The organism is Thioalkalivibrio sp. ALE19 (genome assembly GCF_000428605.1).
Lineage (GTDB): Bacteria > Pseudomonadota > Gammaproteobacteria > Ectothiorhodospirales > Ectothiorhodospiraceae > Thioalkalivibrio.
Genome location: NZ_AUAG01000019.1, coordinates 40,001 through 84,373 on the forward strand (window position 1 = coordinate 40,001; position 44,373 = coordinate 84,373).

58 protein-coding genes and 1 pseudogene (1 of these 59 running past the window's edge) are annotated in these 44,373 nt (G+C 67.3%); 9 read left to right on the top strand and 50 right to left on the bottom strand.

Features of this window, described 5'->3' with window-relative positions:
- Positions 1-687, top strand: the 3' portion of a protein-coding gene (locus F787_RS0108450) for an anhydro-N-acetylmuramic acid kinase (RefSeq protein ID WP_081694112.1). The gene continues 426 nt to the left of window position 1, outside the view; 687 of the gene's 1,113 nt are visible here — the last part of the coding sequence; the start codon falls outside the window, past its left edge; the stop codon is at positions 685-687.
- 65 nt (positions 688-752) lie between these two features.
- Here F787_RS0108450 and erpA read toward each other — a convergent pair whose 3' ends face one another.
- The 4 genes from erpA to argC form a co-directional block, all read right to left on the bottom strand.
- Complete coding sequence (gene erpA / locus F787_RS0108455) at positions 753-1,136, bottom strand: iron-sulfur cluster insertion protein ErpA (RefSeq protein ID WP_018870629.1); 384 nt, start codon at positions 1,134-1,136, stop codon at positions 753-755.
- A gap of 54 nt (positions 1,137-1,190) precedes the next feature.
- Positions 1,191-1,625 carry a polymer-forming cytoskeletal protein gene (locus tag F787_RS0108460; protein WP_019569252.1) on the bottom strand — a complete coding sequence of 145 codons (435 nt, stop codon included), beginning with the start codon at positions 1,623-1,625 and terminating at the stop codon, positions 1,191-1,193.
- Positions 1,622-2,296 (bottom strand): DUF6776 family protein, encoded by a 675-nt coding sequence (locus F787_RS0108465; protein ID WP_231373420.1) that lies wholly within the window; start codon positions 2,294-2,296, stop codon positions 1,622-1,624. The genes F787_RS0108460 and F787_RS0108465 overlap by 4 nt, the downstream gene beginning before the upstream one ends.
- A 72-nt stretch (positions 2,297-2,368) precedes the next feature.
- On the bottom strand, positions 2,369-3,421 hold the full coding sequence (gene argC / locus F787_RS0108470) for an N-acetyl-gamma-glutamyl-phosphate reductase (RefSeq protein ID WP_028491905.1): 1,053 nt from the start codon (positions 3,419-3,421) through the stop codon (positions 2,369-2,371).
- A 98-nt stretch (positions 3,422-3,519) separates the two neighbouring features.
- Between argC and F787_RS0108475 the strand changes: the two genes are divergently transcribed.
- Positions 3,520-4,038 carry a peroxiredoxin gene (locus F787_RS0108475; RefSeq protein WP_018870633.1) on the top strand — a complete coding sequence of 173 codons (519 nt, stop codon included), beginning with the start codon at positions 3,520-3,522 and terminating at the stop codon, positions 4,036-4,038.
- 62 nt (positions 4,039-4,100) lie between these two features.
- Positions 4,101-4,616 (top strand): CopD family protein, encoded by a 516-nt coding sequence (locus F787_RS0108480; RefSeq protein WP_018870634.1) that lies wholly within the window; start codon positions 4,101-4,103, stop codon positions 4,614-4,616.
- An 18-nt stretch (positions 4,617-4,634) separates the two neighbouring features.
- Here F787_RS0108480 and ptsP read toward each other — a convergent pair whose 3' ends face one another.
- Both ptsP and F787_RS0108490 read right to left on the bottom strand, forming a co-directional pair.
- Positions 4,635-6,902 carry a phosphoenolpyruvate--protein phosphotransferase gene (gene ptsP, locus F787_RS0108485; protein WP_028491906.1) on the bottom strand — a complete coding sequence of 756 codons (2,268 nt, stop codon included), beginning with the start codon at positions 6,900-6,902 and terminating at the stop codon, positions 4,635-4,637.
- Positions 6,903-6,925: 23 nt separating this feature from the next.
- Positions 6,926-7,459 carry an RNA pyrophosphohydrolase gene (locus F787_RS0108490; RefSeq protein ID WP_196799382.1) on the bottom strand — a complete coding sequence of 178 codons (534 nt, stop codon included), beginning with the start codon at positions 7,457-7,459 and terminating at the stop codon, positions 6,926-6,928.
- Positions 7,460-7,566: 107 nt separating this feature from the next.
- On the opposite strand from F787_RS0108490, the gene F787_RS0108495 reads away from it, so the two are divergent.
- The 3 genes from F787_RS0108495 to F787_RS0108505 are packed head-to-tail and all read left to right on the top strand — an operon-like array spanning position 7,567 to position 10,906.
- Positions 7,567-7,815, top strand: a complete 249-nt coding sequence (locus F787_RS0108495) for a PP0621 family protein (protein WP_019569257.1) — start codon at positions 7,567-7,569, stop codon at positions 7,813-7,815.
- A gap of 26 nt (positions 7,816-7,841) precedes the next feature.
- Entirely contained in the window at positions 7,842-9,455 is a 1,614-nt protein-coding gene (locus tag F787_RS0108500) for a PAS domain-containing sensor histidine kinase (protein ID WP_018870638.1), read from the top strand.
- The gene (locus F787_RS0108505) at positions 9,452-10,906 is read left to right on the top strand and encodes a sigma-54 dependent transcriptional regulator (RefSeq protein ID WP_028491907.1); all 1,455 of its coding nucleotides are present in this window, start codon (positions 9,452-9,454) and stop codon (positions 10,904-10,906) included. The genes F787_RS0108500 and F787_RS0108505 overlap by 4 nt, the downstream gene beginning before the upstream one ends.
- On the opposite strand, the gene F787_RS0108510 is transcribed toward F787_RS0108505, so the two are convergent.
- The 8 genes from F787_RS0108510 to leuS are packed head-to-tail and all read right to left on the bottom strand — an operon-like array spanning position 10,907 to position 18,554.
- Positions 10,907-11,521: a nucleoside triphosphate pyrophosphatase gene (locus F787_RS0108510; RefSeq protein WP_018870640.1), complete on the bottom strand. Its 615-nt coding sequence runs from the start codon at positions 11,519-11,521 to the stop codon at positions 10,907-10,909.
- 17 nt (positions 11,522-11,538) lie between these two features.
- A complete protein-coding gene (gene rlmH, locus F787_RS0108515) occupies positions 11,539-12,009 on the bottom strand; it encodes a 23S rRNA (pseudouridine(1915)-N(3))-methyltransferase RlmH (RefSeq protein WP_028491908.1) in 471 nt (156 codons plus the stop codon).
- A gap of 15 nt (positions 12,010-12,024) precedes the next feature.
- Positions 12,025-12,429: a ribosome silencing factor gene (gene rsfS, locus F787_RS0108520; RefSeq protein ID WP_028491909.1), complete on the bottom strand. Its 405-nt coding sequence runs from the start codon at positions 12,427-12,429 to the stop codon at positions 12,025-12,027.
- Between the two features lie 11 nt (positions 12,430-12,440).
- Positions 12,441-13,088: a nicotinate-nucleotide adenylyltransferase gene (nadD, locus tag F787_RS0108525; RefSeq protein ID WP_028491910.1), complete on the bottom strand. Its 648-nt coding sequence runs from the start codon at positions 13,086-13,088 to the stop codon at positions 12,441-12,443.
- Between the two features lie 21 nt (positions 13,089-13,109).
- Positions 13,110-14,414: a glutamate-5-semialdehyde dehydrogenase gene (locus F787_RS0108530; RefSeq protein WP_028491911.1), complete on the bottom strand. Its 1,305-nt coding sequence runs from the start codon at positions 14,412-14,414 to the stop codon at positions 13,110-13,112.
- 3 nt (positions 14,415-14,417) lie between these two features.
- A complete protein-coding gene (holA, locus tag F787_RS0108535) occupies positions 14,418-15,452 on the bottom strand; it encodes a DNA polymerase III subunit delta (protein ID WP_019590816.1) in 1,035 nt (344 codons plus the stop codon).
- Position 15,453: 1 nt separating this feature from the next.
- Positions 15,454-15,966: an LPS assembly lipoprotein LptE gene (gene lptE, locus F787_RS0108540; protein WP_018870646.1), complete on the bottom strand. Its 513-nt coding sequence runs from the start codon at positions 15,964-15,966 to the stop codon at positions 15,454-15,456.
- Positions 15,963-18,554, bottom strand: coding sequence for a leucine--tRNA ligase (leuS, locus tag F787_RS0108545; protein ID WP_028491912.1), 2,592 nt, complete (start codon positions 18,552-18,554; stop codon positions 15,963-15,965). Before leuS ends, lptE begins: the two co-directional genes overlap by 4 nt.
- A gap of 189 nt (positions 18,555-18,743) precedes the next feature.
- Here leuS and F787_RS0108550 point away from each other — a divergent pair, with 189 nt between their 5' ends.
- A complete protein-coding gene (locus F787_RS0108550) occupies positions 18,744-19,586 on the top strand; it encodes a DUF2189 domain-containing protein (protein WP_028491913.1) in 843 nt (280 codons plus the stop codon).
- A gap of 190 nt (positions 19,587-19,776) precedes the next feature.
- Positions 19,777-20,346, top strand: a complete 570-nt coding sequence (locus F787_RS0108555; protein WP_018870649.1) for a zinc ribbon-containing protein — start codon at positions 19,777-19,779, stop codon at positions 20,344-20,346.
- A 63-nt stretch (positions 20,347-20,409) separates the two neighbouring features.
- Here the strand turns inward: F787_RS0108555 and lnt are convergent, their stop codons facing one another.
- The 7 genes from lnt to F787_RS0108590 all read right to left on the bottom strand — a co-directional run bounded on the left by lnt (position 20,410) and on the right by F787_RS0108590 (position 27,660).
- The gene (gene lnt, locus F787_RS0108560; RefSeq protein ID WP_028491914.1) at positions 20,410-21,924 is read right to left on the bottom strand and encodes an apolipoprotein N-acyltransferase; all 1,515 of its coding nucleotides are present in this window, start codon (positions 21,922-21,924) and stop codon (positions 20,410-20,412) included.
- Positions 21,924-22,835: an HlyC/CorC family transporter gene (locus F787_RS0108565; protein WP_019021405.1), complete on the bottom strand. Its 912-nt coding sequence runs from the start codon at positions 22,833-22,835 to the stop codon at positions 21,924-21,926. The genes lnt and F787_RS0108565 overlap by 1 nt, the downstream gene beginning before the upstream one ends.
- The gene (gene ybeY / locus F787_RS0108570) at positions 22,825-23,331 is read right to left on the bottom strand and encodes an rRNA maturation RNase YbeY (RefSeq protein WP_019569265.1); all 507 of its coding nucleotides are present in this window, start codon (positions 23,329-23,331) and stop codon (positions 22,825-22,827) included. Before ybeY ends, F787_RS0108565 begins: the two co-directional genes overlap by 11 nt.
- Positions 23,321-24,292 carry a PhoH family protein gene (locus tag F787_RS0108575; protein WP_028491915.1) on the bottom strand — a complete coding sequence of 324 codons (972 nt, stop codon included), beginning with the start codon at positions 24,290-24,292 and terminating at the stop codon, positions 23,321-23,323. The genes ybeY and F787_RS0108575 overlap by 11 nt, the downstream gene beginning before the upstream one ends.
- 7 nt (positions 24,293-24,299) lie before the next feature.
- Positions 24,300-25,652: a tRNA (N6-isopentenyl adenosine(37)-C2)-methylthiotransferase MiaB gene (gene miaB / locus F787_RS0108580; RefSeq protein ID WP_019021407.1), complete on the bottom strand. Its 1,353-nt coding sequence runs from the start codon at positions 25,650-25,652 to the stop codon at positions 24,300-24,302.
- A 31-nt stretch (positions 25,653-25,683) separates the two neighbouring features.
- Positions 25,684-26,175: a single-stranded DNA-binding protein gene (ssb, locus tag F787_RS0108585; RefSeq protein WP_028491916.1), complete on the bottom strand. Its 492-nt coding sequence runs from the start codon at positions 26,173-26,175 to the stop codon at positions 25,684-25,686.
- Positions 26,176-26,289: 114 nt separating this feature from the next.
- Complete coding sequence (locus tag F787_RS0108590; RefSeq protein WP_028491917.1) at positions 26,290-27,660, bottom strand: MFS transporter; 1,371 nt, start codon at positions 27,658-27,660, stop codon at positions 26,290-26,292.
- A gap of 157 nt (positions 27,661-27,817) precedes the next feature.
- Between F787_RS0108590 and uvrA the strand changes: the two genes are divergently transcribed.
- Entirely contained in the window at positions 27,818-30,670 is a 2,853-nt protein-coding gene (gene uvrA, locus F787_RS0108595; protein ID WP_028491918.1) for an excinuclease ABC subunit UvrA, read from the top strand.
- 103 nt (positions 30,671-30,773) lie between these two features.
- Here the strand turns inward: uvrA and rplQ are convergent, their stop codons facing one another.
- The 29 genes and pseudogenes from rplQ to F787_RS16445 all read right to left on the bottom strand — a co-directional run.
- Entirely contained in the window at positions 30,774-31,157 is a 384-nt protein-coding gene (gene rplQ, locus F787_RS0108600; protein ID WP_018870658.1) for a 50S ribosomal protein L17, read from the bottom strand.
- Between the two features lie 42 nt (positions 31,158-31,199).
- A complete protein-coding gene (gene rpoA, locus F787_RS0108605; protein ID WP_018870659.1) occupies positions 31,200-32,189 on the bottom strand; it encodes a DNA-directed RNA polymerase subunit alpha in 990 nt (329 codons plus the stop codon).
- Between the two features lie 30 nt (positions 32,190-32,219).
- Complete coding sequence (rpsD, locus tag F787_RS0108610; RefSeq protein ID WP_018870660.1) at positions 32,220-32,840, bottom strand: 30S ribosomal protein S4; 621 nt, start codon at positions 32,838-32,840, stop codon at positions 32,220-32,222.
- Between the two features lie 15 nt (positions 32,841-32,855).
- Positions 32,856-33,245, bottom strand: coding sequence for a 30S ribosomal protein S11 (gene rpsK / locus F787_RS0108615; RefSeq protein WP_018870661.1), 390 nt, complete (start codon positions 33,243-33,245; stop codon positions 32,856-32,858).
- 21 nt (positions 33,246-33,266) lie between these two features.
- Positions 33,267-33,623, bottom strand: coding sequence for a 30S ribosomal protein S13 (gene rpsM / locus F787_RS0108620; protein WP_018870662.1), 357 nt, complete (start codon positions 33,621-33,623; stop codon positions 33,267-33,269).
- Between the two features lie 65 nt (positions 33,624-33,688).
- The gene (gene rpmJ / locus F787_RS16440) at positions 33,689-33,802 is read right to left on the bottom strand and encodes a 50S ribosomal protein L36 (protein WP_018935185.1); all 114 of its coding nucleotides are present in this window, start codon (positions 33,800-33,802) and stop codon (positions 33,689-33,691) included.
- Between the two features lie 15 nt (positions 33,803-33,817).
- Entirely contained in the window at positions 33,818-35,170 is a 1,353-nt protein-coding gene (gene secY / locus F787_RS0108625) for a preprotein translocase subunit SecY (protein WP_019590827.1), read from the bottom strand.
- A 2-nt stretch (positions 35,171-35,172) separates the two neighbouring features.
- Positions 35,173-35,604: a 50S ribosomal protein L15 gene (rplO, locus tag F787_RS0108630; protein ID WP_018870664.1), complete on the bottom strand. Its 432-nt coding sequence runs from the start codon at positions 35,602-35,604 to the stop codon at positions 35,173-35,175.
- Position 35,605: 1 nt separating this feature from the next.
- Complete coding sequence (rpmD, locus tag F787_RS0108635; protein WP_018870665.1) at positions 35,606-35,785, bottom strand: 50S ribosomal protein L30; 180 nt, start codon at positions 35,783-35,785, stop codon at positions 35,606-35,608.
- A gap of 2 nt (positions 35,786-35,787) precedes the next feature.
- Positions 35,788-36,294, bottom strand: coding sequence for a 30S ribosomal protein S5 (rpsE, locus tag F787_RS0108640; RefSeq protein ID WP_018870666.1), 507 nt, complete (start codon positions 36,292-36,294; stop codon positions 35,788-35,790).
- 24 nt (positions 36,295-36,318) lie between these two features.
- On the bottom strand, positions 36,319-36,672 hold the full coding sequence (gene rplR / locus F787_RS0108645) for a 50S ribosomal protein L18 (protein ID WP_018870667.1): 354 nt from the start codon (positions 36,670-36,672) through the stop codon (positions 36,319-36,321).
- A 10-nt stretch (positions 36,673-36,682) separates the two neighbouring features.
- On the bottom strand, positions 36,683-37,213 hold the full coding sequence (gene rplF, locus F787_RS0108650) for a 50S ribosomal protein L6 (RefSeq protein WP_028491919.1): 531 nt from the start codon (positions 37,211-37,213) through the stop codon (positions 36,683-36,685).
- Positions 37,214-37,223: 10 nt separating this feature from the next.
- A complete protein-coding gene (gene rpsH, locus F787_RS0108655; RefSeq protein ID WP_018870669.1) occupies positions 37,224-37,616 on the bottom strand; it encodes a 30S ribosomal protein S8 in 393 nt (130 codons plus the stop codon).
- 12 nt (positions 37,617-37,628) lie between these two features.
- A complete protein-coding gene (gene rpsN, locus F787_RS0108660) occupies positions 37,629-37,934 on the bottom strand; it encodes a 30S ribosomal protein S14 (RefSeq protein WP_018870670.1) in 306 nt (101 codons plus the stop codon).
- A gap of 13 nt (positions 37,935-37,947) precedes the next feature.
- Complete coding sequence (gene rplE / locus F787_RS0108665) at positions 37,948-38,487, bottom strand: 50S ribosomal protein L5 (RefSeq protein ID WP_028491920.1); 540 nt, start codon at positions 38,485-38,487, stop codon at positions 37,948-37,950.
- A gap of 18 nt (positions 38,488-38,505) precedes the next feature.
- A complete protein-coding gene (rplX, locus tag F787_RS0108670) occupies positions 38,506-38,820 on the bottom strand; it encodes a 50S ribosomal protein L24 (RefSeq protein ID WP_018870672.1) in 315 nt (104 codons plus the stop codon).
- Positions 38,821-38,827: 7 nt separating this feature from the next.
- Positions 38,828-39,196, bottom strand: coding sequence for a 50S ribosomal protein L14 (rplN, locus tag F787_RS0108675; protein WP_018870673.1), 369 nt, complete (start codon positions 39,194-39,196; stop codon positions 38,828-38,830).
- A gap of 22 nt (positions 39,197-39,218) precedes the next feature.
- Complete coding sequence (gene rpsQ, locus F787_RS0108680) at positions 39,219-39,485, bottom strand: 30S ribosomal protein S17 (RefSeq protein WP_018870674.1); 267 nt, start codon at positions 39,483-39,485, stop codon at positions 39,219-39,221.
- A gap of 5 nt (positions 39,486-39,490) precedes the next feature.
- Positions 39,491-39,685 carry a 50S ribosomal protein L29 gene (gene rpmC, locus F787_RS0108685; RefSeq protein WP_018870675.1) on the bottom strand — a complete coding sequence of 65 codons (195 nt, stop codon included), beginning with the start codon at positions 39,683-39,685 and terminating at the stop codon, positions 39,491-39,493.
- Positions 39,685-40,098, bottom strand: a complete 414-nt coding sequence (gene rplP, locus F787_RS0108690; protein WP_018870676.1) for a 50S ribosomal protein L16 — start codon at positions 40,096-40,098, stop codon at positions 39,685-39,687. Before rplP ends, rpmC begins: the two co-directional genes overlap by 1 nt.
- Before the next feature lie 10 nt (positions 40,099-40,108).
- On the bottom strand, positions 40,109-40,789 hold the full coding sequence (gene rpsC, locus F787_RS0108695; RefSeq protein ID WP_018870677.1) for a 30S ribosomal protein S3: 681 nt from the start codon (positions 40,787-40,789) through the stop codon (positions 40,109-40,111).
- 2 nt (positions 40,790-40,791) lie between these two features.
- The gene (gene rplV / locus F787_RS0108700) at positions 40,792-41,133 is read right to left on the bottom strand and encodes a 50S ribosomal protein L22 (RefSeq protein ID WP_018870678.1); all 342 of its coding nucleotides are present in this window, start codon (positions 41,131-41,133) and stop codon (positions 40,792-40,794) included.
- Between the two features lie 10 nt (positions 41,134-41,143).
- The gene (gene rpsS, locus F787_RS0108705; protein ID WP_018870679.1) at positions 41,144-41,416 is read right to left on the bottom strand and encodes a 30S ribosomal protein S19; all 273 of its coding nucleotides are present in this window, start codon (positions 41,414-41,416) and stop codon (positions 41,144-41,146) included.
- Between the two features lie 12 nt (positions 41,417-41,428).
- Positions 41,429-42,250, bottom strand: a complete 822-nt coding sequence (gene rplB, locus F787_RS0108710; protein WP_018946635.1) for a 50S ribosomal protein L2 — start codon at positions 42,248-42,250, stop codon at positions 41,429-41,431.
- A 2-nt stretch (positions 42,251-42,252) separates the two neighbouring features.
- Complete coding sequence (gene rplW / locus F787_RS0108715; protein ID WP_018870681.1) at positions 42,253-42,549, bottom strand: 50S ribosomal protein L23; 297 nt, start codon at positions 42,547-42,549, stop codon at positions 42,253-42,255.
- Positions 42,546-43,151 carry a 50S ribosomal protein L4 gene (gene rplD / locus F787_RS0108720; RefSeq protein WP_018870682.1) on the bottom strand — a complete coding sequence of 202 codons (606 nt, stop codon included), beginning with the start codon at positions 43,149-43,151 and terminating at the stop codon, positions 42,546-42,548. The genes rplW and rplD overlap by 4 nt, the downstream gene beginning before the upstream one ends.
- Before the next feature lie 5 nt (positions 43,152-43,156).
- A complete protein-coding gene (gene rplC, locus F787_RS0108725; RefSeq protein WP_026279564.1) occupies positions 43,157-43,801 on the bottom strand; it encodes a 50S ribosomal protein L3 in 645 nt (214 codons plus the stop codon).
- A 107-nt stretch (positions 43,802-43,908) separates the two neighbouring features.
- Positions 43,909-44,220: a 30S ribosomal protein S10 gene (gene rpsJ, locus F787_RS0108730; RefSeq protein ID WP_018870684.1), complete on the bottom strand. Its 312-nt coding sequence runs from the start codon at positions 44,218-44,220 to the stop codon at positions 43,909-43,911.
- Between the two features lie 6 nt (positions 44,221-44,226).
- Positions 44,227-44,373 (bottom strand): annotated as a pseudogene (locus F787_RS16445) (elongation factor Tu); the annotation flags it as partial.

Here is a 44,373-nt window from a genome sequence, read left to right on the forward strand (position 1 = left end):
GAAGGCGCACCGCTGGCCTGCGGGTTCCACGCGGCCCGCTTCGCGCAGCCGGGTCATGACCGAGCGGTGGTGAACATCGGTGGCATCAGCAACGTGACCCGCCTGCCGCCCGACGGCGAGGTCAGCGGCCACGACTGCGGCCCCGGCAACACCCTGCTGGATCACTGGGTGCGGCACCACCGGGGCTGCCAATATGACGCGGACGGGGCATGGGCCCGCAGCGGCCAGGTGCACCCGGAACTGTTGCAGGCCCTGCTGGCGGACCCCTACTTCCAGCGCCCCCCGCCCAAGAGCACCGGGCCCGAACATTTTTCACCCGCGTGGCTCGCCGCCCGGGGCGGGCAAACGCTGGTCACCGCGAAGCCGGCGGACGTGCAGGCAACCCTGGCCGAGCTGACGGCACACGCGATCGCCCGGGAACTCGTGCGACCGGGCAGCGCACCGGAAGACGTACTGATCTGCGGAGGGGGCGCGCGTAACGGCTTTCTGCTGGAACGGCTCGCGGCCGCCCTGCCGCAGACCCGGATCGAACTCACCGATGCCTGCGGCATTCCGGCGGAACAGGTCGAAGGCGCCGCTTTTGCATGGCTGGCGTTCCGGACCCTGCATCATCAGAGCGGAAACCTGCCGGCGGTCACCGGGGCCCACGGCCCCCGCATCCTCGGGTGCGTGATCCCCGGGGGATAAATGGCATGAAAAAGGCCCGGTCCGTTGCCGGACCGGGCCTGTAGTGCGCGGATCTGGCCGCCGGGTCAGACCGAGAAGCTGGAACCGCAGCCGCAGGTGGTGGTCGCGTTCGGGTTGCGGATCACGAACTGGGCGCCTTCGAGGCCTTCGGTGTAGTCAATCTCGGCGCCGGCCAGGTACTGGAAGCTCATCGGATCGATCAGCAGGGTCACCCCGCCGTTCTCGACCACGGTGTCGCCATCGCCGACGGTCTCGTCAAAGGTGAAGCCGTACTGGAAACCGGAGCAGCCGCCACCGCTGACGAAGACGCGGAGCTTGAGGTTGTCGTTGTTCTCCTCCTCGATCAGCCCCTTCACCTTGCTTGCGGCGGCATCGGTAAACACCAGCGGGCTGGGGATGTCCATGTCATCCGTCTCGGCCTGCGCGTTGGACGTCATCGTTTCGGACATGCGGTGTCTCCTGTGATCATTTCGTTGCCAAGCTATGAAGTCTGACCGCCGGAGTCAAGAATCGTTACGCGTCGTAAGCGTGTCATCGGTCAGGGCGGTCAATGATGCCTCGCCTTCCAGCGCGGCGTCCGCATCCCGACGCCGCAGCTGTCCGTCCACCGAGGCGCCTTCCGCCATCTGCAGCACGCTGTAATAGAGATTTCCCTCCAGCCGCGCCTTCTCGCCCAGCTCCACGTGCTCTCCGGCATGGACATCGCCGCGCACGCTGCCGTTCAATACCAGATGCGGCACCGCGACCTGCCCTTCGATCTGCCCCTTCTCGTCGACCACCAGCACCGCGGAGCCGTCGGTCGAAGCCCGCACGTCTCCGACGATCCGACCTTCAAGATGCAGCCCGCCGCTGAATTCCAGGTCGCCGTGGATCGCGGTGTTCTCGCCGATCAGGGTGTCGACCCGGCGGGCCCGTTGCCTGCGCTTGCGTCCCATCATTCACTCGCCCTCCGGGCCGCGGCCCATCCTCTTGTCTCTTCGATCCGGTCCGGCCCGTCCTCTTCGGGGTCCACTCTAATGGACAGCCGTTGCGGGCCGAAACCCTCCGGCAGCACCAGGCGCACCCGGACCGTGCGCAGGAATCGCAGATCAAAGCTGCGCCCGGACTGCAGGTCCGGCCCCAGGTCGTCGGTCCCCTGACTCACGCGCTCCCCGTCGCGTTCGCCTTCCAGCTCCAGGTCCCAGCTCACCGGGACCTCTCCGCGCAGACCGGCGCGGTGCACCTGGAAAATCAGTTCGTATTCACCCTCGATGCCGGTCTCGTGCACCGCGATATTGCGCAGCCCGATGCGGTCGCCTCCGGCATCGTCCGCCAGCCGCTGGTAGAACGCCAGCTCTTCGCGCAGCACCAGCAGTTCGGCTTCGCGGGCTTCGGCATCGCGCCGGCAGGCCGCGAGTTCCGCCTCGGCCACCTCACGGTGCCGCTCGCTGCGCAGCCGCTCGCGCACGGCCGCATCACGCTCCTGCGCAAGTTCCTGCAAGGCCGATTGCAGTTCGACCAGACGCGCGTCCCGCTCACGGGTCACCTCCGTCGACTGCGGATCTCCGGCGTTCAACCACCACCATACGCCCGCCGCACCCACCATCATCAGCACGAGAACGGGCGCCACCGCGCGGCGCAGGGGGTGCCCCCGCAACCGTCGCGGGGCGGGAACCCGCGGACGCCGTCGCCATCGCATGGATCAGGGGAAGGCCGGAACCAGTTCCAGCCCCTCCGTTTCCGGGCGTCCCAGCATCAGATTCATGTTCTGCACGGCCTGCCCTGCCGCACCCTTGACCAGGTTGTCGATGGCCGAAATCACCATGCGGCGGCCACTGTGCGGCGGCGTGGCCAGGGCCAGACGACACTGGTTGGTCCCCCGCACCGACGCAGTCTCCGGATGCGACCCCGACGGCATGACATCCACGAAAGGCTCGCCGGCGTAGCGTTCCCGGAACAGCGCCTCCCAGTCGCCGTCATCCAGCGGACGCAGATAGAGAGTGGCCAGGATCCCGCGCGTCATCGGCACCAGATGCGGCTGGAAGATCAGTCCCACATCCGTGCCGGCCACTTCCGCCAGCGTCTGATGGATCTCCGGCCAGTGCCGGTGTCCACCGCTGGCGTAGGCGCGGAAGTTCTCCTGCACCTCGGCGAACAGCCCGCCGATACGCGCCTGCCGGCCCGCTCCGCTGACCCCGCTCTTGGCATCCGCGATGATGTCGGACACATCCACCAGGTTGTTCTCGAGCAAGGGCAGAAGGGCCAGCGTCACCGCGGTGGGGTAGCAGCCCGGCACGGCGATCAGACGCGCCTCGGAGATGCTTCCGCGGTGCAGTTCGGGCAGGCCGTACACCGCCTCGCCCAGGTATTCCGGCGCCCCGTGCGGCTGGCCGTACCACCGGCTCCACAGCTCGGGATCGCGGATGCGGAAGTCCGCCGACAGGTCGATCACGCGCACGCCGCGCGCGAGCAGATCGCCGGCCATCGCATGGGCCACGCCGTGCGGCGTGGCGAAGAACACCACATCGCACTCCGCCAGCAGCTCCGGCTCCGGGGCCCGGAAGACCGCATCCAGAACCCCGCGCAGACTGGGGAACAGATCGGCGACCGCAGTGCCGTCCTCGCTGCGCGAGGTCACCGCGTGAAGCTCCACCGCCGAATGTCCGGCGAGGATGCGCAACAGTTCGACGCCGGCGTAGCCGGTGGCCCCGACCACCCCGACCCGGGTGGGCTTGTTGTTGGTTACGGAAGTCATGCTGCGGCATGATACCGGCTCGCGCCCCGCGGCGGAACGCGGTACGCATTTCGAGGTCAGTAACAACGCCTCCTTGACGAGTCACGGGAACCGGAAACATGAGCAAGCTCAAACTGGACCGCAAGGCCGCGATCGGCGGCGTCTTCATCATCCTTGTGCTGATCGCGGTCGGCGCGGCATGGATCACCACCGGCGATGGCGTGCGCGAAGCCCCCGGCTTCGCCGCCACCAACTTGGAAGGCGAGGCGGTGTCACTCGACGACTATGACGGCCGCCCGGTCCTGATCTCCTTCTGGGCCACCGACTGCCCGGAATGCATCCGCGAAATCCCCACCCTCAATGAACTGCACGCCGATTTCCGTGACCGCGGATTCGATATCGTGGCCATCGCCATGGCGCACGACCGCGAAAGCCGGGTACGCTCGATGAGCGAGGATCGCGAGATCGCCTACACCGTCATCCACGACGAGGCCGGCGACCTGGCGAGCACCTGGGGCGGGGTTCGCCTGACACCGACCACGTTCCTGGTGTCGCCCCGCGGACGGATCGTTTACCAGAAGCTCGGCGAACCCGATTTCGACCAGATCCGCGACCACCTGGAGCGCTGGCTCTCCTGAGCCGGCGCCCGCGTCGGACACCCGGCCCGTAACGCCGCTGCGGGCGCAACAAGGACGCCACCATGCACGACGCCTACTCCTGGTTCCTCAGCCTTCATCTGATCTTCATGGTCACCTGGTTCGCGGGGCTGTTCTATCTGCCGCGGCTTTTCGTGTACCACGCAATGACCGAGGACGCGCCCGGCAACGAGCGCTTCAAGGTCATGGAACGCAAGCTGTTCTACGGGATCATGACACCGGGGGGGATCATCACGGTGATCTTCGGCGGCATCATGCTGGCTCTGGTGCCGGTGCACCTGGAACAGCCCTGGATGCACTTCAAGCTCACCCTGATCGCCCTGCTGATCGCCTATCACCTGTGGTGCGGCAAGCTGGTGGCGGATTTCGCCGCGGACCGCAACACCCGCGGCCACACCTGGTATCGCTGGTTCAATGAACTGCCGGTCCCGGCACTGGTGGGCATCGTGATCCTGGCCGTCAACCGCTCGATCACCGATGCCCTGATCGGCATCGGCGCCATCCTGCTGCTGTTCGTGATCTCGGCCGCGGTGGCCGCCTGGCGCCGCGCGCGGAACTGACGCAGCCGCGTCGGCGGGTCAGGTCTTGCCGGCGCGCACCAGCCCGCCCAGCCCGGCCTGCACCAGCGCATTGTTGAGCAGGGAGCGGATCTGTTCCGGGTTTTCCAGCAGCCGGCACTGCGCCAGCAGGGCCTCGGCACGATCGGTGGAGAACGAACGGATCACCCACTTCACCCGCGGGATCGCCGAGACGCTCACGCTCAGGCTGTCGATCCCCATCCCCACCAGCAGGATCACCGCCGCCGGATCCGCCGCCATCTCGCCGCACACCGAGACCGGCTTGCCGGCCCGGTGCGCCCCCTCGGCGACCGCTTCCAGCGCACGGATGCAGGCCGGATGCAGGGTGTCGTAGAGGTTGGCGACGCGGGCGTTGTTGCGGTCCACCGCCAGCAGGTACTGCACCAGGTCATTGGTGCCCACCGACAGGAAGTCCACCCGCCGCGCGAGGGTCTCCGCCAGGTACACCGCGGCGGGGACCTCCACCATCACCCCGACCTTCGGCATCGGGATGCGGTAGCCCTCGTCCAGCAGTTCCTCGCGTGCCCGGTTGAGCAGGGCCATCGCCCCCTTGAGCTCGTCCAGCGCCGAGATCATCGGGAACAGGATCTGCAGGTTGTCGTGCTCGCGGCTCGCCCGCAGCATCGCCCGCAGCTGGGTCAGGAAGATCTCCGGGTGGTCCAGCGAGATACGGATGCCGCGCCAGCCGAGGAAGGGGTTGTCTTCCTGCACCGGGAAGTACGGCAGCGCCTTGTCCCCGCCGATGTCCAGGGTCCGCAGGGTCACCGGCATCGGGTCGAAGGAGGCGACGATCTGCTCGTACAGCCGGACCTGCTCCTCCTCGCCGGGGAAACGGTCGCGGATCATGAACGGGACCTCGGTGCGATACAGCCCGACGCCCTCGGCACCCGATTCCAGTGAAGGCTTGATGTCCGCCAGCAAGCCGGAGTTGGCCAGCACCGGCACCGGGTGGCCGTCGCGGGTCGCCGCGGGATCCCTGGCCAGCGCGCGCAGGTCCTCGGCCAGCTCGCGTTCCTCGCGCACCAGACGTTCGAACTCCGCGCGCAGCTCGGCATTCGGGTTCACGAACAGCCGGCCGCGATAGCCGTCCACCAGGATCTCGCGATCCTCCAGCCGCCCCACCGGCAGATCCGACACCCCCATCACCGCGGGCACGTTCAGCGCCCGCGCCAGGATGGCGATGTGCGAGGAGCCGGTGCCCTGGGCGGACACGATCGCGCCCAGACGCTCGATCGGCACCTCGGCCAGATGCGATGCGGTCAGGTCATCCCCCACCAGGATCCCGCCGTCGGGGAACTCGTCCTGGCTGCGATCCGCCGGCAGCAGATGCGACAGCACGCGGCGTCCGAGGTCACGCACATCCGCCGCGCGTTCGCGCAGGTAGGGGTCCTCCATGTCCTCGAACACCCGCACGCTCTCGCGCACGGTGTCGCGCAGCGCCGCCGGGGCCCACTGCCCGGCGGAGATCCGGCCCTCCGTCTTGTGCACCAGGGAATCCGAGCCCAGCAGCATCAGGTAGGCGTCGAACAGCACCTGCTCGTCCGGCCCCAGGGCCTCGCCCATGCGCTGCTTGAGGTCCTGGATCTCCTCGCGGGTATCGCTGACCGCCTGGCGGAAGCGTTCCAGCTCGGCCTCCGGGCCGGCCCCCTCGCGATCGGGGATGGAATCCAGATCCGCCAGCCGATAGGCCACCACGGCATGCCCGATGGCCACGCCCGGCGACCCCGGGATCCCCGTGGCCTCCACGTTCTGGTGACCGATCAGCGGGGTCTCGCTGGAGATCTCGTCGTTGAATTCGGCATAGGCGATCGCCCCGGCCAGCTGCGCGGCCAGGGTGATGAGGAAGGACACGTGCTCGTCGTCGAACCGGCGGGCCTCGCGCTGCTGCACCACCAGCACCCCCAGCATGCTGCGCTGGTGGATGATCGGCACGCCGAGGAAGGCGAGAAAGCGCTCCTCGCCGGTCTCCGGGAAATAGCGAAACCGCGGATGGTCCTGGGCACTGTCGAGGTTGACCGGCTCCGCGCGTGACGCGACCAGCCCGACCAGCCCCTCCGACGGGTCCATCTCCACCTGCCCCACCGATTCGGCATGCAGGCCTTCCGAGGCCATCAGCACCAGGCGCCCGGAGCTCGGCGACTTCAGGTAGATCGAGCAGACATCGATATCCAGCGCCGCCTTCACCCGGGTCACGATGATGTGCAGGGCCTCGAAGAAATCGGCCGCACCATTGACCTCCTGCACCACGCGGCGCAGGACCTGCAGCATGGAGGGCGGGTTCACGGGGGCGTTCAACGCGGCACCGCGGGCGGATTGCAGGATGGCGGTGCCGCATCGCCGTCGCGCTGCAGCTCGGGGAACATCAGTGGCACCAGTTCGCACAGCGCCCGGCGGTAGACATTGCGCTTGAAGTGCACCACCTCGCGCGCCGGCCGCCAGTAGTCAATCCAGCACCATGAATCGAACTCCGGCGTATCCATCGCATCCAGCATTACATTGCTCTCCTCGCCCGTCATGCGCAGCAGGAACCAGCGCTGTTTCTGCCCCACGCACACCGGGTTGCGATGCCGCCGGATCATGCGTTCCGGCAGCCTGTAGCGCAGCCACCGTCGGGTGCTGCCCAGCAGTTCCACATGCTCCGGCAGCAGCCCGGTCTCCTCGCGCAGTTCACGGAACAGGGCCTCTTCCGGCGTCTCGTCGGTGCGGATGCCGCCCTGCGGAAACTGCCAGGCGTCCTGACCCGCGCGCTTGCCCCAGAACAACTGCCGCTCCCGGTTGCACAGGATGATGCCTACATTGGGACGAAATCCATCGCAATCAATCACTTGCCGCAACCAGACGCTTCTCGTTTACCCGCATTGTTCCACACCCCCTCCAATGCGGCAAAGACCCGCGGAAGGCATGCGGGTGCACATTGTTTTAGACTCGCGGCATGAGGCTGCTCCTGCTGATCATTGCCATCGTTGCCATCTTTCTCGCCGTACGCACCCTCGTGCGCTCCAGCGGCGAGCGCCGCCGCGTGCGCCGCGACGAACCTCCGGAAAGCCTGCGCGAAAGTGGCGCCATGGTCCGCTGTGCCCACTGCGGGGTACACGTGCCCGAGGACCAGGCGGTTTGCGACGGCGACCTCTGCTACTGCTCGCGGCAACATGCCGACGCCGGACCTTCCGGCCGCGGCTGACCACCGTCACGGGGAACCCCTGATCGATGGTCATCGACAGCGACACCCAGCGCTCCAGTCGTCTGTACGCCCTGTACCGGGTGTTCGTCGCGCTGGTTCTGCTCCTGATGGGCCTGTTCCCGGGCCTGCCGGTGGGCGTGGCCCCCGCGGTCCCCGAAGTCTATCCGGCACTGGCCGGTGGCTACCTGGTGTTCTCGGTGTTCATGGCGACGTTTGCCGAACACTGCAACCGCGAACCCGAGCGCGTCGTACAGTTCCGCCGCATGATCCTGCTGGGCGGCACCGGGGATGCCGCGGGCCTGCTCGCCCTGATGGTGGTTGCCGGGGGCGTCCACACCGGCATCGGCCTGCTGCTGATCCCCGCGGTGATGGCCACCGCCCTGCTGTCGGCGGGTCGCCTGGGGCTCCCGCTGGCCGCTGGCGTGACCGCCGGCCTGCTGGGTGCGGAAGGCCTCGCCATCCTGATCACGCTGGGCGACCTCGACAGCCTGACCCAGGCCGGGCTGCTGGGGGCCGCGCTGCTGGCCGGGACCCTGCTGGCCCACCATTTCAGCCGGCGGGCCGACGAAAGCCGCGCCCAGGTCGAACAGCAGGAGGTCGATCTCGCCAGCCTGGCGGAACTCAACGCCCAGATCATCGCGCGCATGAGCGCCGGGGTGGTGGCGATCGATCCCCGAGGCTACATCCGCTCCATCAACGAGGCGGCGCGCCAGCTCCTCCCGCCCCGCCCGGGGCGCCACCTGTCGTCCATCTCGCCGCGCCTGGCCCGGGCCGTGCGCGAATGGCAGGAAGAAACCGGGCCGGCCAGCCGCACCCGCCACCTGCCCGGCGACCAGGAACAGCCGGCCCTGCAGGTCCGCCTGGCCCCGCTGGGCAACCAGGGCGATCAGGGTACTCTGCTGATCCTGGAAGACGCCGCCGAACTGCGCCGCCAGGCCCAGGCAAGCAAGCTGCAGGCCCTCGGCCGCCTGACCGCCAGTATCGCGCACGAGATCCGCAACCCGCTGGGCGCGATCTCCCACAGCGCCCAGCTGCTGCGCGAATCGCCCGACCTTTCGGCACCCGACCAGCGCCTGCTGGCGATCATCGACAAGCAGAGCGACCGCGTGAACAGTCTGATCGCCAACGTCCTCAGCCTCTCGCGTCGCGAATCGGGCGAACGCCAGCGGCTCAACCTGCGCGACGAGCTCGAACGCTTCGCCGAGGAATTCTGCAGTGCGCTGCAGATACCGCGGGAATCACTGCACGTGAACGTGGAACCCGCCGACTCCATGGTGCTGTTCGACCCGTCGCAGCTCAACCAGGTGCTGTGGAACCTGTGCGGCAATGCCCGGGTGCACGGCGGGCACGACCGGCCCGACAGCCCGCCCATCATCCTGCGTGGTGGTTCCGGCCAGGTGGCCCGCGTGGTCAGCCTCGACGTGCTGGACGCCGGCCCCGGCATCGATCCGGAAACCGAGAAGGAGCTGTTCGAGCCCTTCGTCTCCGGCCATTCCGGCGGCTCCGGCCTGGGCCTGTACATCTCGCGCATGCTGTGCGAAAACAACGGGGCCTCGCTGGAATACGCGCATGCACCCTCCGGGGGCTGCTTCCGCATCCTGTTTGCCCCCGACGAACAACACCAGGGATCGGCGTCATGAGCATCAAGCACGTGCTGGTTGTCGACGATGAACCCGACATCTGCGAACTGCTGGAGATCACCCTCGCGCGCATGGGCCTGGAGGCCGAAACGGCCGGCGCGCTGGACCCGGCACGGCAGCTGCTGGCGCAGCGGGACTTCGACCTCTGCCTGACCGACATGCGCCTGCCGGACGGGGACGGGCTGGACCTGGTGCGTCACATCCAGACCACCCGCCCGGAGCTGCCGGTGGCGGTCATCACCGCGCACGGCAGTGTCGATACGGCGGTGCAGGCCCTCAAGCTGGGCGCCTTCGACTTCGTCAGCAAGCCGGTCGACCTCAAGCAGCTGCGCGAACTGATCGACAGCGCCCTGCGCATGGAATCCGCGCCGGCCACGGAGGCGGCGTGCGGCTCGACGCCGGCCCGCTGCAGCGCGACCGAAGACCCCGACAGCCCGCTGCTGGGCGACTCCGAACCCATGCAGAAACTGCGCGCCACCATCCGCAAGCTGGCGCGCTCCCAGGCGCCGGTGTTCATCGCCGGAGAATCCGGTTCCGGCAAGGAACTGGTGGCGCGCGAGATCCATCGGCTGGGGCCGCGCGCCGACCGCCCCTTCGTGCCGGTGAACTGCGGCGCGATCCCGGCGGAACTGATGGAGAGCGAGTTCTTCGGCCACCGCAAGGGCGCCTTCACCGGCGCCACCCAGGACCACCCCGGGCTGTTCCAGGCGGCCGAGGGCGGCACCCTGTTCCTGGACGAGGTCGCCGACCTGCCGCTGGCGATGCAGGTCAAGCTGCTGCGCGCGATCCAGGAGCGCGCGATCAAGCCGGTCGGCGGCTCGCGGGAGATCCCGGTGGACGTGCGTATCCTGTCGGCGACCCATCACGACCTCGAGCGCGCCGTGCGCGAAGGCCGTTTCCGCCAGGACCTCTATTACCGTCTCAACGTGATCGAACTGCGGGTCCCGCCGCTGCGCGAACGCAACGGCGACATCCCCGGCCTGGCCACCGTGATGCTGCAGCGAATCGCCGAACAATGGGGCCTGGAGGCCCGCGAACTCGCGCCGGACGCGCAGGAGCTGCTGGAGCGCCACCCCTTCCCGGGCAACGTGCGGGAGCTGGAGAACATCCTGGAGCGCGCCGCCACCCTCGCGGAGGGCGCGGCGATTCACGCCGACAACATCGATCTCCCGGCCACCGCCCCGACCCCGGGGGACAACGGCGAGGACCGCCGCGCCGGCCCCGGCGCAAACAACCCGGGCACCCCGCCTCCCGGGGTGCAGGAGCGCCGCACCCCGCCGTCGATCCGCTACGAGGATGTGGGCCTGGACGATCACCTCGCCGACCAGGAGCGCCAGGCGATCGAGACCGCCCTGCACCAGACCGGCGGCAACCGCACCGCGGCCGCGCGGCTGCTGGGGCTCAGTTTCCGCCAGCTGCGCTACCGGCTGAAGAAACTCGGAATCGAATAGTCAGGCTCGGGCGGGCGGGTCCTCCAGGTCATTCAGCCACTGCTCCAGCTCGAACAGGGGCAGGCCGATCACGTTGCTGCAGGAACCGTCGATGCGTTCGACAAAGGCCGCGCCCCGCCCCTGCAGGGCATACCCCCCCGCCTTGTCGCGCGGCTCGCCACTGGCCCAGTAGGCCGCGATGTCGCGGGTGTCCAGCGGGCGCATCCATACCCGCGTCTCGCCGCGCCCGGTGCGCACCGGGCCGTCATCGCGCAGCAGTGCCATGCCGGTGATCACCCGGTGTTCGCGGCCGGACAGCCGCTGCAGCATGGCGGCGGCCGAAGCCTCGTCCGCGGGCTTGCCCAGCGCCTCCCCGTCGATCGTCACGACCGTATCGGCCGCCAGCACCCACTGCCCCCGGCGGGCGTGGCCACGCGCGGCTTCCGCCTTGACCGCCGCGAGGCGCTCGACCAGTGCCCCGGGCTCCTCGTCGGGCGCGGCGGTCTCGTCCACGTCCATGGCCGCCACCTCGTGCACCACGCCGATCTGCGTCAGCAGTTCACGCCGGCGGGGAGACGCCGAGGCCAGCAGCAGGGGCAGGGCGTCGGGGCGGTTTCCGGGAGCGGCGAAGGACATGGCGGACGCCGCGCGACTCAGGGGCGGTGATAGGGATGATTGTTGAGCAACGACCAGGCGCGGTAGAGCTGCTCCGCCACCAGCACCCGCACCAGCATGTGCGGGAAGGTCAGCGGCGACAGCGACCAGGCCCACTCGGCCCGCTCGCGCACGGCCGTATCCAGACCGTCGGCGCCGCCGATCAGCAGCGCGACGTCGCGCCCGTCGTCCTGCCAGCCTGCCAGACGCTGCGCCAGTCCGCGGGTGTCCACCTCACGGCCGCGTTCATCCAGGGTGATGATCCGGGCACCCTCGGGCACCGCCTTGAGCAGGGCCTCGCCCTCGCGCCGCAGCCGGGTCGTGGCATCCATGGATTTCGAGCCCGCCGGGGTCGCCAGGGCGTGCAGCCGGAAACCCCATTCGCGGGGCAGCCGGTCCCGGTATTCGGCAAGGCCGGAGGCGACCCAGTCGGGCATGCGGCGGCCGATGGCGATCAGATGCAGACGCATCGCCGGCGCTCCACTTCAGCCGCGCAGCCGGCGGACCCGCTGCAGGCCGGGGTCGCCCTCCATGCCGCCATCGGCCCCGTCCCCCTCCGCGGCCTCTTCCTCGGCCAGCCACAGCTTTTCCAGGTTGTAGAAATCGCGGGTCTCGGGGAGCATCACGTGGACGATCACGTCGTTGAGGTCGACCAGGACCCATTCCTGACCCTCCTGGCCCTCCACGCCCAGCGGCTGGATGCCACGGTGCTTGGCCTCGGTCGCCACGTTCTCGGCGGTGGACTGCACGTGGCGCCCGGAGGTCCCGGAGGCGATCACGATGAAATCGGCCAGGGTGGTCTTGCCGCGCACGTCGATGCTGCGGATGTTGCGGGCCTTCATGCCCTCGAGCGCCTCGATGGTCAGCTCCAGCAACTGTTCGCTGTTCATGGTCTCGGATGTCATATCGATGCGTTTCCTGCGGCGGACCGATAAAGCCCGCGCTCCTGTATGTAGCGTTCGACCGCCCCGGGCAGCAGGAAGCGCGGGCTGGTCCCCTCGCGCAGCTGGGCCCGGATGGCGGTAGCGGAGATATCCAGCTGGGTCACCGGCTGAAAGTACACCCGGCCGGCCGGACTCGCCCGCAGCACGGCGGGATCGTCGGTGACCGCGCCCCCCGGGCCGTCGCCCAGGTCCCGCGAGGCAGGGCTTCCGGGGCGATGCGACACCGCCACGTGCGCCAGCTCGAACAGGGTCTCCCAGCGGTGCCAGGACGACAGCCCGGCAAAGGCATCCATGCCCATGATCAGCACCAGCGGCACATCGTCACCCAGCTCCCGGCGGAAGGTCAGCAGGGTGTCCACGGTGTAGGACGGCCCGGTGCGGTCCAGCTCGCGCCGGTCGGCGACGAAACCCTCCACGCCGGCCACCGCGCGCTCCACCATGGCCAGGCGGTCCTCGCCCGAAGTCCCGGGGCTGGCGCGATGAGGCGGCACGTGGCAGGGCACGAAGTGCACCCGTTCCAGCCCCAGGTGCTGCTGCACCTCCAGCGCCGGGCGCAGGTGACCGAAATGGATCGGGTCGAAGGTCCCGCCGAGGATCCCGATCAAGCCGCCACCTTCGCGCCTTGCTCAGCCACGCACATGGCCGTCGCCAAACACGATGTATTTCAGGGTGGTCAGGCCGTGCAGCCCCACCGGCCCGCGCGCGTGCAGCTTGTCGGTGGAGATCCCGATCTCGGCGCCCAGGCCGTACTCGAACCCGTCGGCGAAGCGGGTGGAGGCATTGACCATTACCGAGCTGGAATCCACCGCGCGCAGGAAGCGCCGCGCGTGGCCCCAGTTCTCGGTCACGATGCTGTCGGTGTGGTGCGATCCCCAGGTGTTGATGTGCTCGATCGCGGCGTCCAGGTCGTCGACCACGCGGATCGCCAGGATCGGCCCCAGGTATTCGGCCGCCCAGTCCTCCTCGCCAGCCTCGGCGACCTCCGGCCCGCCGTCGGCCAGCACCGCGCGGGTACGGGCGCAGCCGCGCAGACTGACCCCCAGACCGTCCAGCTCGGCCGCCACCGCCGGCAGGAATCCCTCGGCACGGTCGGCGTGCACCAGCAGGGTCTCCATGGTGTTGCAGGTCCCGTAGCGCTGGGTCTTCGCGTTCACCGCCACTGCCTGCGCCTTGTCCGGATCCGCCGCGGCGTCCACGTACACGTGGCACACCCCGTCGAGATGCTTGATCACCGGGATCCGCGACTCCTGGCTGATGCGCTCGATCAGCCCCTTGCCGCCGCGTGGCACGATCACGTCCACGTACTCGGGCATGCGCAGCAGCGCGCCCACCGCGGCACGGTCGGTGGTGTCGACGATCTGTACCGCCTCGCGCGGCAGCCCCGCCGCCGCCAGCCCGGACTGGATGATGCCGGCCAGCGCGCGATTGGAATGCGCCGCCTCGGAGCCACCGCGCAGGATGGCCGCATTGCCCGACTTCAGGCACAGCGCCGCCGCGTCGATGGTCACGTTGGGCCGCGACTCGTAGATGATACCGATCACCCCCAGCGGCACCCGCATCTGGCCCACCTGGATCCCGCTGGGCTGATAGGCCATGTCGGAGATGGTACCCACCGGATCCGGCAGACCCGCGACCTGCCGGCAGCCCTCGATCATGGTGTCGATGCGCGCATCGGTCAGCGCCAGACGGTCCAGCATCGCCGCGTCCAGCCCGCGGGCACGACCCGCCTCCAGGTCGCGCTCGTTGGCCTCGGCCAGCTCCGCGCGACGCTCGGCGATCCCCTCGGCTATGGCCTGCAGCGCCGCGTTCTTGGCACCCGGTTCGGCCTCGGCCATGTGGCGCGAGGCCGCGCGGGCGGCGCGGCCCAGGGCCTGCATGCGCTCGAACAGGTCGGCGTCGATGGCGTTGTCTTCGTCGGTCACGGCATTCATGGTTCAGACGGTCTCGAGTTCGGGCACGGAAAGGGTGAGCGGTTGCCCGGCGATCCGGGCCACCAAGTCTAGCAACAGCCGCCGCGGGCTGCCGGATTCCTGCCCCTTGATCACCCGGTCCACGCGGGCGGCCAGGCACAGGATGTCACGCGCCCGCGCCACGTCCAGGCGTCCCGCCGCCAGGCGCAGGGCCTTTTGCTGCTCGCCGAAGCTGCCCTGGAAGGCGTCGCGGTCGTTCGCCCCGGCGGCCCGGCGTTCCAGGGCCTGTACCAGCAGCCGGGCATCGCGCGCCAGCGCCCACAGGATCAGCGGCTCCGGCTGACCTTCGTCCAGCAGCCCCTCCAGCATGCGCAGGGCGCGGCCGGTCTCGCCGCGCAGGGCGGCTGCCGACAGGCCGAACAGGTCGAAGCGCGCGGCATCCGCGGTAGACTCGGACAGGGTCTCGAGATCGATCTCCCGCACCCCGGCCAGTGCCAGCTTTTCGATCTCCTGGCGCGCCGCCAGCAGGTTGCCCTCCACCCGGGCCGCCAGCAGCTGCAGGGCCTCGTCGGTAATCCGCAGCCCGTGGCGGGCCAGGCGTTCGCGGATCCAGCCGCCCAGGCGATCCGGGGGTACCGGCCGTGCATGCACCACCACCGCGGCCGACTCCATGGCCTTGAACCAGGCGGCCCGGCGCATGTCGCGGTCCGGGCGCGGCAGCTGCAACAGCAGCACGGTGTCGGATTGCGGCGCCGCCGCACAGGCCTTCAGCTTCTCCCCGCCCTCGCGCCCGGGCTTGCCGGTCGCCAGACGCAGGTCCACCAGCGTGCGGCTGGCGAACAGCGAGCGGTCACGCAGCGCCGCATCCAGGGCCGACCAGTCGGACTGGGCGGAGAAATCCAGCACCGTGCGCTCGTCGAAACCCTGCTCACGGGCGGCGGCCCGGATCGCATCGGCGGCCTCGATGGTCTGCAGCGGTTCCTCGCCCAGCAGCATGTACAGCGGGGCCACGCCCTTCTGCAGCAGCGGGCCGAGGCGGGCCGGATCCACGGCAGCCATCTCAGTCACCGTCCTCGCGGGTCAGCGCCCGCACCCGACGCTGCAGCAGGGCGACCAGATCGCGGTTCATGGTGGCCCGCAGGTCCTCCTCGCGCTCCGAGCGGCTGAGTACGGCGGTCTCGTCATAGACGTAAGTGCGCGACGCACGCAGCGGTTCGAGGTCCATCGCTTCACCATCGGCCGGGCGCAGACGCACGCGCAGACTGCGGGTCAGTTCGTACTCGCTGACCCGCGCCTGATCGGACACCGACAGCGCGCGCCGCGAATCGTCCACCGAGCGGATCTCCAGGGTCGCGCCCCGCTCTTCCGGGCGCTCGTCCACGATCTCGATCCCGGAGGCACGCAGGCCCCGGGCCAGTTCCTGGTACAGCGAGTCGCGCGGCTGCAGGCCGCGGATCTCCACCGGGTCCAGTTCCGCCGGCCAGCCCCCGGTGCCGCGCAGCTGGAACCCGCAGGCGGCCAGCGAGGCCGTCAGCACGAGCACCGCCAGCAGACGCGGCAGGAACCGGGTCATTGCGGCTTGACCACGAAATTCACCAGGCGTCCGGGGACCACGATCACCTTCACGATGCCCTGCCCCTCGAGATGGCGCTGGACGTTTTCGTCCTCCCGCGCGATACGCTCCACGCTCTCGCGGTCCGCGCCGGCCGGTACCGCGATCTCCGCGCGGCGCTTGCCATTGACCTGCACCGCCAGGGTCTCGCGGGCGGCCTGACGGGCGGCCTCGTCGACCTGCGGCCAGCGGGTATCGGCCACCAGCCCGTCATGGCCCAGCGCCTCCCACAGCACCTGGGTCACGTGCGGAATGATCGGAGCCAGCATGCGTACGATACCTTCGAGCACCTCCTGGCGGACCGCGATGGCGCCCTCGGCATCCTCCGGCAGCCGCCCGAGCTCGTTCAGCAGCTCCATGTTCGCCGCGACTGCGGTATTGAAGGTCTGGCGCCGACCGATGTCGTCGGTGACCTTGGCGATGGTGTCGTGCAACTTGCGCCGCAGCTCGGCCGCCGGTTCGGACAGGTTTTCGGGATCCAGCGGCGACGCCGCCGGGCCTCCGACATGTTCGCGCACCGTGCGCCACAGGCGGCGGATAAAACGCTGCGCGCCCTCCACGCCGGAGTCGGACCATTCCAGCGACAGGTCCGGCGGGGCGGCGAACATGGTGAACAGCCGCGCGGTGTCGGCCCCGAAGCGCTCGATCAGCGCCTGCGGGTCCACGCCGTTGTTCTTCGACTTGGACATCTTCTCCATGCCGCCGATCGCCACCGGCTGCCCGTCTTCGCGATGGCGTGCGGCCTTCACCGAACCATCCTCCGCGCGTTCCAGTTCCACGTCGGCGGGGTTGATCCAGTCCTTCCCGCCATCGCCGCGGTCGCGGTAGAAGGTGGGCGCCACCACCATGCCCTGGGTCAGCAGCCGGGTGAACGGCTCGTCGGAGCCCACCAGCCCCTCGTCGCGCAGCAATTTATGGAAGAAGCGCGCATACAGCAGGTGCAGTACCGCGTGCTCGATGCCGCCGACATACTGATCCACCGGCAGCCAGTGATCGGCGCGCTCGTCGAGCATCGCCGTGTCGTTGTCGGCGCAGGCGTAGCGGGCGAAGTACCAGCTGGACTCGAAGAAGGTGTCGAAGGTATCGGTCTCGCGCCGTGCCGGCTTGCCGCATTGCGGGCAGGTCGCCTCGTAGAATTCCGGCATGCGCGCCAGCGGCGAGCCGGCCCCGTCCGGGATCACGTCCTCCGGCAGGCGCACGGGCAGATCCTCTTCCGGCACCGGCACCGCCCCGCAGTCGTCGCAGTGGATCACCGGGATCGGGCAGCCCCAGTAGCGCTGGCGCGAGATACCCCAGTCGCGCAGACGGTAGTTGCGCCGGCGCCGGCCCAGTCCGGCCTGCTCCAGATGATCGGCGATCGCGGCCTTCGCGGCCTCCGAGTCCTGCCCGGTGAAATCTCCCGAGTTCACCAGCACGCCGGGTTCGGTGAACGCGGCGACCTGCACGTCGCACTCGCCCCCGTCGGCCGGGGCGATCACCTGGCGGATCGGCAGGCCATATTGCGTCGCGAACTCGTGGTCGCGCTCGTCGTGTGCCGGCACCGCCATCACCGCGCCGGTGCCGTATTCCATCAGCACGAAGTTGGCGACCCACACCGGGATGTCTTCGCCGGTCAGCGGGTGGCGGGCGGTGAAGCCCAGCGCGCGGCCCTTCTTCTCCATTGTGGCCAGGTCCGCCTCGGCCACCCCGCCCTGGCCGCACTCGTCCACGAACGCAGCCAGTTCCGGATCGTTCTGCGCCAGCGCCTGCACCGTGGGGTGCTCCGGCGCGAGCGCCATGTAGCTGACGCCGAACAGGGTGTCCGGGCGCGTGGTGAACACGTTCAGCGGCTCGCCGCCTTCCACCGCGAACTCCAGCTCCACACCCTCGGAACGCCCGATCCAGTTGCGCTGCATGGTGCGCACCTGATCCGGCCAGCCGTCCAGGTCGTCCAGGGCCTCCAGCAGCTCGTCGGCGTAGTCGGTGATGCGCAGGAACCACTGCGGCAGCTCGCGGCGCTCGACCGGCGCGCCGGAGCGCCAGCCGCGCCCCTCGATCACCTGCTCGTTGGCGAGCACGGTCTGGTCGACCGGATCCCAGTTCACGGTGGCCCGGGCACGGTAGACCAGGCCCTTCTTCAGCAGGCGCACGAACAGCCACTGCTCCCAACGGTAATAATCGGCATCGCAGGTCGCGAACTCGCGCGACCAGTCATAGGCAAAGCCCAGGCGCTGGAGCTGGGTGCGCATCTGCTCGATGTTCTGGCGCGTCCATGTCGCCGGCGGCACATTGTTCTGCATCGCCGCGTTCTCCGCCGGCAGGCCGAAGGCGTCCCAGCCCATCGGCTGCAGCACGCTCCTGCCCTGCATGCGCTGGAACCGCGCGATCACGTCGCCGATGGTGTAGTTGCGCACATGCCCCATGTGCAGCTTGCCCGACGGGTACGGGAACATCGACAGGCAGTAGAAGGGTTCTCCCGCGGCATCTTCCCGCGCCCGGAAACAGCCGGTCTCGTCCCAGCGACGCTGGACCTCGGTCTCCACCTGTTCCGGGGAATAATGCTCCTGCATGGGCCTCACCTGTGCTGTTTGCCGCCGCGAACGAAGAACCGCGCAGAATACCAGTCACCCCGCCCCCCTTCCAGACAGTCCCGGATCTGCCGAATGGTTCCGTCGCGCGCAACCGCAACGCCGCGCACGGCCATCTAGACTTCAGGATACATACCCTTGACGCATCGACCGATGCGAAGGAGGTGCAGCATGATCTCCCTGATCCAGCGCCGTTATCCGGACGACCTTTCCGAAATCCGCCCCCGCCACGGGTACGAGGAGGCGACGCCCGGCGTACGCCGGATCGAGGCCGGCCGCCCGCTGCGCTGGCTGAGTGCCGGCTGGCACGACCTGCGGCATGCCCCGGCCGGACTGCTGCACGGCCTGATGGTGACCGCGATCGGAGCCGTCATCATGGGTGTGCTCTGGTCCTGGCCGTGGGCCGGGGTCGCCGCCCTCACGGGCTTCCTTCTGGTCGGACCTGTCCTCGCCACCGGCCTCAACGGCCTGGCCCGGAGCATCGAACGGGGCGAGACCGTCGGCCTGCGCTCGGGCTTCGGCGCGCTGGAGGCAACCGGCGGTGCCATCTGGGCCTTCGCCGCCCTGCTGGCCTCGATCTTCCTGGCCTGGACCGCCTTCGTGTGGCTGTGGATGGGGGTCCTCAACGTCGGCCACGCCGGACTCCTGGGCCCGCTGCACGAGGCCCTTCCGGTCCTGCTGGGCAGCACCAGCGGACTGATCTCGCTGGCCGGCCTGGTCGTCGCCGGTGCCGCTCTCGCGGTCGTGGTTCTGGCGCTCTCGGTGGTCACGATCCCGACCCTGCTGGACCGCCGGACCGGACTCATGACGGCGATGGGCACCAGCCTGAAGGCCCTGCGCACCAGCCCGGCCGCCACCCTGATCTGGGCCGCGCTGATCACCGTTCTGTTCGCAGTCTCGGTGGCCACCGCTCTGCTGGCCCTGATCGTCGTGTTCCCCTGGCTGGGCTACGCCATGTGGCACGCCTACCGCGACCTGGTCGAACCCCCGGAGGAGGCGGCTCCGACGACCTGACGCAGGCCCCGTTACCGGCGCTCGCGGAGGCGTCGGCGGGGAACGGGGGATCACTCCACGGGGCGCACGCCCGGGCGGGGGCTGCGCCCCGTTCTGCATACGGGCGACAGGAAGACCCGGCCGCGCGCCCGTTTCGGGGCATGCTCGTGCTAACGTACCTCCGAGCACCGATCAATCCGGAGTGATGCCGATGAGCGACAAGAACAGGAATCCCGAGGGCGGGCAGGAAGAGGACCAGCATGAACGCGAATCGCGCCTGAGCGATGCCTACCACCGCATGCTGCACGAGGTCACCGAAGACCTCGAGAAACTGGAGGAACGCACCGGCAAGGCCATCAGCCAGGCGCTCGAGGGCGCACGCGACCGGGTACATAATGCCACCGACCTGACGCGCGAAGAGGCCCACGAGGTGATGGAGTACCTGCAGCGCGACCTGCAGGACCTGGGTGCCTACATCGATGCGCGCAGCGAGGACTGGCGCAGCTGGCTGCGCATCGACATCGGCCTGATCGAGGCCAGCATCAAGAACGCCCTCGAGCGCATCGCCGATCGCACCCGGGTGGAGATCACCGAGCTGACGGCCCGCGCGCAGGTGATGGGCGAGTGGCACACCGGCGAGATCACCGGCCCGGGCGAACTGGTCTGCAAGCACTGCGGCCACCCGCTGCACATGGAAAGGGTCGGCCGCATTCCGCCCTGCGCGCAGTGTCACCACACGGCGTTTCGCCGCGGACCGCCGCCGGAGGCCGACGCCGGCTGAGATCCGCGGTGCCGGGGCAGCCCGGGTCGAGTGAACCCGAGTCGAGCAGACCCGGGGCGGCGGTCAGTCCCGGTCTTCGGCGCCGGCCCGCCGCCGACCGACCGCCGCGCCCAGCACCACCAGCACCAGTGCGGCCAGCACCGTGGGTCCCTCGCCCATCGCCGCCGCCGGGGTGATGCCGCTGCGTGGCCGGATCTCGCCGTGCACGGTAGCCGGTTCGAACAGGGGCGAAGCGTCGATCAGCCGGCCGTCGAAGTCGATCAGCGCGGACACCCCGGTATTGGTCGCGCGCAGCATCGGACGTCCGGTCTCCACCGCCCGCACCCGCGCGATCTGCAGATGCTGGGCCGGGGCCAGGCTGTCGCCGAACCACGCATCGTTGGACACGTTGACCAGGAAGCCCGCCTCGGGTAGGGCAGCGCGGATGTGCCGGGCATAGGCCGACTCGTAGCAGATGCTCGCCCCGGCGGTGCGCCCCGCCAGCGTGATCCGACCGTCATCCTCCCCCCGGGCCAGATCGGACATCGGGATCATCAGCAGCCGGTCGAGCCAGGCCAGCTGCTCACGCAGCGGGATGTACTCGCCGAACGGCACCAGCTGCCGCTTGTGGTAGGCCGCCCCGCCCGGGTAGGTCAGGATCGCGTTATGGATATCCCCGTCGCGGTGGCCGTCGAACAGCCCGGTCACCAGCTGCGCGTCCTCGCCCGGCAGCTCCGCGGCCACCTGTTCCAGCGCCCCGGCCACCTCGCCGGTCAGCGCGGGGATCGCGGTTTCCGGCCACACCACCAGATCCGCCGGCTCGGCCTGCGCGGTCAGCTCGCGGTACACCTCCAGCGAGTGCCGGATGCCGTCCGGGGCCCATTTGCGCTCCTGCTCGATGTTGCCCTGCACCAGCGTCGCGCTGACCGGCTCGCCGTCGGGCTCGGTCCACTGCAACGGCAGCAGGGCCGCGGAGACCACCACCACGCCCGCCACCAGACCCACGCCGATGCCGCGCGAACGCCGCCCGGCCGCCAGCACCAGTCCGGCGGCGATAAGTGCCACCATCAGGCTGGCCGCCAGCTCGCCACCCAGCGGCAGCCAGGACGCCAGCGGCGTCTCCAGCGTGGCATGGCCGAACAGCAGCCAGGGGAATCCGGAGAACAGCCAGGAACGTGCCAGTTCCAGCAGCACCAGCCCGCCGGCCAGGGCCAGCAGGCCCTCCATTCGGTGCAGCGGCAGAAAGCGCGCGGCCAGCGCACTCAACAATGCCGGGTACAGCGCCATCACCAGCACGAAGGCCACCGTGATCACGCTGGCGACCACCAGCGGGGCCTGCCCGAACACGAGCAGGCTGTTGAAGATCCAGGAGGTACCGGCGCCGAAGAAGCCGAGCCCGAACAGCCAGCCGAACCATGCGGCACGGCGTGGCCGCCCCTGCACCCGTACCAGCAGCCCGAACCACACCGCCAGCGCCAGCGGCGCGGCGGTGAACAGCCCCACCGGCGCGAACGCCAGCACCGCGAACGCGCCGGCCAGCAAGGCCAACAGGCCACCGACCCGGCGGCCGGTCAGGTCGGGCAGTGGCAGGCCGCGCATCACGGGACCTCCGTGCCGGATTCGCCGGGGCCGGACGACGCCGCCGGCCCTGCGGCGGGCTCGGCCAGACGCATCTCCACCAGGTGCAGCCGGCGATTGTCCGCACGCAGCACGCGAAACTGCATGCCATCCAGCTGCAGGGTCTCGCCGCGGTGCGGCACATGGGCAAAATGCGACAGCAGCAGCCCGCCCACGGTGTCGAAGGCATCCTCGTCGTAGGCCGTCTGGAAATAGGCGTTGAATTCGTCCAGCGGGGTCAGCGCCTTGATGGTGTAGCGCCCGCCGGGGTGCTGCATGATCTGGGTCAGATAGTCCTCGACATCGTGCTCGTCCTCGATCTCGCCGACGATCTGCTCCAGCACGTCCTCGATGGTCACCAGCCCGGCCACCCCGCCGTACTCATCGACCACGATGGCCATGTGATTGCGGCTCAGGCGGAATTCCTTCAGCAGTACGTTCAGGCGCTTGCTCTCGGGCACGAACACCGCCGGGCGCAGGATCTCCTGCATGTCGAACCCGGCGTCATCGGGATCCCCGAAGAAACGCAGCAGGTCCTTGGCCAGCAGGATCCCGACCACCTCGTCGCGATGGTCGCCAACCACCGGCAGGCGCGAATGGGCCGACGCCACCACGTCGGGCAGGAATTCCGACAGCGGGGCATCGCGCCGCACTACTTCCATCTGCGCACGCGGGATCATGATGTCGCGCACCTGCATGTCGGCGACATTGAGCACGCCCTCCAGCATGGTCAGCGCCTCGGGATCCAGCAGCTCGCGTTCCTGCGCCCCGCGCAGGGTCTCGACCAGCTCCCGCCGGCTGCGCGGCTCGCGCCGCAGACGGCGCAGCAGCGGCTCCAGCAGGCGCCGCCACAGCGACAACCCGCCAGTGGCGGCCCCGGGCTCAGGTGCCATGAACACTCCGTGCGCCGGCCGCGCACCGGGTCTCCGGCACGCGGTACGGGTCCGCAAGTCCGAGGCCGGCCAGGATCGCGGTTTCCAGGGCCTCCATCTCGGCCGCCTCGTCAGCGTCCTGATGATCGAACCCCTGCAGATGCAGCATCCCGTGCACCACCATGTGGGTGTAATGGTCGGCCACCGGCTTGCCCTGCTCGCGCGCTTCGCGCTGCAGCACCGGATCGCACAGCACGATATCGCCGAGACCGCCCGGGCCGGCCTCCGGCGGGAGCGGCATGTCCTCCGGCACCGGGAACGACAGCACGTTGGTGGCCCTGTCGCGACCACGAAAGGCCCGGTTCAGCTCGCGCCCCTCGTCGGCATCCACGATCCGCAGGGTCACGCCGGTCGTGGCCTGGCCGCGCCAGGCCGCGCGCGCGGCGGCATGCAGACGCCGCGCCGCGGGCACCCCGGCCCGCGGGACGGCATACTGCACCGCGACCTCAAGCGTCATCCCCACCCTCCTGTTCGTGCGCATCGTAGGCCTGCACGATGCGCTGCACCAGCGGATGCCGCACCACGTCCTCGCCGCGGAAGTGATGGATGCCCACGCCCTCCACGCCCTCGAGGATGCGGATCGCATGCCGCAGGCCGGAATGCTGCCCGCGCGGCAGGTCCACCTGGGTCACGTCGCCGTTGACCACCGCGGTCGAGCCGAAGCCGATGCGGGTGAGGAACATCTTCATCTGTTCGACGGTGGTGTTCTGCGCCTCGTCGAGGATGATGAAGGCCTCGTTCAGGGTGCGCCCGCGCATGTAGGCCAGCGGCGCGACCTCGATTACCTGGCGCTCCATCAGGCGCGCGGTCTGGTCGAATCCCATCAGCTCGTACAGGGCGTCATACATCGGCCGCAGGTAGGGGTCGATCTTCTGCGCCAGGTCCCCGGGCAGGAATCCCAGGCGCTCGCCGGCCTCCACCGCCGGGCGCACCAGTACCAGGCGCTGGACGCGGTCCTGCTCCAGCGCGGCCACCGCCGCGGCCACCGCGAGGAACGTCTTGCCGGTGCCTGCCGGGCCGATGCCGAAGGTCAGGTCGTTGCGACCGATCCCGGCGATATACCGCGACTGGCGCGGACCGCGCCCGCGGATCGCGGCACGTTTCAGCCGCAGCACCGGATCGGGCGTGTCGGATGAGCTGTCGGCCAGGGCCTCGACATTGGCTTCCTGCAGGGCGGTGTGGACCTGCTCCAGGGAGACCGGCTCCTCCTGCGCCATGCGATGCAGATCGTGGATCAGCGCACCGGCCGCATCCACCGCGGCGCTGGGCCCGGTGAGGTTGAAGCGCGGCCCCCGGTTGTGGACGGCGACGCCCAGGCGGTTCTCGATCAGACGCAGGTGGGCATCCAGCGGACCGGACAGGCGTGCCAGGGTCTCCTGGTCGCCCGGTTCCAGGGTGAAATCCAGTCGGTTTGCCATGCCGGGTTCAGGCGGTCGCGGCGGCGGCAACGGGTTCGACCACCCGGCGCCCGCGCAGGGAGTGGGCAAGGGCCTCGGTGATCTCCACCGGCACCATCTGCCCGATCAGGGACGGGTCGGCGGGGAAATTCACGATGCGGTTGTTGGCGGTGCGCCCGGCCAGCTCGTCCGGATTGCGCTTCGCCGGCCCCTCCACCAGTACCGGCTCGATACCCCCCACCATGGACTGGTTGCGCTCGCGGCCATGCCGCTCGATGACGGCCTGCAGCTCCGCCAGCCGTGCCTTCTTCACCGCCATGGGGACGTCGTCGGGCAGCGAGGCCGCCGGCGTACCCGGACGCGCGCTGTAGATAAAGCTGAAGGAAAAATCGAAGTGCAGTTCCTCGATCAGGTCCATGGTCGCCCGGTGATCGGCGTCGGTCTCGCCGGGGAAACCGACGATGAAGTCCGACGACAGGTCCAGCTCCGGGCGCGCCTCGCGCAGGCGACGGATCTTCGCCTTGTACTCGAGGATGGTGTGCCCGCGCTTCATCTGCGCCAGGATCCGGTCGGAACCGCTCTGCACCGGCAGATGCAGGTGGCTGACCAGCTTGGGTTCGTCGGCGAAGGCCTGGATCAGGGAGTCGGAGAACTCCACCGGATGCGAGGTGGTAAAGCGGATGCGCTCGATCCCGTCCACCGCCGCCACGTAGTGGATCAGCAGCGCGAGGTCGGCGGTGTCTCCGTCCTCCATCGGACCGCGATAGGCATTGACGTTCTGCCCCAGCAGGTTGATCTCCTTCACCCCCTGCTCGGCCAGCGCCACCACCTCGGCGATCACGTCGTCGAAGGGGCGCGAGATCTCGTCACCGCGGGTATAGGGCACCACGCAGAACGAACAGTACTTGGAACAGCCCTCCATCACCGAGACGAAGGCCGTGGGGCCCTCGGCCTGCGGTTCGGGCAGGCGGTCGAACTTCTCGATCTCGGGGAACGAGATGTCCACCACCGGGGCCCGCGCCCGCTGCGCCTCGCGGATCATCTCCGGCAGGCGGTGCAGGGTCTGCGGCCCGAACACCAGATCCACGTACGGCGCGCGCTGACGCAGGGCCTCGCCCTCCTGACTCGCCACACAGCCGCCGACCCCGATCACCATCCCCGGCCGGCGCTCCTTGATCGCGCGCCAGCGGCCCAGCAGCGAGAAGACCTTCTCCTGGGCCTTCTCGCGGATCGAACAGGTGTTCAGCAGCAGGACATCGGCCTGTTCGGGATCCTCGGTACGCTCCGCGCCGCCGTCCGCCTTCAGGGCGTCCAGCATGCGGTCGGAGTCGTACTCGTTCATCTGACAGCCGTGGGTCTGGATGTAGATCTTGCGGGTCATTGCGTGTCGGCCACCTCAGCTGATGTGCCTTTTAGAACGGGACGTCATCGTCATCGAAGGAGCCGCCCGGACCGGACGACGGGGAGGACGAACCGCCCCCGAAGCCGTCGCCACCGCCACCGGGGCCCGGGTCGTAACCGCCGCCGTAGCCACCACCGGCAGCGGCACCGCCGGCGCCACCGCCGCCGCGTCCACCGACCAGCTGCATGTCACTGGCGACGATCTCGGTGGTATAGCGATCCTGACCGTCCTGCCCCTGCCACTTGCGGGTCTGGATCCGGCCCTCGATGTACACCTGGGAGCCCTTGGACAGATACTGCGCGGCGATGTCGGCCAGACGACCGAACATCACGACCCGGTGCCATTCGGTGTTTTCGCGCCGCTCCCCGCTCTGCTTGTCGGTCCACTGCTCCGTGGTGGCCACGCGGAAGTTGGTGACGGTCGCCCCGCCGGGCGTTTCGCGCTTTTCGGGGTCGGCACCGAGGTTGCCGAGAATGATCGCCTTGTTGACTCCGCGGGCCATGGGAACTCCTTGTGTCGGGCACGGGTTAATCGAGTCGATAGTGTAGCAGGCGCTGACGGGCGCAACAGAACCCGTCCGCGTGACGCGGGTCACCGGGCGGTGCGGGCGCGGGCTTCACCCGGCCGGGCCGCGCTCCAGGCGTTCCCGCAGCGATCCGTCCGCCTGCACATCGGGATGCAGGCGCACATAAACCGAGCCTGCATCCGGCGACAGCGCGACCTCGGCCACGCCGGGACAGCCGCGCAGTTCGCTCAGCAGCCTCCCCGGCTGCCCCTCCCAGACCGTCGGCACCGCGAGCGTCCGGGTCACGTAATGCTCCGGGCTGCGCCCGCGGGCCAGCAGGAACCAGATCACCAGCGCCGGCACACTGGCCAGCAGGACCGCCACGGGCCCGACCAGACCCAGCAGCACCCCGCCCAGCGCGCCACCGGCAAAGATCCCGAGGAACTGGGCGGTCGCGAATCCGCCCATCGCGGTGCCCTTGTGGGCCAGCGGGGCTGCGCGCGACACCATCGCGGGCAACCCCGCCTCCAGCAGGTTGAAGGCCGCGAAAAAGCCGACCATCAACAGCGCCAGCCACCAAACGCCGCCGTCAAGATGGAAAGCCAGAGCCAGGCCGGTCTGCACGAGCACCAGCAGGGCGATCGCCAGCAGCAGCACGCCGTGCATGCGCCTGCGCCGCTCGCCGAGGATGACCCCCGGCAGCATCAACGCAAAGCCGGCCAGCAACACCGGCAGGTAGAAGGCCCAGTGTTCGGCCGCCGGCAGGCCGGCCCCCGCCACCAGGTACGTCGGCAGCACCAGAAAATTGGCCGCCAGCACCAGATGCAGGATGAAGATCCCCGCATTGAGCCGCGCGAGCTCCGGGTCCGCCAGCACCCGCGGCAGCATGGCCCATTGCGGGACCATGTCCGGATGCTGGCGCGTTCGACCCGGCGACGGGACCCACAACAGGAGGATCAGCAGTGCCAGCACCCCCAGCCCCGCCGCAACCAGGAAAATGCCGGAAAGACCGACGCCGCGATCGAGCAGCGGCCCCAGTGCCATCGAGACGGTGAACGTGAGCCCGATGGTCAGGCCGATCACCGCCAGCGCCCGGGTCCGGCGTTCCTCGGCGATCAGGTCGGCGGTCAGCGCCAGCACCACCGCGGCAACCGCACCCGCTCCCTGCAGGGCCCGGCCGAGGATGATCCCGTGGATATCCTCCGCAAGCCCCGCCACCAGGCTGCCGAGCACGAACAGGCCCAGGCCGGCCGCGATGAGCGGCTTGCGGCCGAGGCGATCGGAGAGCAGACCGAACGGAATCTGCAGGGCCGCCTGGGTCAGACCGTAGATCCCCAGCGCCAGCCCGGCGAGCAGCGGCGTGGCACCCGGGATGTCGTCGGCGTGCAGCATGAACACCGGCAGGATCAGGAACAGACCGGCCATGCGCACGCCGTAGATGGCCGCCAGTCCGGAGGTGGCTCGCAACTCGCGGGCATTCATGTGGTCAGGACTCCTGCATGGCACGCCGGTGAACGAACGCGGACGGGAGTCTACCAGAGCCCCGGGCCTCCGGCGGGCCGTGACCGGGTGTTACCATGGCCGGCTGGCAGCCGCCGGCTGCCCTTCCCAACGACTCCGGAGTATCCGTCGTCCCATGATGCAGAACATCCAGATCCGCGGCGCCCGCACCCACAACCTCAAGGACCTGCATATCGAACTGCCGCGCGAGCGGCTGATCGTGATCACCGGGGTCTCGGGGTCGGGCAAGTCGTCGCTGGCCTTCGACACCCTGTTCGCGGAAGGCCAGCGACGCTACGTCGAGAGCCTGTCGACCTACGCGCGACAGTTCCTGTCGATGATGGAAAAACCGGATGTCGACCAGATCGACGGTCTGTCCCCGGCCATCTCCATCGAGCAGAAAAGCACCTCGCACAACCCCCGCTCGACCGTCGGCACCATCACCGAGATCTATGACTACCTGCGCCTGCTGTTCGCCCGCGCCGGCGAGCCGCGCTGTCCGGATCACGGCGAGACCCTGGCCGCACAGACCATCTCGCAGATGGTCGACCAGGTACTGGAGATGCCCGAAGGCGAGAAGCTGATGCTGCTGGCGCCGGTGGTGCGCGACCGCAAGGGCGAACACCACAAGCTGCTGGAATCCATGCGTGCCCACGGGTATCTGCGTGCGCGCATCAACGGCGAGATCCACGAACTGGACGCCCTGCCCGAGCTGGACCCCAAACGCAAGCACAACATCGAGATCGTCATCGACCGCTTCAAGGTCCGCGAGGACCTGCGGCAGCGCCTGGCCGAATCCTTCGAGACCGCGACCGAGCTGGCCGACGGCCTGGCGCTGGTCGCCTGGATGGACGAGCCGGAACGCGAACCGATGACCTTCTCGGCCCGCTTCGCCTGCCCGGTGTGCGGCTATGCGCTGCGCGAACTGGAACCGCGCCTGTTCTCCTTCAACAATCCCGCCGGTGCCTGCCCCACCTGTGACGGCCTGGGCGTGCACCAGTATTTCGACCCCGAGCGCGTGGTCGCCCAGCCCGAGGTCAGCCTGGCCGGTGGCGCGGTACGGGGCTGGGATCGCCGCAACGCCTGGTACTTCAGCCTCCTGAACAGCCTGGCACGCCATTACGGCTTCGATGTGGAGACGCCGTGGAAGGATCTGCCGGCGGAGGTCCGGGCCGTAATCCTGCACGGCTCCGGCACCGAGGAGATCCCCCTGAGCACCCCGGCCGCGAATGGCCGCCTGCGTACCGACCATCGGGTCTTCGAAGGCATCATCCCCAACCTCGAACGCCGTTACCGCGAGACCGATTCGGCGGCCGTGCGCGAGGAACTGGGGCGCTATCTCAACGAGCAGCCCTGCCCCTCGTGCCATGGCACCCGTCTCAATGCCGCCGCGCGCAACGTGTTCGTCAAGGACCACACCCTGCCGGAGATCACGCACATGAGCGTCGCCGGCGCCCAGGCCTTCTTCGACGACCTCGAGCTGCCAGGGCGGTTCGCACGCATCGCGGAAAAAATCGTTCGCGAGATCGCCGCCCGGCTCGGTTTCCTGGTGGATGTCGGCCTGGACTACCTGACGCTGGACCGTTCCGCCGAAACCCTCTCCGGTGGCGAGGCCCAGCGCATCCGCCTGGCGTCACAGATCGGCTCGGCACTGGTCGGCGTGATGTACATCCTCGACGAACCCTCCATCGGCCTGCACCAGCGGGACAACGCGCGCCTGCTCAACACCCTGGCCAGCCTGCGCGACCTCGGCAACACGGTCATCGTGGTGGAGCATGACGAGGACGCCATCCGCGAAGCCGATCATGTCCTCGACATCGGGCCCGGGGCCGGCCGCCATGGCGGCGAAGTCGTGGCCGCGGGCACGCCGGCCGAGATCGCCGCCAGCGAAGATTCCCTGACCGGCGCCTACCTCTCCGGGCGGCGCAGTATCGCGATCCCCGAACAGCGCCACGCCGCCGATCCGGACCATACGCTTCGGGTTCGCGGCGCGCGCGGCAACAATCTGCGCGGCGGCGACTTTGAATTCCCGCTGGGGCTGTTCACCTGCGTGACCGGGGTCTCCGGCTCCGGAAAGTCCACCCTGGTCAATGCCACCCTGTATCCCGCCGCCGCCAACACCCTGCACAACGCGCGGCATCCGGTCGCCGAACACGACCGCATCGAAGGGCTCGAACGGATCGACAAGGTGGTCGACATCGACCAGAGCCCGATCGGCCGCACGCCACGATCCAACCCCGCGACCTACACCGGCCTGTTCACCCCCATCCGGGAGCTGTTCGCCGCCACCGCCGAGGCCCGTTCACGCGGTTACAAGCCCGGCCGGTTTTCCTTCAACGTGCGCGGGGGCCGCTGCGAGGCCTGCCAGGGTGATGGCGTCATCAAGGTCGAGATGCATTTCCTCCCCGACGTCTACGTGCCCTGCGACGTATGCCGCGGCCAGCGCTACAACCGCGAGACCCTCGAGGTTCGTTACAAGGGGAAGAACATCCACGAAGTCCTGGAGATGACCGTCGAAGAAGCGCTGGACTTCTTCCAGCCGGTCCCCGTTATCCATCGCAAGCTCGAAATGCTGATGGAGGTCGGGCTTTCCTACATCCAGCTCGGGCAGAACGCCACCACCCTCTCCGGCGGCGAAGCCCAGCGCATCAAGCTCGCCCGCGAACTGTCCAAACGCGACACCGGCAAGACCCTCTACATCCTCGACGAACCCACCACGGGTCTCCACTTCGAGGATATCGCCCAGCTGCTTCGCGTCCTCCATCGCCTGCGCGACCACGGCAACACCATCGTGGTCATCGAACACAACCTGGACGTCATCAAGACGGCCGACTGGCTGGTCGACATCGGACCCGAGGGCGGCAGCGGGGGCGGGCAGCTGATCGTCGCCGGAACACCCGAAACCGTCGCGGCCACCCCCGCAAGCCATACCGGCCACTTCCTCGGCCCGATGCTCACACCCTGGCCCACCACCGAGGATGCCCCTGCCTGACGCGGCCGGCGCAAACTCGGGCCGCGGACCAGACTACCCCCCCGAAACGAAAAAAGGCCGCCCCGAAGGGCGGCCTCTTCTCACAGCGACGGCCGACGTGGCGTCAGGCTGCCTCTTCCTCGTCCGGCATCGGACGGTCCACCAGCTCCACGTAGGCCATCGGCGCATTGTCTCCTGCGCGGAAGCCGCACTTGAGGATACGCAGATACCCCCCGGGACGTTCCTGGTAACGCGGGCCCAGCTGGGTAAACAGCTTGCCCACGGTTTCCTTGTCCCGCAGGCGGGAGAAGGCCTCGCGCCGCGCATGCACGCTGTCATTCTTCGACAGGGTGATCAACGGCTCGGCTACCCGGCGAAGCTCCTTCGCCTTGGGCAGCGTGGTCTTGATCAGTTCGTGCCGAAACAGCGCATTCGTCAGCGCCTGCATGGTGGCCTTGCGGTGCGAACTGTTGCGGCCGAGCTGCCGGCCGGAATGACGATGACGCATTGGACTATCCTCTGAATGCTATTGGCGTGTGACGCCCACTGATTACTCGTTCTCGTCCCGCAGACCCGGCGGCGGCCAGTTTTCCAGCCGCATGCCCAGGGACAGCCCGTGGGTCGCCAGCGTATCCTTGATCTCGGTCAGCGACTTCTTGCCGAGATTCGGGGCACGCAGCAGTTCCACTTCCGTACGCTGGACCAGATCACCGATGTAGTACAGGTTCTCGGCCTTCAGGCAGTTCGCCGAGCGCACCGTCAGCTCCAGCTCGTCCACCGGGCGCAGCAGCACCGGATCCACCGCGCTGGCACCACCGGTCGCGGTTTCGGCGGCCTCTTCCTGCAGATCGACGAACGGCGCAAGTTGCCCCTGAAGGATCGTCGCTGCCTGCCGAACGGCATCGTCCGGAGCGATGGCCCCGTTCGTTTCCAGCTCCAGCACCAGCCGATCCATGTCCGTACGCTGGGCCAGGCGGGCGCTTTCCACCCGATACGCCACACGCCGAATCGGACTGAACGTCGCGTCCAGCTGCAGACGACCAATCCCGGTCTCGTCCGTCTCCCCGCCACTCTGGCGTGCGGTGACCGGCTCGTAGCCTTCCCCCGTCCGCGCCGTCAGCGTCATGTCCAGCTCAACGTCCTTGTTGATGGTGGCGATTACGTGCTCCGGATTGACCACTTCCACGTCATGGTCCACCTGGATGTCCGCGGCGGTCACGGTACACGGCCCTTTTTTCTTCAGCGTGAGCGTCGACTCATCCCGCGCATGCATGCGCAGCGCCACACCCTTCAGGTTAAGCAGGATGTCCACGACGTCTTCCTGCACACCCTCAATGGTCGTGTACTCGTGCAGCACGCCCTCGATGCGGGCTTCGACGATCGCCGCACCCGGGATCGAAGACAGCAGCACCCGCCGCAGCGCATTGCCGAGCGTGTGCCCGAATCCCCGCTCCAGCGGCTCGAGCGCCACGCGCGACTGATTCCGCGCCTCGGACTCGACCTCGATCTGCTGCTTGTTGACCAGTTCGTTGGCTTGCATTGATGCTCCCGGCGAAATGCCCGCTGGCGGTTACTTCGAATAAAGCTCGACGACGAGCGACTCGTTGATATCGGCCGGCAGATCCGCACGATCCGGCACCGCCTTGAAGGTGCCCTCGAATTTGCTGCTGTCGACCTCCACCCACTCGGGCAGACCGCTCTGCTCGGCCAGGGTCATCGAATCCTGGATCCGAACCTGCTTGCGGGCCTTCTCGCGAACACTGACGACATCCGCCGGCTGGACCTGATAGGCCGCCACGTTCACAACCCGGCCATTGACCAGAATCGCGCGATGCGCCACCAGCTGGCGCGCCTCGGAGCGCGTCGAGCCGAAGCCCATGCGATAGACCACGTTATCCAGACGGCCTTCGAGGAGCTTCAGGAGATTCTCGCCGGTCGAACCCTTTCGTTGCGCAGCCTTGTGGTAGTAGTTACGAAACTGCTTTTCCTGCACACCGTACGTCCGGCGCAGCTTCTGCTTCTCCCGCAGCTGGACCGCATAATCCGAAAGCCGCGTGCGGCGTTCGCCATGCTGCCCCGGCGGCTGATCCAGCTTGCACTTCGTCTCGAGTGCGCGCGCCCGGCTCTTCAGACCGAGATCGGCACCCTCGCGACGACTCAGTTTGCACTTCGGTCCAATATAACGACCCATAATTCGACTCCAGCCTCAGACGCGCCGCTTCTTGGGCGGCCGGCAACCATTGTGCGGGATCGGTGTCACGTCACTGATGTTCGTGATCTTGAAACCCGCGTTATTCAGCGCACGCACCGCCGACTCGCGCCCCGGCCCCGGGCCGCGGACCTCGACGTCCAGGTTCTTCACCCCGTGCTCCGCCGCCGCATTGCCGGCGCGCTCGGCCGCCACCTGCGCGGCAAAGGGCGTCGACTTGCGTGAACCGCGAAAGCCGGACCCCCCGGACGTCGCCCAGCTGATCGCATTGCCCTGGCGATCGGTGATGGTGATGATCGTGTTGTTGAACGTCGCATAGACATGCGCGACGCCCTCGGCGATGTTCTTGCGGACCTTTTTCTTGGTCCGGGTCTGCGCTTGTGCCATTAACCTGTATTCCCAGTCGTGTTACTTGCGAATCGGACGCCGCGGGCCCTTGCGGGTGCGCGCGTTGGTCTGCGTCTGCTGCCCGCGCAGCGGAAGGCCGCGACGATGTCGCACGCCCCGGTAGCAACCGAGATCCATCAGCCGCTTGATGTTCATGCTGATCTCGCGCCGCAGGTCCCCTTCAACTGGGAACTTGTCGACCTCGGCCCGCAGCGCATCCACCTCGGCATCGGTGAGATCCCTCACCTTCATCTCCGGACGCACCCCGGCGGAATCGCAGATATGCCGGGCACGCGTGGGACCAATGCCATAGATCGACGTCAGTGCGATCACCGTATGCTTCTGATCAGGAATATTGATTCCAGCGACGCGAGCCATCCAACTTCTCCATCAAGATTCGGCAAAGCCGACTATAGTATCAGCGTTTCGGTCAGCGGCCAAGCTCAGCCCTGGCGCTGCTTGTGACGGGCTTCCGTACAGATCACACGGACGGTCCCGTTGCGACGCACCACCTTGCAGTTGCGGCAAATCGGCTTAACGGATGCGCGTACCTTCATTTTCCTTCTCCTGTGCTAGCGGATCCCGGTCCCGCCGAAACCCTTGAGATTCGCCTTCTTCATCAGGCCTTCATACTGATGCGATACCAGGTGCGACTGCAGCTGCGCCATGAAGTCCATGACCACGATCACGATGATCAGCAGCGACGTACCGCCGAAGTAGAACGGCACGTTCCAGTACAGGATGAGGAACTCGGGCAGCAGACACACTGCGGTGATGTACACCGCGCCCACCGCTGTCAGCCGGGTCATCACCCCGTCAATGTAGCGTTCCGTCTGCACACCGGGACGGATCCCGGGGATGAACGCACCCTGTTTTTTCAGGTTCTCCGCCGTATCCCGCGAATTGAATACCAGCGCGGTATAGAAGAAACAGAAAAATATGATCGCCGCGGCATAAAAGCCCACGTACAACGGCTGTCCGGGCGCCAGCGTGGTCGAGATCTCCCGCAGCCAGTCCATCCCTTCGGCCTGTCCGAACCACTGACCCAGCGTCGACGGGAAGAGGATGATACTCGACGCGAAGATCGGCGGGATCACCCCCGCCATGTTCAGCTTCAACGGAAGGTGGGACGACTGTCCACCCACCATCTTGCGACCCACCTGCCGTTTGGCATAGTTGATCGTGATTCGCCGCTGGCCGCGCTCCACGAAGACCACGAACGCGGTCACCGCCAGGGCCAGGATCAGCAGGATCACCACGAAGGCAGCAGCCAGTTCGCCCGTCCGCGCCAGTTCCAGGGTTCCGCCAATCGCGCCCGGCAGCCCCGCCACGATCCCGGCGAAGATAATGATCGAAATGCCGTTGCCAATGCCCCGTTCCGTGATCTGTTCACCCAGCCACATGAGGAACAGCGTTCCCGTAACGAGCGACACAACCACCGTAAAGATGAAGATCGGACCCGGATTCAGCGCCATGGGCATGCCCTGTATGGTCTGCCCGTTCAGCGCGATACCGATCCCGATACTCTGAAACAGAGCCAGCACCACGGTGCCATACCGGGTGTACTGGGTGATCTTTCGGCGGCCGGCTTCCCCTTCCTTTTTCAGCTGCTGCAGAGACGGCACCACCGCGGCCAGAAGCTGCATAATGATGGCCGCCGAGATATACGGCATCACGCCAAGCGCGAAGACCGACAGTCGCTCCAGCGCACCACCGGAGAACATGTTGAACATGTCCAGGATGGTGCCGCTTTGCTGTTCAAAGAACTGCTGAACCGCAACCGGATTGATGCCCGGCACCGGAATGAACGTCCCGATCCGATAAACCACCAGCGCGCCCAGCACGAACAGCAGGCGTTTGCGCAACTCGGTGAAGCCGGTCAGTCCGCCTCCACCACCCGCTCGGGCTGCCGGTCCGCGCGCCATTATCAGACCTCGACGCTGCCGCCCGCGGCCTCGATCGCCGCGCGCGCACCCCTGGAGACCCGGACACCACGGACGGTGACCGCGCCGGACACCTCGCCCGAGGCAAAGATCTTCGCCGCACGCGCCTCAGCCGGGATCACACCCGCCTGCTTCAGCGTCTCCAGACTGACCTCGCCGCCAACGCGGTTCAGTTCGTTCAGGCGCACTTCGGCCGTTTCGGCCTGGCGACGCGAGCGGAAGCCGACCTTGGGCAGCCGACGCTGCAGGGGCATCTGGCCACCCTCAAAGCCGGTCTTGGTGAACCCGCCGGAGCGAGACTTCTGCCCTTTATGGCCACGTCCGCCGGTCTTTCCCAGGCCGGAGCCGATACCGCGACCGACCCGTTTCCCGGCCTTACGGGCACCCTGCGGACTCGCAATCTCATTCAGTCGCATTTCAGACTTCCTCTACGTCCAGGAGATAGCGCACCTTGCGCACCATCCCCAGATTCTCGGGCGTCGCCTCGATCACCGAGGTACTGTGCATCCTGCGCAGGCCGAGCCCCCGAACCGTCGCCTTGTGGCTGCGGATCCGATTCGCCGGACTGCGCACGAGTTTGACTTTGAGTTTGCTCATGATCAGCTCTTCACGTCTTCGACCGACTTGCCGCGTTTCGCCGCGATCAGTTCGGGCGAGTTCACCATGGCCAGTCCGTTGATTGTCGCCTGCACCACGTTGATGGGGTTGCGGGATCCGACACATTTCGCCAGCACGTTTTTGACGCCCGCGACCTCCAGGACCGCGCGCATCGCGCCACCGGCGATGATACCGGTACCCTCGGATGCCGGCTGCATGTAGACCTTCGCCGCCCCGTGGCGTCCGTTCACGGCGTAGTGCAGGGTGCCCTCCTGCAACGCCACATCCCGCATCTCGAGGCGCGCCTGTTGCATCGCCTTCTGAATCGCCTGCGGGACCTCGCGCGCCTTGCCATAACCGAAGCCGACACGGCCTTCGCCATCGCCCACCACGGTCAGCGCGGCGAACCGGAACTGCCGGCCGCCCTTGACGACCTTGGCGACTCGGTTGACGCCGATCAGCTTTTCCTGGAGCCCATCGGTGGCTTCACTTACATCATTACGTGCCATTGTTATCTCCGCTGGGTCCGTCTGCTAGAACTGGAGCCCGCCCTCGCGGGCAGCATCGGCCAGGGCTTTCACCCGACCATGGAAGCGGAAGCCGGAACGGTCGAATGCGACTTCCTGGATACCCGCCTGGCGCGCACGCTCGGCAATCTTCTGACCCACGCGCGCGGCAGCATCCGCATTCCCGGTGTAGGTACCCGCATCACGCAGGTCCTTCTCGACCGTGGAGGCCGCGGCCACCACATTGTCGCCATTGGGGGCGATGAGCTGTGCATACATGTGCCGCGGCGTGCGATGGATACAGAGACGGTGAACGCCCTGCTCGCGAATCTTGTACCGCGCCCGACGTGCCCGCTTGATTCTGGCCTGTTTCTTGTCCACTGGTGCCTACCTACTTCTTCTTGGCTTCTTTGCGCTGGATACGCTCGTCCTTGTACTTCACGCCCTTGCCCTTGTAGGGCTCCGGGGGACGCAGCGCGCGGATATCGGCGGCCACCTGGCCGACGCTCTGACGATCATGCCCCTGCACCGCGATTTCGGTGGGCGAACGCGCCTCGACGGTCACGCCCTCCGGAATCGAGAAGTCGATCGGATGTGAAAATCCGAGGGTCAGATTCAGGTCCTTCCCCTGAACCTGTGCCCGGTATCCAACCCCGACCAGCTCCAGCACGATTTCGAAGCCCTGGCTGACGCCATGGACATGATTGCCGAGCAGCGACCGAATGGTTCCGGCCATCGCGTAGGTCTTCGCCTTCTCGCTGGGCTGAACGTTCACGGTATTGTCCTCGACGGAGACCAGCACGGTCTCGGGGACGGAGAGGGAAATCTCCCCCTTGGGCCCCTTGACCGTGATGCGGTCGCCCTGTTGATCGAGGGACACCCCGTTGGGCAGCTCCAGCGGCAGATTTGCAATGCGAGACATCGAATCGTCCTCAGTAGATCTTGCAGAGCACTTCGCCGCCCTGACCGATCTCGCGTGCGGCGCGATCGCTCATCACGCCGCGCGGCGTGGAGATCACGGCCACACCCAGACCGGCATTGATGCGGGGCAGCTCGTTTTTGCCGCGGTAAATCCGCAGCCCCGGCCGCGAGATGCGCTGTACGGTTTCGATCACCGGCTGGCCCTGGAAATATTTCAGGGTGGCGATCAACACCTTGCGAGCACCTTCGCCTTCCGAGCGGTAATCGGCGATGAAGCCCTCGTCCGCGAACACACGCAGAATCGCTTCCTTGTTCTTGCTATACGGGATCGACACCTGCTCCTTGTCGGCGCGCTGTGCATTGCGCAGCCGGGTGAGCATGTCGGCGATCGGATCGGTCATCATGGCGGTTTCTCCTTACCAGCTCGCCTTGCGCAGCCCCGGAATCTCGCCCTTCATGGCGTACTCGCGAAGCTTGTTTCGGCCCAGGCCAAACCGGCGATAGTAACCCTTCGGCCGACCGGTCACGGCACAGCGATTCTTCTGCCGCACGGGACTGGAGTCACGCGGCAGCTTCTGCAGCTTGTTCATCGCCTCCAGACGTTCCTCGCCAGACCGGTTCTCGTCGACGAGAATCGCCTTGAGTTCCTGCCGTTTCTCGGCGTGCTTCTTCGCCAGGCGTTCACGCTTACGCTCACGCTGGACCATCGATACCTTGGCCATTCCTCTTACCTCTTTACTGCCGGAAGGGGAAGTTGAAGGCCTCCAGGAGAGCCCGGGCTTCCGCGTCCGTCTTGGCGCTGGTCGTAATCGTAATGTCCATCCCCCGGAGGCGATCGACGCGGTCGTAATCGATCTCCGGAAAGATGATCTGTTCCTTCACCCCGAGGGTGTAATTACCGCGGCCGTCAAACGCCTTCGGGCTGAAGCCGCGGAAATCGCGCACACGAGGCAGCGCGATGTTGATCAGACGATCCAGAAACTCGTACATCTGGCGGCGCCGCAACGTCACCTTGCAGCCGATCGGATACCCGTCGCGGATCTTGAATCCGGCAATGGATTTGCGCGCCCGGGTCACGACCGGCTTCTGCCCCGCGATGGCGGTCATGTCACCCATCGCGTGCTCGATGACCTTCTTGTCAGCAACCGCGTCTCCAAGACCCATGTTCAGGGTGACCTTGGTGACCTGCGGGATCTCCATGACGTTGCCGTAACCGAACTGCTCCTGCAGGGCCGGCTTGATCCTGGACTCGTAATCTTCTTTCAAGCGTTCCATAAACCGATATTCCTGCAGTTAAGCGTCCACGACCTCGTCGTTCGAGCGATAAACCCGAACCTTTCGGCCATCTTCCAGCGTGCGAATCCCGACCCGGTCGCCCTTGGCGGTCGCCGGGTTGTACAGCATGACGTTCGAAATATGCATGGGCATCTCCTTCTCAATGATGCCGCCGCTGACGCCCTGCTGGGGATTCGGTTTCTGATGTTTCTTCGCCATGTTGATGTTCTGCACCAGGACCTTGTCGTCCTGCACCTTGATCACCGTGCCGCGCCGGCCCTTGTCCTTACCGGCGATCACGACGACATCGTCACCCTTGCGAATCTTTTTCATGACGTCCTCAAAGCACTTCCGGCGCGAGAGAAATGATCTTCATGTAATTCTCTCCACGCAGTTCACGGGTCACCGGGCCAAAGATACGGGTCCCGACCGGCTGGTACTGGCTGTTCAGCAGCACCGCCGCATTACGGTCGAACCGGATCACCGAACCATCGGAACGACGAACACCGGATGCGGTACGCACGACCACGGCATTGTACACGTCGCCCTTCTTGACCTTGCCCCGGGGAATGGCGTCCTTGACGGACACCTTGATGACGTCCCCGATCCGCGCATAACGCCGATGGGATCCGCCCAGGACCTTGATGCACTGCATGCGGCGCGCGCCGGAATTGTCGGCGGCTTCAAGGACGGTCTGCATCTGAATCATGGATGTTCTCCCGGGATCCGGTTCACAGCGCGTCGCGCCCGACCACTTCGATCAGGGCAAAGCGCTTCTGTTTCGACATGGGCCGGCACTCCCGAACCCGTACGCGATCGCCTTCCTTCGACACGTTCTCTTCGTCATGGACGCGGAGCTTCGTCGACCGGCGAATGAACTTGCCATACAGCGGGTGCCGAACGCGCCGTTCAACCACGACCGTGCGGGTCTTGTCCATCTTGTCGCTGACCACGCGACCCACAACGGAGCGCTGGGTTTTCGTCGTTTCCTGGTTCATCTTCGTTAACCCGCCGTTCTGCGTTCGTTCATCAGCGTCTTGATCCGGGCGATATCGCGCCGCACGGTTTTCATGCGGTCGGGACGCGAAAGCTGCCCGACGGCCTGCTGCATGCGCAGACCGAACTGTTCCTTGTACAGGGCCTCGAGCTCGCTGCCGAGTTCCTGATCGGACTTGTTCCTGAGTTCGGACGTTTTCATCACATCACCTGCCGACGCGTAAACACGGTCTTGACGGGGAGCTTCGCAGCGGCGAGTCGAAACGCCTCGCGCGCGACATCCTCGTTGACCCCTTCCATCTCGTAAAGCATGCGGCCCGGCTGGACCTTGCATACCCAGTACTCGACGCCGCCCTTGCCTTTGCCCATGCGGACTTCCAGGGGCTTGCTGGTTACCGGAACGTCGGGGAACACCCGAATCCAGATCTTGCCGCCGCGCTTGATGTGACGGACCATCGCCCGCCGCGCGGCTTCGATCTGCCGGGCGTTCACCCGACCGCGCTCGACCGCCTGGAGCCCGTACTCGCCGAAGCTCACCTTGGCGCCCACGGACGCCATACCGCGGTTGCGCCCCTTGAACTGCTTCCTGAACTTGGTTCTTTTTGGCTGCAACATGGCTTATGTCCTAGCTCGCGTTGGCCGCGGCGCGGCGGCCTTCGGTGGGCTCCAGGCTGAAGACCTCACCCTTGAAGATCCAGACCTTCACGCCGATGATTCCGTAAGTCGTTCGCGCCTCGGCGAATCCGTAGTCGATATCCGCCCGGAGCGTATGCAGCGGAACACGACCCTCCCGATACCACTCGGACCGGGCGATTTCGGCGCCATTCAGGCGACCGGAAACATGCACCTTGATGCCTTCCGCCCCCAGGCGCACCGCGTTGCCCACCGCCCGCTTCATCGCCCGACGGAACATGATGCGGCGCTCCAGCTGCTGGGCGATACCTTCGGCCACCAGCTGGGCCTCGATTTCGGGCTTGCGGACCTCCTCGATGTTGATCTTGACCGAACCCTGGTCCAGACCCGTCTCGCGCGCCACTTCGCGGCGCAGCTTCTCGATGTCCTCGCCCTTCTTGCCAATCACAATACCCGGACGTGCCGTCTGAATCGTGATGTGCGCCGCTTTCGCGGGGCGCTCGATGATGACACGGCTCACGGACGCATGGCTCAGCCGCTTCAGGAGGAACTCCCGCAGCTGGATGTCGTTGTTCAGCGTATCACCGAAATCCTCGCCGTCCGCATACCAAGTGGCGGACCACGGGCGCGAGATGCCGAGGCGAATGCCGGTCGGATGTACCTTGTTACCCATGCTTACTTCGCCCCCTTCTCGCTGACACCCACGATCACGTGGCTCGTGCGCTTAAGAATACGGTTGCCGCGGCCCTTCGCGCGGGCCTGCATGCGCTTCAGCACCGGCCCTTCGTCGACCTGGATCCGCGACACGCGCAGTTCGTCAATGTCGGCGCCGTCGTTGTTTTCGGCGTTCGCGATGGCCGATTCCAGCACCTTCTTGACGATGGCCGCCGGTTTCTTGCGGCTGAACGTGAGTTCGTTCAGCGCCTTTTCCACCGGCATGCCGCGAACCTGGTCAGCAATCAGCCGCGCCTTTTGCGGCGACATCCGCGCGAACCGGAGTTTTGCGATCGTTTCCATCAAACCGTCCTCAGCGCGATTTCTTGTTGGCGATGTGACCCTTGAAGGTCCGGGTCGCGGCGAATTCGCCCAACTTGTGGCCAACCATGTTCTCGTTGATGAGCACCGGGACATGCTGCCGCCCGTTATGCACCGCGATGGTGAGACCCACCATCTGCGGAATGATCATCGAACGCCGGGACCAGGTCTTGATCGGACGACGGTCGTTCTTTTCCGCCGCCACTTCCACCTTCTGGCGCAGGTGATGGTCAACGAACGGGCCTTTCTTCAGTGAACGCGGCATGCTCGTGCTCCGTTACTTCTTGCGCCGACGCACAATCATGCGGTCGGTACGTTTGTTGTTACGGGTCTTGAAGCCCTTGGTCGGGCGCCCCCACGGGGTTACCGGATGGCGACCGAAGTTGCGGCCTTCACCGCCCCCATGCGGATGGTCGACCGGGTTCATCGCCGTACCGCGGACCGTCGGGCGCTTGCCCTGCCAGCGACGTGCGCCGGCCTTGCCAAATTTGCGCAGGGAATGCTCGGAGTGTCCGACTTCGCCGACCACGGCCCGGCACTCGGACTGAATGCGGCGCATCTCTCCGGACGCGAGCCGGACCGTTGCCAGCTGCCCTTCTCGGGCCACCACCTGCGCGCTGCCACCGGCCGAGCGCACCAGCTGCGCGCCCTTGCCAGGCTTCAGCTCAATGCCGTGCACTGTGGTGCCCACCGGAATGGACCGCAGCGCCATGGCGTTGCCGGGCCGGATCGGTGCCTGCGAGCCGCTCGAAACGGTATCCCCGACCTTCAGCCCGCGCGGCGCAATGATATACCGACGTTCGCCATCGCGATACAGCAGAAGCGCCAGGTGAGCACTGCGGTTCGGATCGTATTCCAGCCGCTCAACGCGAGCCGGGATATTGTCCTTCGTCCGCTTGAAGTCGACCGTACGGTAGCGCTGCTTGTGCCCGCCGCCGATATGCCGCGAGGTGATGCGGCCGGTGTTGTTGCGCCCGCCGGTCCGCTGCTTCTTTTCGACCAGGCCCGGATATGGTTCGCCTCGATGCAGACCGTCTCCGCGAATCTGCACCGTGTGCCGCCGACCGGCCGACGTGGGGTTGGTCTTGATAATAGCCATGATCAGAGCTGCTCCCCTTCACCCATGTCAATGCTTTCGCCCGGGGCCAGCGACACATAGGCCTTTTTCCAGTGATTCCGCCGTCCGAACTGACGACCGAACCGCTTGGTCTTGCCCTGCTGCCGCAGCGTGCGCACGCCTTCCACGCGCACCTCGAAGAGCTGCTCGACGGCAGCCTTCACCTCGGCCTTGCTTGCATCGGGCAGCACCTTGAACACGTATTGCCCGACCTCCCCGGCCATCGTCGCTTTTTCCGACACCACCGGGCCCTGGATTACCTGCATCAGACGGCCATTCATGCCAACCACTCCTCGATCCGGCGCACGGTCGCTTCGGTCATCACCACGGTTTCGGCTCCGACGAGATTGGCCGGACCGATCTCGCCCAGGGTCGCCACATCCACGCGCGGCACGTTCCTCAATGCCCGGTCGGTCCGCTCATCCTCGGCATCGAGCACGACGAGACCGGACTCCATCCCGAGCTGACGCAGCGCGGCGACGCCATCACGCGTCTTGCCGCTATCCACGCTGAAGCTGGAAACGACCTTCAGCCGCTCCTGCCGCACCAGCTCGGAAAGGATCGACGCCAGCGCAGCGCGATACATCTTCCGATTCAGCTTCTGCGAGAAATCCCGCGTGCGGGCCGCAAACACCTTGCCGCCACCAATCCACAGCGGGCTGCGGATCGTCCCCGCACGGGCACGGCCGGTCCCCTTCTGGCGGAACGGCTTGATGCCACCGCCGGAAACCTGCGAACGAGTCTTCTGTGCGCGGGTACCGCGGCGGGCGGCCGCCAATTGCGCCACCACGGCCTGGTGAACCAGCGAGTCATTGAACTCGCGTTCGAAGCAGGCGGACGAAAGCTCCACACTGGCCCCGGTATCGGCTGTTGTCATCTGCATCGTTATCAACCCTTCGCCTTGACTGCCGGCCGGATCATCACGTCCGCGCTGGACGGACCGGGAACGGCACCCTTGACCAGCAGCAGTCCGCGATCCGCATCGACCCGGACCACACTGAGATTCTGAATGGTCTTTCGCTCGGCGCCCATCTGGCCCGCCATCTTCTTGCCCTTGAACACCCGACCCGGGCTCTGGTTCTGCCCGATCGATCCCGGCGCCCGATGGGCCAGCGAGTTACCATGGGTAGCGTCCTGGGTGCGAAAATTGTGCCGCTTCACCGTCCCCTGGAAACCCTTGCCCTTGCTCTGCGCGGTCACGTCGACCATCTGGCCCTCTTCGAACCGATCGACGGTCATCGCGTCGCCCGGGCTCAGGCCCTCGGCGTCTTCACCATCGAGGCGGAACTCCCAGAGCCCCCGCCCGGGTTCAACTTCGGCCCTGGCGAAGTGCCCGCTCGCCGCGCGGTTCACCCGCTGCGGCTTGCGCGAGCCGGCCGTGACCTGCACCGCGTCGTAGCCATCGCTGTCGGCACGCTTCACCTGGACCACGCGATTATTGTCCACCTCGAGCACCGTGACCGGCACCGACGCGCCCTCTTCGGTGAACACGCGCGTCATTCCAAGCTTGCGACCAATGAGTCCAAGAGCCATTTTCCAACCCCTTCGTAATCGCTGGCGCGGCCCTGCGCCCCAAAGTCGTGGCCCGGCGCCGAACGCCGGGCCACGGAAAGCCCAATATTATGACAGAAAGTTTCCGCTTAGTTAAGTCGAATCTGAACATTGACCCCAGCGGCCAGGTCCAGCTTCATCAACGCGTCCACCGTCTTGTCCGTGGGATCCATAATGTCCATCAGGCGCTTGTGGGTACGCAGCTCGTACTGATCCCGCGCGTCCTTGTTGACATGCGGGGAGGTCAGCACCGTGTACGACTCCCGCTTGGTCGGCAGCGGAATGGGGCCCTTGACCCGCGCCCCCGTCCGCTTCGCTGTTTCCACGATTTCGGCCGCTGACCGGTCAATGAGACGGTGGTCAAAGGCCTTGAGCCGAATTCGAATACGCTGATTAGCCATGGATCTTTACTCGATAATCTTGGAGACGACGCCGGCGCCCACGGTGCGGCCGCCTTCGCGAATCGCGAAACGCAGACCGTCTTCCATGGCGATCGGGCTGATCAGCGACACCGTCATCTTCACGTTGTCGCCCGGCATCACCATCTCGGTGCC

Bases quoted from the DNA above. Each gene is read 5' to 3' on its own strand.
- holA (WP_019590816.1), bottom strand. From the start codon at position 15,452: ATGGCTGCCGTGGATCCGGCCCGCCTCGGCCCGCTGCTGCAGAAGGGC.
- F787_RS0108480 (WP_018870634.1), top strand. From the start codon at position 4,101: ATGCACGACGCCTACTCCTGGTTCCTCAGCCTTCATCTGATCTTCATG.
- rplF (WP_028491919.1), bottom strand. From the start codon at position 37,213: ATGTCTCGCATTGCAAATCTGCCGCTGGAGCTGCCCAACGGGGTGTCC.
- rpsD (WP_018870660.1), bottom strand. From the start codon at position 32,840: ATGGGTCGTTATATTGGACCGAAGTGCAAACTGAGTCGTCGCGAGGGT.
- rpsS (WP_018870679.1), bottom strand. From the start codon at position 41,416: ATGCCGCGTTCACTGAAGAAAGGCCCGTTCGTTGACCATCACCTGCGC.
- rpsQ (WP_018870674.1), bottom strand. From the start codon at position 39,485: ATGAACCAGGAAACGACGAAAACCCAGCGCTCCGTTGTGGGTCGCGTG.
- rlmH (WP_028491908.1), bottom strand. From the start codon at position 12,009: ATGCGTCTGCATCTGATCGCCATCGGCCGCCGCATGCCCGACTGGGTC.
- rpsH (WP_018870669.1), bottom strand. From the start codon at position 37,616: ATGATGACCGATCCGATCGCCGACATGCTCACCCGGCTGCGCAATGCA.
- lptE (WP_018870646.1), bottom strand. From the start codon at position 15,966: ATGACCCGGTTCCTGCCGCGTCTGCTGGCGGTGCTCGTGCTGACGGCC.
- rplB (WP_018946635.1), bottom strand. From the start codon at position 42,250: ATGGCTATTATCAAGACCAACCCCACGTCGGCCGGTCGGCGGCACACG.
- F787_RS0108530 (WP_028491911.1), bottom strand. From the start codon at position 14,414: ATGAATGCCGTGACCGACGAAGACAACGCCATCGACGCCGACCTGTTC.
- F787_RS0108495 (WP_019569257.1), top strand. From the start codon at position 7,567: ATGAGGCTGCTCCTGCTGATCATTGCCATCGTTGCCATCTTTCTCGCC.
- rsfS (WP_028491909.1), bottom strand. From the start codon at position 12,429: ATGAACAGCGAACAGTTGCTGGAGCTGACCATCGAGGCGCTCGAGGGC.
- argC (WP_028491905.1), bottom strand. From the start codon at position 3,421: ATGACTTCCGTAACCAACAACAAGCCCACCCGGGTCGGGGTGGTCGGG.
- F787_RS0108475 (WP_018870633.1), top strand. From the start codon at position 3,520: ATGAGCAAGCTCAAACTGGACCGCAAGGCCGCGATCGGCGGCGTCTTC.
- uvrA (WP_028491918.1), top strand. From the start codon at position 27,818: ATGCAGAACATCCAGATCCGCGGCGCCCGCACCCACAACCTCAAGGAC.
- rpmJ (WP_018935185.1), bottom strand. From the start codon at position 33,802: ATGAAGGTACGCGCATCCGTTAAGCCGATTTGCCGCAACTGCAAGGTG.
- rpsJ (WP_018870684.1), bottom strand. From the start codon at position 44,220: ATGGCTAATCAGCGTATTCGAATTCGGCTCAAGGCCTTTGACCACCGT.
- leuS (WP_028491912.1), bottom strand. From the start codon at position 18,554: ATGCAGGAGCATTATTCCCCGGAACAGGTGGAGACCGAGGTCCAGCGT.
- rpsN (WP_018870670.1), bottom strand. From the start codon at position 37,934: ATGGCCAAGGTATCGATGGTCCAGCGTGAGCGTAAGCGTGAACGCCTG.
- rpsC (WP_018870677.1), bottom strand. From the start codon at position 40,789: ATGGGTAACAAGGTACATCCGACCGGCATTCGCCTCGGCATCTCGCGC.
- F787_RS0108555 (WP_018870649.1), top strand. From the start codon at position 19,777: ATGAGCGACAAGAACAGGAATCCCGAGGGCGGGCAGGAAGAGGACCAG.
- rpmD (WP_018870665.1), bottom strand. From the start codon at position 35,785: ATGAGCAAACTCAAAGTCAAACTCGTGCGCAGTCCGGCGAATCGGATC.
- F787_RS0108510 (WP_018870640.1), bottom strand. From the start codon at position 11,521: ATGTCCTTCGCCGCTCCCGGAAACCGCCCCGACGCCCTGCCCCTGCTG.
- rplD (WP_018870682.1), bottom strand. From the start codon at position 43,151: ATGCAGATGACAACAGCCGATACCGGGGCCAGTGTGGAGCTTTCGTCC.
- F787_RS0108460 (WP_019569252.1), bottom strand. From the start codon at position 1,625: ATGATGGGACGCAAGCGCAGGCAACGGGCCCGCCGGGTCGACACCCTG.
- rplN (WP_018870673.1), bottom strand. From the start codon at position 39,196: ATGATTCAGATGCAGACCGTCCTTGAAGCCGCCGACAATTCCGGCGCG.
- rpsE (WP_018870666.1), bottom strand. From the start codon at position 36,294: ATGGCACGTAATGATGTAAGTGAAGCCACCGATGGGCTCCAGGAAAAG.
- rplV (WP_018870678.1), bottom strand. From the start codon at position 41,133: ATGGAAACGATCGCAAAACTCCGGTTCGCGCGGATGTCGCCGCAAAAG.
- erpA (WP_018870629.1), bottom strand. From the start codon at position 1,136: ATGTCCGAAACGATGACGTCCAACGCGCAGGCCGAGACGGATGACATG.
- F787_RS0108575 (WP_028491915.1), bottom strand. From the start codon at position 24,292: ATGGCAAACCGACTGGATTTCACCCTGGAACCGGGCGACCAGGAGACC.
- rpsK (WP_018870661.1), bottom strand. From the start codon at position 33,245: ATGGCACAAGCGCAGACCCGGACCAAGAAAAAGGTCCGCAAGAACATC.
- rplC (WP_026279564.1), bottom strand. From the start codon at position 43,801: ATGGCTCTTGGACTCATTGGTCGCAAGCTTGGAATGACGCGCGTGTTC.
- ssb (WP_028491916.1), bottom strand. From the start codon at position 26,175: ATGGCCCGCGGAGTCAACAAGGCGATCATTCTCGGCAACCTCGGTGCC.
- rpmC (WP_018870675.1), bottom strand. From the start codon at position 39,685: ATGAAAACGTCCGAACTCAGGAACAAGTCCGATCAGGAACTCGGCAGC.
- miaB (WP_019021407.1), bottom strand. From the start codon at position 25,652: ATGACCCGCAAGATCTACATCCAGACCCACGGCTGTCAGATGAACGAG.
- rplE (WP_028491920.1), bottom strand. From the start codon at position 38,487: ATGGAACGCTTGAAAGAAGATTACGAGTCCAGGATCAAGCCGGCCCTG.
- F787_RS0108550 (WP_028491913.1), top strand. From the start codon at position 18,744: ATGATCTCCCTGATCCAGCGCCGTTATCCGGACGACCTTTCCGAAATC.
- rplQ (WP_018870658.1), bottom strand. From the start codon at position 31,157: ATGCGTCATCGTCATTCCGGCCGGCAGCTCGGCCGCAACAGTTCGCAC.
- secY (WP_019590827.1), bottom strand. From the start codon at position 35,170: ATGGCGCGCGGACCGGCAGCCCGAGCGGGTGGTGGAGGCGGACTGACC.
- rpsM (WP_018870662.1), bottom strand. From the start codon at position 33,623: ATGGCTCGCGTCGCTGGAATCAATATTCCTGATCAGAAGCATACGGTG.
- rplP (WP_018870676.1), bottom strand. From the start codon at position 40,098: ATGTTGCAGCCAAAAAGAACCAAGTTCAGGAAGCAGTTCAAGGGGCGC.
- F787_RS0108500 (WP_018870638.1), top strand. From the start codon at position 7,842: ATGGTCATCGACAGCGACACCCAGCGCTCCAGTCGTCTGTACGCCCTG.
- ybeY (WP_019569265.1), bottom strand. From the start codon at position 23,331: ATGACGCTTGAGGTCGCGGTGCAGTATGCCGTCCCGCGGGCCGGGGTG.
- rplW (WP_018870681.1), bottom strand. From the start codon at position 42,549: ATGAATGGCCGTCTGATGCAGGTAATCCAGGGCCCGGTGGTGTCGGAA.
- F787_RS0108590 (WP_028491917.1), bottom strand. From the start codon at position 27,660: ATGAATGCCCGCGAGTTGCGAGCCACCTCCGGACTGGCGGCCATCTAC.
- rpoA (WP_018870659.1), bottom strand. From the start codon at position 32,189: ATGCAAGCCAACGAACTGGTCAACAAGCAGCAGATCGAGGTCGAGTCC.
- rplO (WP_018870664.1), bottom strand. From the start codon at position 35,604: ATGCGACTGAATGAGATTGCGAGTCCGCAGGGTGCCCGTAAGGCCGGG.
- lnt (WP_028491914.1), bottom strand. From the start codon at position 21,924: ATGCGCGGCCTGCCACTGCCCGACCTGACCGGCCGCCGGGTCGGTGGC.
- F787_RS0108565 (WP_019021405.1), bottom strand. From the start codon at position 22,835: ATGGCACCTGAGCCCGGGGCCGCCACTGGCGGGTTGTCGCTGTGGCGG.
- rplX (WP_018870672.1), bottom strand. From the start codon at position 38,820: ATGAAAAAGATTCGCAAGGGTGACGATGTCGTCGTGATCGCCGGTAAG.
- ptsP (WP_028491906.1), bottom strand. From the start codon at position 6,902: ATGCTGCAGGTCCTGCGCCGCGTGGTGCAGGAGGTCAATGGTGCGGCC.
- F787_RS0108505 (WP_028491907.1), top strand. From the start codon at position 9,452: ATGAGCATCAAGCACGTGCTGGTTGTCGACGATGAACCCGACATCTGC.